This is a genomic window from Sphingobium sp. DC-2 (assembly GCF_000722555.1).
GTDB classification, from domain to species: Bacteria; Pseudomonadota; Alphaproteobacteria; order Sphingomonadales; family Sphingomonadaceae; genus Sphingobium; species Sphingobium quisquiliarum.
In genome coordinates, this window is the sequence record NZ_JNAC01000057.1 from 277245 (window position 1) to 332544 (window position 55300).

The following is a 55300-nucleotide window of genomic DNA, read 5'->3' on the forward strand; positions in this document are numbered from 1 at the left end:
GATGCCCTCGACCGGGTCGAAGGCCATGGTTTCCAGCAGGTCGAACCGTCCGTCAGCCACTGACATCGAAACTATTCAAGCCCCCTGTAGCTCAAGATCAGGTTCCCGCCAGAAAACGGCCCTTGGCCAGGCACTCCGCCCATTCGGACTCTACATCGGAGTCCGCGACGACCGCCGACCCCAGCCCCAAAAGCCCTTCCCTCTTCCCTTCTTCAACGCAAATGGTGCGGATGGCAACATTGAAGGCAGCGTCACCGTTCGGATCGATCCAGCCCATGGCCCCGGTATAAACACCGCGTGAGAAGGCTTCTACTTCAGTTATGATTTCCATCGCCCTCACCTTCGGCGCGCCGGTGATCGATCCGCAAGGAAAAAGGACGCGCAGCACATCGACCGGCGACAGCCCCGGAAGAAGCCGGGCGCGGATGGTTGAAACCATCTGGTGGACCGTGGGATAGGTTTCGACATGGAACAGGTCCGGCACCGTGACGGTCCCGGCGCGCGACACCCTGGCCATGTCGTTGCGCAGCAGGTCCACGATCATCAGGTTTTCGGCGCGCTGCTTGGCGTCGGCCTCAAGTTCGCGGGCAAGCATCGCATCGCGCGCGGCATCCGTGCTGCGAAGCGCGGTTCCCTTCATCGGCCGCGCCGTCAACTGCCCGCGCACGCTGGTGAAGAAGAGTTCGGGCGAGAAGGACAATATGTCATGCCCGCCCGTGCGGATGACGCCGCCATAGCCCGCCTGCTGACGCGGCCTGACCGCGGCGTAGAGCGCCATCGGATCGCCGCTGAACCGCGCGGCGCAGGGGAAGGTCAGGTTCACCTGATAAATGTCTCCGGCGCGGATGAACTCCTGCACCGTGCCGAATGCGGCGCGGTAGTCAGCTTCGCCGATCAGGGGCCGAAGCGGATCGATGCTCACCCCGGCGGGATTGGGCAGCAGTCCCGGCATCGCCTGCGGCTTGATGAACCGCACCCCGTCGAACAGGCCGAACCACAGGAGCGGCGTTGAGGAAGAAGTGCGCTCGTGCCGCTGCGCCAGCGGAGCCAGCCGGTCCTCCAGCGCAAGCCCTGCCTCATAGCTTAGATAGCCCGCCGCATGGAACCCGGCTTCGGCGGCTTCGGCGATACGATCCAGCGCTGGCTGCACGTCTTCCAGCCTCTGCGCCTCGATGACCGCGACGGGATCGCGGTACAGGCGCGCCGGGGCCGCGTTGCGCGTCCGCGCGTCATCGAACAGGACAAAGGCTTCGTCAGGACCCGGCAGACGCATGACCGCCTCTTAACAGTCTTTCGCGCGGGCGAAAGGGCGCTGCTGCCATTATTGCCCCGGTTGCGCCGCCGCGTCCGCTGGACCATAGGAGCAACCCATGACCGACGCGCCACCCCCTGCACGCAATCTCGACCGGCCCCTGCGCCCGGCCCTGTCGCTGGCGCTGCGCGGGCGCTGCCCGGCCTGTGGCGAGGGACGCATGTTCAAGAGCTTCCTCAAGCCCTCCTCCGGCTGCGAGCATTGCGGCCAGAAATGGGACGTGTCCCGCGCCGACGACTTCCCGGCCTATATCGTCATTCTGCTGCTGGGGCACATATTGGTGCCGCTGATGATAGAGGTGAACAGCGTCCTTTCGATCCCGCTGGGCGTGCAGGCCGTGCTATGGCCCGGACTGGCGGTGATTCTCGCGGCGCTGATGATCCAACCGGCCAAGGCGGCGGTCATCACCTTCCAATGGTCGCGGCGGATGGACGGGTTCGCCTGACCCTTCGCTCCACGGCGACGTTCAGCCCGGCTGGCGCAGGAAATTCCGCTCCATTGCCTCGCGCAGCGTTTCATCGATGGTCCGGCGGCCTTCCGCGCCATGAGTCACGACCGTCGTGTCGCAGGTCGCCACGCAAACGCCCTTCTGAAACGCGGCCGAACTGACCGTCCAGCTCGTGCGGCCGATATGGCCGATGCCGCAATGCACTTCGAACGGATAGGGAAAGTGCGACTCTTCGACAAAGTTGAGAGAAACGGCTGCGACCAGCCAGCGCACGCCCTGTTCCTGCGGGTGACGGCCCAGATGATGGTGGAACCGGATGCGCGCGGTTTCGAATATGCCGGATATCGCCACATTGTTGATGTGGCCCATCGTGTCGATATCCTGAAAGCGCGTATCGAGCGTGGTGATGAAGCTATATGCTTCCGGGCTCAGACGCCAGGCTTCTGGTTTGGCCATGTCCTGCTTTCCAATATATTATCCCTATCCGTCTTAGCTCGTGCAGGCCCGGATTCAATGAGCAAGGGAAAATTGGCGCAACTGCGACCTTTTTGACACAGCGCCATATGGAGAGCCAAGCCGATTAACGTTGCGTTTCCGTTACTGACATGGACTTTGCAGGCGGCGAAGCATAGCCTCGCGCCGACCCATAATGGCCGGAGATCCCATGCGCCGCTACAGCCTGATCGCCATCTTCCTGCACTGGACGATCGCCGCCCTGCTCGCCTTTCAGATCAGCGTGGGATGGGCGCTGGAAGATTTGGGGGCGCGCGGCTTTTCGCTTTACCAACTGCACAAGTCGATCGGCATCAGCATTCTTGTCCTGACCCTGATACGCATCGGTGTGCGCATCTGGAAACCGCGTCCGGCTGCGGTGGAAGGAGGTTGGCAGGGCGCGCTCGCCAAAGCCGTGCATGGCGGCCTTTACGCCTTCATGCTGGGCGCGCCGCTGACTGGATGGGCGCTGGTGTCGACCGCGCGAGTGAAAGTGCCGACTTTGATCTTTGGCGTCATTCCCCTCCCCCATCTGCCGCTGCCTGCCAGCGCGCATGAATGGGCGGAGGGCGGACATGGATTGCTGGCGTGGCTCGGCATCGCCCTTTTCCTGCTGCATGTCGCGGGGGCGTTGCGCCACCATTTCCTGCTGCGCGACGGGCTGTTGTGGCGAATGATGCCCGCGCGCTCGCCCCTGCTACTGGTGCTGCTGCCCGGCCTGATCCTTGCCGGGCTGGTATTGGGCAAGGCGATCCTTCCCGTCGCCGCTCCCGCCAAAGCGCCGCCGCAAGCGACCGCGCCAGAGACGGCCAAGGCTGGTGACGTCCCGGCAGCCGCGCCGCCTGCCGCTGAACCTCAAGCGGCGCAGCCCGACAATGCAGCGGCCCCACCGGCGGAGGAGCCAACTGCCCCGCCCCCGTCCTGGACCGTGCAGCCCGGCGGCCGCATCGGCTTTTCGGTGGATAATGGCGGCGAGGCGATCAATGGCAGTTTCTCCCGCTGGACGGCGAAGATCGTCATGGACCCCGATCGTCCCGAAAGCGCCGACATTCGCGTGGAGATCGACCTGACCAGCGCAAGCGTCGGCGACGCCTATCAGGATGGCATGCTGGCGGGCGACGAATTCTTCGCTACCGCCGCGCATCCTAGGGCGGTCTTTACCGCCAAAGGTGCTGAGGCCAGCGGACGCAACAGCTATCGCGCGTCGGGCACGCTGAGTCTGAAAGGGGTCAGCCGGCCGCAGGCGATCCGCTTCACCCTGTCGGGATCGGGCCAGAGTCGCGAGGTGGCGGGATCGGCCAGCATAGCCCGTTTGCCGTTCGGCGTCGGCAATGGCGGCAGCAGCACCAACCTGGCCCCGCAAGTCGCGGTCAATTTCCAGTTCGGCGCCAAGGCGGACTGACGCCGCCAATACATGGATTTGCCGCCCGACTTCTGCCAAAGCGGAAAACATGAATCACAAGCCGCAGAATGTCCGCATCGAAGATGGCGTTTTCCTCGGCTTCGTACTGATCGTCTCCATCGCCTTCGCGCTGGTGATCGAACCTTTCTTCGCCGCGATCCTGTGGGGGGTGATAGCGGCGATCCTGTTCACGCCGCTCAACCACAATCTGCTTTACCGGATGCCCGGCCGTCCGAACACTGCCGCCGGGCTGACACTGCTCATCATCGTGGCGGTCGTGATCCTGCCCGCCATCGTCCTGACGATCGCGCTCGTGCAGGAAGCCACCTTGTTCTACGGCCGCATCCAGTCGGGCGAGATCAACATCGCCCGCGTCTTCGCTCAGTTCCAGGCACGACTCCCCGACTGGGCGTCCGCCTTCCTCGCGCGGCTTGGCGTCACCAATTTCGCTGCCGTGCGCGAGATGCTGAGCGAGGGGATAGCATCCAGCTTCCGCACGGTGGCCACGCAACTGTTCCAGGTCGGCCAGAGCGCGTTCAGCTTCTTCGTTGCGCTCAGCGTCACGCTCTATCTCACCTTCTTCCTGCTGCGCGACGGGCCGTCGCTCGCCGCCCGGCTTGATCGCGCCGCGCCGTTGCGGACAAGCCACAGACGCGCGTTAATGCAGCAATTTGTCGTCGTGACGCGCGCGACGATAAAGGGCAGCATCGTGGTCGCGGTGGTCCAGGGCTTGATCGGCGGCGTCGTTTTCTGGGCGCTCGGCATCCCCGGACCGCTGCTGTGGGGCGTGCTGATGGGGTGCTTTTCCCTGATCCCGGCCGTTGGAACGGGTCTGGTCTGGGTCCCGGTAGCGCTCTACCTGCTGGCGACGGGAGCGATCGCCAAGGGTGTGATACTGGTCTTTTGCGGCCTGTTCGTGATCGGCCTTGTTGATAATCTGCTGCGGCCGATCCTGGTGGGGCGCGACACGCGGATACCGGATTATGTCGTGCTGATTACCACGCTGGGCGGCATCGATATGTTCGGTTTCAACGGGATCGTCATCGGCCCGGTAATCGCCGCCCTCTTCATCGCGACCTGGAACATCGTGACCCGGATGCGGACGGGGGACGGGATAGAGGGGCCGTTGACGAAGGAAGAAGCGCGATAGGGCTGGAGCATTCATCCGGGTAGCGGACGTGCCCGCGAGGCAAGAGGCCAGTTCAAACGTCTCGCAAATGGGTGAGCCTCAAAGCTCCTCCAGCGCCGCACTCGCCTCCATCCAGGCTTCCTCGGCGGCCTCCAGCTTCTTTTCGACGGAAGCGCGCTTCACCATCAGGTCGGTCATCGTCATTTTCGCTTCCGCGCCGGTTGCCGATTTAGGATCGAACAGCGCCTGATCGATCCGGCTACGCTCCGCCGTCAGCAGCGCCATTTCCTTTTCAGCCTTGCTCACGGCATTTTTCGCCACCTTCTGCTTTTCGCGCCACTCGGCCGCGTTGCGTTTTTCGGCCTTGCGATCGACCTTGGGCGCATCGCCGCCGCCATTGCCATCGGCCTTTCGCAGGATGATGTCGGTATAATCTTCCAGGCTGCCATCAAATGGCTGGGCCGTCCCGCCATCGACCAGCACCAGACGGTCGGCCACCAGTTCGATCATGTGACGGTCATGGGACACGATGACCACTGCGCCCGAATAATCGTTCAGCGCCTGAACCAGCGCTTCACGGCTATCGACGTCAAGGTGGTTGGTCGGTTCGTCGAGGATCAGCAGGTGCGGCGCGTCGCGCGTGATCAGCGCCAGCGCCAGCCGCGCCTTTTCTCCGCCCGACATGGACCCGACCTTCTGCGTGGCGCGCTCGCCCGAAAAGCCGAACCGGCCGAGCTGGGCCCGCACGGCGCCCGGTGTCGCACCCTTCATGACGCGCGTCATATGTTCAAGCGGCGTGTCCGCGACGTCCAGTTCCTCAACCTGATACTGAGTGAAATATCCGACATTCATCTTGGACGAACTGTTCATCGTCCCTTCCATCGGCGCGAGCTGGGCGGCGATCAGGCGAGCCAGCGTCGTCTTGCCATTGCCGTTGCGGCCAAGCAGCGCCAGCCGGTCATCAGGATCGATGCGCAGATTGACGCGCCGCAGCACCGGCGTGTCGCCATAGCCTACCGCCGCCATGTCCATGGTGATCAGCGGCGGCCGCAGTTCGGGCGGGCTGGGGAAGGCGAAGGCCAGGCTGGGGTCCTCGATCGCGGCGGCGATGGGCTGCATCTTCGCCAGCGCCTTGGCGCGCGACTGCGCCTGCTTCGCCGTGGAGGCGCGGGCGGAGTTGCGGGCGACATAATCTTGCAGCTTTTCCCGTTCCGCCTGCTGCTTCGCGCGAGCGGCCTCCTGCTGCGCCAGCCGTTCGGCCCGCTGCCGCTCGAACGCATCGTAACCGCCGGGATAGAGGGTGACCTTGCCGCCCTCCAGGTGCAGGATATAGTCGACCACATTGTTGAGCAGGTCCCGCTCGTGACTGATCACGACCACGGTCCCGCGATAGGCTTTCAGGAAATTCTCCAGCCACAGCGTTGCTTCCAGGTCGAGATGGTTCGACGGCTCGTCGAGCAGCAGCAGGTCGGGCTCGGAAAAGAGCAGCGACGCCAGCGCCACGCGCATCTTCCACCCGCCCGAATAGCTGTCGAGCGGGCGCCCTTGCATCTCTTCGTCAAAGCCAAGGCCGACAAGGATGCGCGCCGCCCGCGCCGGGGCGGTATAGGCGTCGATGGCGTTCAGCCGTTCGTAGATATGGCCCAGCCTGTCCGGGTCTTCGGTATGCTCCGCCTCGGCAAGCAGCGCCGCCCGCTCCGCGTCGGCGGCGAGCACCGTTTCGAACGGCGTCGCCGTGCCCGCCGGAGCTTCCTGCGCGATATAGCCAAGGCGCATGTCACGCGGCATGTCGCAGCTGCCCTCATCCGGGTCGATCTGACCGATCATCACCTTCATCAGCGTCGATTTGCCAGCCCCGTTGCGGCCGATCAGTCCGACGCGGCTGCGCGGCGGCAAGGCTGCGCTCGCGCGGTCGAGAATGGTGCGGCCGCCAAGGCGCACGGTGATGTCCTTCAGATTCAGCATGCGCGCGCCTTAGCAGGAGATTTGCGCAGGGTCAGCCCTTTGCTGCAACGCGGCGCGAGGGCCGCTCAGGCAGTGGCGAACAGCTTCGTTCCGACGACGCCGATGACCGTCAGGGCCATGAAGCCTGCCTGCACCGGCGTCACCCGGTCGCCGAACAGGATCACCCCGCCGATGATGACGCCCACCGCGCCAAGGCCGGTCCATACCGCATAGGCCGTGCCAGCGGGCAGTCCCCTCATCGCGAGCGCCAGCAGGCCCATATTTAGGAAGCTCAGCGCGATAGGCACGATCGACGCCTGCCACGTGCCGGCGGTGGCCGCCCATTTCAGGCTGAGCGCCCAGCAGATTTCGGAGATCACGGCGATGCCAAGGATAAGCCACGCCACGGCAGCGTTCCTTCTCGTCAGGCGGGCTCTGAAGGAGGACGCGCGAGCCGGAAACCCGAAAGAGGCGGCGCATCCGCAAGGGTGGTGGACAGGGCTGGATTCGAACCAGCGTACGGGAAACCCGGGCAGATTTACAGTCTGCTGCCTTTAACCACTCGGCCACCTGTCCAGTGCCCTGACGCGGTGAACTGCTGTCGTGTCACCGCGCTGGAGGCGCGCTCAATGGCGAAAGGACGCTTGCCTGTCAATGGTCCGATGTGAAAAGAGCGGTCCATGAAAAAAGGACATCGCACCCCCAAGCCCAAGGGCAACTTTCCGCGCTTCTATGGCCGTCATGCCGTGACGGCCGCGCTCGCCAATCCGGATCGCACCGTGCGCAAGATCTGGGGCACGCGCGAGGCGCTGAACGCGCTGGACCTGCCGCCCGTGCTTCCCATCGTCTATGCCGACGGCGCGGATCTTGGACGCATGGTGCCGTCCGACGCGCCGCACCAGGGCATCGTGGCGGAAGTGGAGCCGCTGGACGACGTATGGCTAGGCGACGTGCTGGAGGAAGGGCGCGACGACCGCCGCCCCGTGCTGGTGCTCGACCAGGTGACCGATCCGCACAATGTCGGAGCGATCCTGCGTTCGGCGGCCGCCTTCGACGCGCTGTGCATCGTCACGCAGGACCGGCATGCGCCGCCCGAATCAGGCGTGCTCGCGCGTGCGGCATCGGGCGCGCTGGAAATCGTGCCGTGGGTGCGCGTGGTGAACCTTGCCCGCGCGCTCGATGAGATTGCGGAAGCGGGATATTGGCGCATCGGCCTGGACGGCGAGGCGGAGACGAACCTGGGCGATGCTATCGGCGAATCGCGCGTCGCGCTGGTGCTCGGCGCGGAAGGCGAAGGGCTGCGCCATAACAGCATGGCCCATTGCGACATATTGGCGAAGCTGCCGATCAGCCCGCGCATGGAAAGTCTGAACGTGTCCAATGCGGCCGCGATCGCACTTTATGCGGCGGCGAGCCGCTGAAGGCGTGTAAGCTGGTGCAATCATCATTGCGCGGCGGCCGCCCCGCGATGATGGCGGACCAAGAGATGGGGGTATCGATGGCCGTTCTTTTCCGCTCCATGGGCGCGCTCGCCGCGCTTCTGGCGCTTTCCGCCTGCCTGGTGACGCCCGGCAAGTTCGAATCAACGCTCGACATCCGTGCCGACCGGCAGTTCAGCTTCACCTACAAGGGCGAGATACTGGCGTCCGACATGAAGGGGCTGCAATCTGCGCCCAGCATTCCGGTCGACGGCGATGACCCGCAGACCAAGGACAGCGCCTACAGGAAGACGGCGCATCTGGAGGTGGCGGATGAGCAATTTGACGCCAGCACGGCGCGGAGCGACGAAGCCCAGATGCAGGCGATCGCCGCCGCCCTGTCGAAGGAGAAGGGTTTTCGCTCGGCGCGCTACATGGGCAAGCACCGCTTCGAGATCGACTATGCGATCAGCGGGCGGCTGACCCACAGCTTCCTGTTTCCTTTCAACAGCGATGCGAAGATCGTCCTGCCCTTCGTCGCCGTGGAATTGCGCGGGGACGACCGGGTGCGGGTGAAGGCGCCGGGCTATTCCAACAGCTTCGACCAGAGCGCGCCACCCATGGCGCAGGGGGAAGCAGCCGACGACGCGGCAAAGGCGCTGGACGGCGTCTTCACCCTGACCACCGACGCGGAGATCGTCAGCCAGAATCAGGAAGACGGCGCCCAGAGCACGGCGCAGGGAAAGCGCATCTCGTGGCGGATAACACCGCTGACCAGCGAAGCGCCCATGGCGACGCTACGCGTCAGCCGTTAGGCCCTGGACGCCTTGTTGCGGATCAGTCTTCCGGCGCGATGGTGACGCGCAGGCCGTCCAGATCGTCGTTCAGCGTAAGCTGGCAGGACAGGCGGCTGGTTTCGTTGCGATGGTCCGAACTGTCGAGCAGGTCGTTTTCGTCCTCGCTGATCTCCGGCAGCTTGCCGGCGAAAGCGGGATCGACATAGACATGACAGGTCGCGCAGGAACAGCACCCGCCGCAGAGCGCCAGCAGTTCGTCAAAACCTTTGTCGCGGATGACTTCCATCACCGACAGGCCAGCATCGCCTTCAACGGCCTGTTCTTCACCTGACCGGTTGACCACAATCAACTTGGGCATGTACTCAAATCCCCTCAAACATCCTCGCCACTCATAGGCTGGGTCGCCGATAAATCAAGAGCGGGAAAGCCAGCGCCATGGTGACGACAGTAGAAAGGTTGCGCGAAAGCCTGGACGCGATCGCGGCGCTGGAGCCGGGATTCGCGGCGGCCATCGGCCGGGTGGGCTACCCCCTGCCCCGGATGCGGGAGCCGGGATATGAGACATTGCTGCGCACCATCGTAGGCCAGCAGGTCAGCGTCGCCGCGGCGGCGGCCGTCTGGCGCAAGCTGGAGGCGGAACTGGGCGAAGGCTGCGCGCCGGACATATTGCTGTCGCGCGATTTCGAGGCGCTGCGAAGCTGCGGCCTGTCACGCCAGAAGCAGGGCTATGCCCGCAGCCTTGCCGAACTGGTGACCAGCGGCGCGATCGACCTGCATGCCCTTCCGCAAGAGGACGAGGAAGCGATCGCGCTTCTGACGCGGATCAAGGGCATCGGGCGCTGGTCGGCGGAAATCTACCTCCTCTTTGCCGAAGGGCGGCCCGATATCTGGCCAGCGGGCGACCTGGCCGTGCAGGTCGAGGTCGGACGCATCCTCGGACTTCCGGAGCGGCCGAGCGAGCGCCAGACGCGCGAGGTCGCGGAACGCTGGCGTCCCCACCGCGGGGCGGCCGCCATCATGGCCTGGCACCATTATAATACAGAGGTTCTTTGACTCATGCCCCTCCCCCACGCACGCTACATCGTCCTTGAACATGGGGGCGAGTGGAAGATCAATCTCGACAATCGCTATTACGGCCCCTTTGCCACCCGGCAGGCCGCCGTCGACAGCGCAACCGACACGGCGCGCAAGGCAAGCGAGGGCGGCTATCCCGCCAGCGTGCTGCTGATGCAGGGGACGAAATTCGAAACGCTCTGGACCACGGAAGCCGAATAAGCGGCAAAGCGGCCCCGTACCGCTGACCGGACGTTTTTCCGGTGCACGGGGAACCTAACCGGATTCCGCGCATTTATGCCCACCAACCCGGTCTATGGCATGAGCAAGACAGTTCTGATCGTTGAAGACGAAATTTTCGTCGCACTGGAAATTGAACAGATCGTTGAGGATGCTGGCTTCACGGTGGGCGCGATCGCGGCCGACCGGGAAGCCGCATTGGCCGCCGCAGCCGCATGCGACATCGCCCTCGTCGACCTGAACCTGCGCGACGGCCCCACGGGTCCGGGGATCGGCATGGAACTGGCCGGTCAATTCGGCATCCAGGTCATCTACGTCACCGCGAATCCCGCACAAATCGGCGCGGCGGCCGAGGCGGCGCTGGGCGTCATCGCAAAGCCTTTCCGCGCCGACAGCATCACTGCGACGCTAAGGCTCGTGGCGGACGACAGCAGCGAACTGACGGCCGCCCAGATCGCCGGGTTTACACCGTTCCCGCCGCCGTCCGGCTCATGGAACGGAATGGGACCCGCAGGCTGATTTTCAGACCCTCGGGCCGCCATTCGCGCACCATCTCCCCGCCAAGCTGACGTTCGACGCTGAGTTGCATCAGGCGGCTGCCGAACCCTTCATGGCTTGCGGGGGTGACAACCGGACCGCCTTCCTCGCGCCAGGTGATGCGAATGTCTCCGCCTGTCCGCTCCACCGCGATGTGAATGCGCCCTCCGGGCACCGACAGCGCTCCATATTTGGCTGCATTGGTGGCAAGTTCATGGAACAGCAGCGCGAGCGGGGTCGCCGACCGGTCGTCGATTGCGGGGTTCTCGCCCGAAAAGGCGATACGGCTGCCCTTCTCATCATTATAGGGCGCGAAAATCTGCTCCAATATGCCGCGCAGGCCGCCTCTCTGCCCCTCTACGCTGGCGTCATCACCATGGGGACGCACGAAATCATGCGCCCGGCCGAGCGCCATGATGCGGTCGCGCAGGTCGTCGGCGATGTCGCGAATCTGTGGATGGGCGCGGGCCGACAGGCCGATGAGGCCGGAAATCACGGAAAAGATGTTCTTGATGCGGTGAGACAGTTCGTGCGCGATGACCTCGCGCTCCTCCAGCATCAGCTTCTGCTCGTGAATTTCGGTGCAGGTGCCGATCCATCGCGTGATCCGCCCCTCTCCGTCCCGGATCGGCAGAGCGCGGCCCAGCGTCCATCGATATTCGCCGCTACGATGCCTCAGCCGGTATTCGACGTCATAGGGCTCGCCAGTGGCCAGCGAGCGGCGCCAGCATTCCCAGGCCTTCTCGCGGTCGTCGGCATGGAACATGCCCGCCCAGCCGTCGCCATCGGTCGATCCTTCCGGCACGCCGGTATATTCATACCAGCGGGCATTGTAATAATCGTGGTAGCCGTCCGCCAGCGTCGACCAGACCATCTGCGGCATGGTGTCGGCGAGCGTCCTGAACAGCCGGTCGCTTTGCGCCAGGGCTTCGGCATCCCTGATCTGCTGGGCGATGACGTCCTGGTCCCGCCTGCGTCCTTCCAGCACAACCATGACATGCCGCGCCAGCAGCGCAAGGCCCTGGCGTTGAAGCGGCGTCAGGTCATCACGCGGCCGCTCGTCGATGACGCACAGCGCCCCCAGCGGCACCCCTTCCCGGTCGAGCAGCGGCGCGCCCGCGTAGAAGCGGATGTGCGGCGGCCCCAGCACCAGCGCATTATCCCTGAAACGCGGGTCCGAAGTAGCGTCGGACACCACGAAGATCGCACTGTCCATCATCGCATGCGCGCAAAAGGATACGTCGCGCGGCGTTTCTTCCGCATCCAGCCCCGTGCGGGCGAGGAAGCGTTGCCGCTCATCTTCCACTATGCTGACGAGCGCGATCGGCGCATCGCAGAGAGCCGAGGCGAATTCGGTGATCTGGTCAAGAGCGGAAAAGCCGCCTGCGTCCAGATCGTAGCGCGCCAGCAATGCCGCGCGGTCCGTATCCAGGCCGCAGCCGTTAGCCATCGCTGACCCGTTCGATGTCGGCCCCTACCGCCGACAGCTTTTCCTCCAGCCGTTCATAGCCGCGATCGAGATGGTAGACACGGTTCACCTGCGTTTCGCCTTCCGCCGCAAGGCCCGCCAGGATCAGGCTCATCGATGCGCGCAGATCCGTCGCCATCACCGGCGCGCCGACCAGGCGGTCGACGCCCCGCACCACGGCGGTGCGGCCATTGACGCCGATATCGGCGCCCATGCGCGCCAGTTCGGGAACGTGCATGTAGCGATTTTCAAAGATGGTCTCGGTCAGCACCGATGCGCCACTGGCCTTCGTCAGCATCGCCATGAACTGCGCCTGCATGTCGGTCGGGAAGGCCGGGAACGGCGCGGTGGAGAGGGTCAGCGGCTTCAGCTTGCCATCCGACGACACCTTGATGCTGCCCTTCATCTCCTCCACCTCGACGCCCGCGTCGCGCAGCGCCGCCAGGATGGCGTGCATGTCGGCGGCATTCGCGCCTGCCAGTTCCAGCGAGCCGCCGGTGATCGCCGCCGCGCAGGCATAGCTGCCCGCCTCGATCCGGTCCGGCATGACGCTGTATGTCGCGCCGTGCAGGCGCTGGCGGCCATGGATGGTCAGCTTGTCGCTGCCGATGCCTTCAATGTCGGCGCCCATGGCGGCGAGCAGGTTGCAAAGATCGACGATCTCCGGCTCCCGCGCGGCATTTTCCAGGATGCAGGTGCCCTTCGCCAGCACCGCCGCCATCAAGGCGTTTTCGGTTGCGCCCACGGACACGACCGGGAAAGTGTAGATGCCGCCCGGCAGCCCGCCGTCAGGCGCGCTTGCCCGGACATAGCCCGCGCTGATTTCGATCACCGCGCCGAACGCTTCCAGCGCCTTCAAATGCAGGTCGATCGGCCGGTTGCCGATGGCGCATCCGCCGGGCAGCGAAACGCGCGCTTCGCCCGCGCGCGCGAGCAGCGGCCCAAGCACCAGGATGGAAGCACGCATCTTGCGCACGATATCGTAGGGCGCTTCCGTCGAAGTGACACGGCCCGCGCGCAGCGTCATGACCCGCCCGAAATCCTCCGGCCGCGCCCCTTCGATCATGGTCGACACGCCCAATTGATTGAGCAGATGGCCAAAGCTGTCGACGTCGGCGAGACGGGGCAGGTTGCGCAACGTCACCGGTTCGTCGGTCAGCAGGGCGCAAGGCAGCAAGGTCAACGCCGCGTTCTTCGCGCCGGAGATGGGAAGGCGGCCATTGAGCGCTTTGCCGCCGCGAATATGAATGCGGTCCATCGGCTGGGTTCTTAACGTTAATTGCGCCGCGCGCAAGGCGGGAGGCATGCCGGAGCACCAGCACCGTATCGGCCTGCTTGCGCCCGCAGAAACATTTGCATGATCCAGCAGCCAATATTGATCGAGTTTAGTGCACGAGGCGCGATTGCAGCCGAAAGACGGGCGGGGGCGTTATGCCATCGTAACGACAAGCTAAGAAGAAGGTATCCGGGTGGCGACAAGTTGTTTCGCGGACAGGCTGGCCAAGCATGTGCAGCTGTCCGATGCGGAAAGAAGCGCGCTTGCCAGATTGGAAGAAAATCCGCGTAAAGTGAAGCGCGGCGCCATGATCCAGCGCGTCAATGAAACGGTTACGGAATTGTTCGTCCTTCGCGAGGGGCGGGCGATGAGCTTCGTCCTGCTTCCCGACGGCAGCCGCCAGATTCTGCGCGTCTATTTCCCCGGCGATTTCATCGGGTCCGCCAGCACCATCTACAGCAAGGCTCCCGAATCCCTGGTTGCGCTGTCGGACGTGGTCATCTGCCCGTTCGACAAGCATGCGCTGCGCCGCCTGCTGGAGGAACATCCGCGCGTCGCAGCGCTGCTGTTCCTGCTGTCCAACGCCGAACGGGTCGCGCTGACCGACCGCCTCGCATCACTTGGGCGGACATCGGCGAAGGCGCGGGTCGCGTCCTTCCTGCTCGACATTTTCGACCGGCTGCGTGTCACGGATGATGGCGTGACCGACAGTTTCGACCTCAAGCTGACGCAGGAAGAGATTGGCGACGCCATAGGCCTCACCTCCGTCCATGTGAACCGCATGGTCCGGCAGATGGAGCAGGAAGGGCTGATCAGCCGGGCCAACGGGCGCATCACCCTGCTGGACATGGAACGGCTGGAAGAGATCGGCCACTACACCAATCGTCACAAGGACATGGATTTCGACTGGCTCCCCAGCCAGCCATGAAGCCGTGGCCTGCGGATCAGGCGAGCAATTCCACGTCCCAATAAAGCCAGTCGTGCCAGCTTTCGTGCAGATAGTTGGGCGGAAAGGCGCGGCCATGTTCCTGCAACTGCCAGCTGGTCGGGCGGATCGGCGTTACATGCAGACGCATCCCCGCCTCCTTCGGCGTGCGCCCGCCCTTGCGCAGATTGCATGGTGAGCAGGCGGTCGCGACATTTTCCCATGTGGTGCGGCCGCCCGCACGGCGCGGAACGACATGGTCGAACGTCAGATCGTTGCCCGATCCGCAATATTGGCAGGCGAAACGGTCGCGCAGGAACAGGTTGAAGCGGGTGAAGGCTGGATGCTCGGAGGGGCGGACATATTGCTTGAGCGCGATGACCGACGGGATTTTCATTTGCAGGCTGGGGCTGTGGACCTCCCGCTCATAGCTGGAGACGATGTCCACCCGATCCAAAAAAACCGCCTTGATGGCGGTTTGCCAAGGCCACAGGCTCAACGGGTAATAACTGAGCGGCGTATAGTCTGCATTCAGAACCAGCGCCGGGCAGTTTTCCGGGTGCCGTATCAGGTCGGGATGGTACATAAGAACCCTCAATCCCCCTTTGCCTACGTCCTGATTGACCAGGATCGTGACGGGAGCATGACAGCATTAACGACCCCGATCCGTCAAGGCCAAGTATGACCCCTTCTTCCACGCCACAGCATATGGTGACGCGCTTCGCCCCCAGCCCCACCGGGCGCCTGCATGTGGGCCATGGCTGGTCCGCGCTGCTGGCGGAAGCGATGGCGCGCGAAAATGGCGGATCGTTCCGTCTCCGGATCGAGGATATTGACGGGACGCGCAGCCGCCCGGAGCATGTTGCGGGCATCATCGAAGACCTGCGCTGGCTGGGGATCGCGTGGGACGGCGAGGTCATCTTCCAGTCCGATCGCCTCGGCCAATATGAAGCGGCGCTTGACCGGCTGCGGGGGATGGACCTCCTCTATCCCTGCTTCTGCACCCGCGCCGACATCGCCGCGAGTACCAGCGCGCCCCATGGCCCAGAGGGGCCGGTCTATCCGGGCACCTGCCGGGCCTTGCCCCTGTCCGAGCGGGACAGGAGGATCGCGGCGGGGGAGCCGCATGCCTGGCGGATCGATATGAGCCGGGCGATCGCAGCCACAGGACAGCTCTATTGGAAATCCACTTCGTTTGCCCCGTTCGGATTGAGCTTGTCGAAGGTCAATCCACAAGCTCAGGGCGAACGGTTGATAGAGGCAAGGCCGCAGACCGCCGGTGACGTCGTCCTCGCGCGCAAGGATGCGCCCGCCAGCTATCATCTTTCCTGCACGCTCGACGACGCGGCCATGGGCGTCACCCATGTGCTGCGGGGGCAGGACCTGTTTGCCGCCACGCATGTCCACCGCCTGCTCCAGGCGCTGCTCAATCTCCCCTCGCCAGTCTATTGCCACCATCCGCTGCTGGCAGGCGCCGATGGCAAGCGCCTTGCAAAGCGGGACGGGTCGATCGCGCTCGCCGATCTGCGGGCGCAAGGCATGGACCCGGTCCAACTCTCCGCCGATTTGCTTGCCGCGCGCTTTCCGGTTGGCATTTCGCTGGCCAGCGCCTAGTTTTGAGCGATGAACACCGTCCTCATCATCGCCCTCATCCTTGCCATGGGCGCCACCCTGTTCGCGCTGGTGCGGGGGATCATCGCTTTCCTCCAGTCGACCAAGGAGCAGCTGAACTCGCCGGAAGGCGGACCCAGCCCGTCCAGCCTCAAGCAGAACAAGATGATGATGAACCGCATCCTGTTTCAGGCCGCCGCCATCATCATCGTCGCGATCCTGCTGCTGATGAAGGGCAATGGCTGAACCCGGCTTCGTGAAGGTGCGCGCGACATGGTGAAGCTCAACAAGATCTATACCCGCACCGGCGACGCGGGCACCACCGGCCTTGTGGACGGATCGCGCCTGCCCAAACATGCGCCGCGCATGCAGGCGGTCGGCGACGTCGATGAAGCGAACAGCGCCATCGGCCTTGCCGTGCTGGCGATCGGCGGCGCGCCGGAGGGACAATGGCTGACCACCATTCAGAATGACCTGTTCGATCTGGGCGCTGACCTCGCCACCCCGATCCCTGAGGGGGAGGATGAACCATGGACGCTGCGCATCGTCGCGGCGCAGGTGAAGCGGCTGGAAGATCAGATCGACGCGATGAACGCGGAACTGGCGCCGCTCGACAGCTTCATCCTGCCCGGCGGGTCGCCAGCGGCGGCGGCCGTGCACCTCGCCCGCGCCGTCACGCGCCGCGCCGAACGCAGCGCCACCGCCGCGGCGGCGGAAACTGCGCTCAACCCGCAGGCGCTTGCCTATCTAAACCGGCTGTCCGACCTGCTGTTCGTCCTTGCCCGCCGCCTGAACGGCAATGGCGCGGCTGACGTCAAATGGGTGCCCGGCGCGTCGCGCTGACGCCGCAAAGGCACAGCTTCGGAACATAAATCCTCCTTCATGCGCTTCCTTGTGGAAGGGCGGCGCAACATTTCGAAGGGGCATGCATGGCCAGGAGCCGGACCGCACCGAGCCAGGACGATCTTCTTTCCCGGTATCGCGAAATCCGTGCATTGAGCGAGGCCCTGGCGGCGGGCCTGTCGGATGCGGACGCCACGGCGCAGTCGATGCCCGACGCATCGCCCGCCAAATGGCATCTGGCCCATGTCAGCTGGTTCTTCGAAACCTTCGTGCTGCGCGACCATGCGGCCGGTTATGAGCCGTTCGATCCACGCTACGCCTTCCTCTTCAACAGCTATTATGAGGCGGAGGGCGCGCGCCATCCCCGGCCTGCACGGGGCATGTTGACGCGACCCGCCCTTGATGAAATCCTCGCCTATCGCGCCCATGTCGACGCCGCGGTTATCGATGCGCTGCCCGCACTGCCGGACGAGGCGCGATCATTGGTGATGCTGGGCCTGCATCATGAGCAGCAGCATCAGGAATTGCTGCTCACCGATATCCAGCATCTCTTTTCGCTCAACCCGCTGGAGCCCGCCCTGTTCGCCGCGCAGCCCTTCACGCCAGCGGCGGTGCCCGGCCCGCTCCACTGGATCGAAGGGCGCGAGGGGCTGGTCGAGATGGGGGACGATGGGAAATCAGACTTCGCATTCGATTGCGAGGGGCCGCGCCACAAGGCGGTCCTGCATCCCCATGCCCTTGCGCACCGGCTGATCACGAACGGGGAGTGGAGCGCCTTCATCGAGGATGGCGGCTATCGCAATCCGGCGCACTGGCTGTCCGACGGATGGAGCTGGGTCCAGGCTGAACGGATCGAGGCGCCGCTTTACTGGACCCGCGCGGAGCATGGCTGGACGCGGTTCGGGCTGGATGGGCGAAGGCCGGTCAACCCGGCAGAGCCGGTGACGCACATCAGCCTGTATGAGGCGGATGCTTATGCAAGCTGGGTGGGTGCGCGGCTGCCCACCGAAGCGGAATGGGAAAGCGCCGCGCTCAACATCGCGCCTTCGAGCGGCAATCAGCTTGATGAAGCCGCCTGCCCCCGCCCCCACGCGGCCGATGGCAGCGCCGGGCTGGGGCAGATGTTCGGCGATGTCTGGGAATGGACCGGCAGCGCCTTCCGCCCGCATCCCGGCTTCCACCCCGCCGAAGGAGCCGTGGGCGAATATAATGGCAAGTTCATGTCGGGCCAATTCGTGCTGAAAGGCGGCAGTTGCGCCACGCCGCGCGGCCATGTGCGGGCGAGCTACCGCAACTTCTTCTACCCGCATCAACGCTGGCAGTTCACCGGACTGCGGCTGGCCAAGGATTTATGACGCGATGCTGCTTGACCATCCCCCTACCCTGCCACGGGAGGCGGCCGATCCGGCGTTCCGGCACGACATTCTGGCGGGGCTTTCGCGCACGCCCAAGGCGACGCCGCCCATCTGGTTCTACGACCAGCGCGGATCTGAATTGTTCGAGGCGATAACGGACCTGCCCGAATATTATCCCACCCGGACCGAAATGGGGCTGCTGGAACGACATGCGGGCGAGCTTCCCGGCCTGACCGGACGAAGGCGGGCCGTGGTCGAGTTCGGCGCGGGCAGCGCGCGCAAGACGCCGCTCCTGCTGCGCGCGATCGATCCTGCCGCCTATGTCCCGATCGACATCAGCGGCGACTTCCTGCAATCCAGCAGCGCGGCCCTGGCCGCTGCCTTTCCCGGATTGCCGGTGCTGCCGGTCGTCGGCGACTTCTTGGGGGACCTGGCGCTCCCTTCGGCGATCGCTAACCTGCCGCGCCTTGGCTTCTTTCCCGGATCGACCATCGGCAACATGGCCCCCGATGCGGCCGTGGACCTGCTGCGCGCGATCCGCAGGCTGCTGGGCGAGGGATCGATGCTGCTGATCGGCATGGACCGGATCAAGGACGCGGACCGGCTGATCGCCGCTTATGACGATTCTCAGGGGGTGACGGCGGCCTTCAACCTCAACCTCCTTACCCGCATCAATCGCGAACTGGGCGGGAACGTGCCGCTGGACGCGTTCGTCCACCGCGCGATCTGGAATGACGGCAAGGCGCGCATCGAAATGCATCTGGAGGCAAGCCGGGCGCTAGACTTCCATGTCGCGGGGCGGCGCTTCCACATGGCGGCGGGCGAAACCATCCATACGGAGAGCAGCCATAAATATGGCATGCGCGACGCCCGCCTGCTGCTCCGCGCCGGGCGCTGGGATCCGGTGAGGGAATGGACGGACCCGGAGGGATTATTCTCGATGATCCTGGCGCGGGCTGGGGAGTAGCCGCTTGCCGAGCCTGTCGAAATCGCTTCCTTTCTCATGAGAGAAGTAGAGCCTTTCAACATGCTCGCAGCGCGGCAGGATCATTACCTTATCGAAATGAATTTGCCGAGGCCGGCGCTCACCCTCCAGCCTCAGGCCGCCTTGGCGCGGGACATGCGCTTGCGTTCATTGGGATCGAGGTAGCGCTTGCGCAGACGGATGTTCTTGGGCGTCACTTCGACCATTTCATCGTCGTCGATATAGGCGATCGCCTGTTCCAGCGTCAGCTTGCGCGGCGGGGTCAGGCGGATGCTGTCGTCCTTGCCGCTGGCGCGGAAGTTGGTCAGCGCCTTCGACTTCATCGGATTGACTTCAAGATCTTCGGGCTTGGCATTCTCGCCGATGATCATGCCTTCGTAGAGCGCTTCGCCCACGCCAACCATCAGGATGCCGCGTTCCTCCAGCGGACCCAGGGCATAGGCCACAGCCTCGCCCGCGCCGTTGGAGATCAGCACGCCATTCTTGCGGCCTTCGATCTTGCCCTTGTGGGGTCCGTATTTTTCGAACAGCCGGTTCATGATGCCGGTGCCGCGCGTGTCGGACAGGAATTCGCCATGATAGCCGATCAGGCCGCGCGACGGGGCGGAGAAAGTGATGCGCGTCTTGCCCCCGCCCGACGGGCGCATGTCGGTCATTTCGGCCTTGCGGATGTTCATCTTGTCCACGACCGTGCCGGAAAATTCGTCGTCCACGTCGATGACGACGATTTCATAAGGCTCGGTCTTGTTGCCATGCTCATCTTCGCCGAACAGCACGCGCGGGCGCGAGATGCCGAGTTCGAACCCTTCGCGGCGCATGGTTTCGATCAGCACGCCCAGTTGCAGTTCGCCACGGCCCGCGACTTCGAAACTGTCCTTGTCGTCGCTTTCCGTCACCTTGATCGCGACGTTGGATTCGGCTTCGCGCATCAGGCGGTCGCGGATCATGCGGCTCGTCACCTTGCTGCCTTCACGGCCCGCCATGGGCGAATCGTTCACGGCAAAGCGCATCGACAGGGTCGGCGGATCGATCGGCTGGGCCTTGATGGGGACGGTGACCGAGGTATCGGCGATGGTGTTGGCGACGGTCGCGACGGTCAGGCCCGCAAGGCTGATGATGTCCCCCGCTTTGGCTTCGTCCACCGGCACGCGGTCGAGGCCGCGGAAGGACAGGATCTTGGACGCGCGGCCCGTTTCGATCACATTGCCGTCCATGTCGAGAGCATGGATCGCCTGGTTGACCTTCAGCGTGCCCGACTGGACGCGGCCCGTGAGGATGCGGCCCAGGAAGTTGTCGCGGTCGAGCAGCGTCACCAGGAAGCTGAACGGCGCATCTTCGTCCAGCGCCGGGGGCGGGACATGATCGACGATCTTCTGGAACAGCGGCTCCAGCGTGCCCGACCGCAGCGAGGGGTCTTCATTGGCGTAGCCGTTGCGCCCCGAAGCGTAGAGCACAGGGAAGTCGAGCTGCTCGTCGGTCGCTTCCAGCGTGACGAACAGGTCGAACACTTCGTCCAGCACTTCCTGGATGCGCTCGTCGGGACGGTCGACCTTGTTGACGACGACGATGGGCTTGAGACCCAGCGCCAGCGCCTTGCCGGTCACGAACTTGGTCTGGGGCATCGCGCCTTCCGACGAATCGACCAGCAGGACGACGCCGTCCACCATGGACAGGATGCGCTCCACCTCGCCGCCGAAGTCGGCGTGGCCGGGCGTGTCGACGATGTTGATCCGCGTGCCCTTCCATTCGATCGAGGTGGGCTTCGCCAGGATGGTGATGCCGCGTTCCTTTTCGAGGTCGTTGGAATCCATCGCCCGCTCCTCGACCCGCTGATTGTCGCGGAAGGTGCCGGACTGGCGGAAAAGCTGGTCGACCAGAGTGGTCTTGCCATGGTCGACGTGCGCGATGATGGCGATATTACGCAGGGACATGAAGGATGCCTTTGGGATGTCACATTTTCCCGGCCGGCACCGCGCCTGACCAGAGTATCGGGCGCGCCCCTACAGGAAATGACGCGATGCGGCAAGGGTCACCGCCAGCGCGCCAAGCGTTTGCATCCATGGCGATGCGGGACCATATTCCGCATTGAAGATCACTGTTATAGTCGCATATAACAGCTACTGTAACCATAATTGGGAGAAACCATGGCCAGCACCTCCCCCGGCACGGTGACCGCAGCCGATACGCTCAACCTGACGCCGCCCGACCCGGTGCCGCCGGTCACGCCGGAAAAGGCGGCCGGTCTCGTCCCGCTGGACGAGGAAAAGCGATCGAAGCTGGATGAAAAGGTGGACGCCTTCATCGCCGATCTGGTCGCGCAGGATGCGAACTCCCCCGAATTCGGCGCGCGCGTCGATCAGCTCACCAATATGGGCCGCAAGGAAATCGCGGAAGCGGCGGGCCATTCCAACCGCTTCCTCGACCGGCCCGTGCGCGCGATGGACAGCGACAACAAGGTCGGCGCCGATCTTGCCGAACTGCGCCGCACCGTCGAGGACCTGGACCCCGGCAAGCGCGGCAACCTGCTCGCCCCGCGCAAGCTGTTCGGCATCATTCCCTTCGGCAACCGGATGCGCGACTATTTCGACAGCTACAAGAGCGCGCAGAGCCACATCAACGGCATCCTGGGCTCGCTGGCGAGCGGCAAGGACGTGCTGATCAAGGACAATGCCGCGATCGATGTGGAGCGGCAGAATATGTGGGCGGCGATGGGCCGCCTTGAGCAGATGATCCACATTTCCAAAACGCTGGACGCCCGGCTGAAGGCGAAGGCGCTGGAGCTGGACTCCACCGATCCCGCCAAGGCGAAGGCGATCCGGGAAAGCGCCCTCTTCTACATCCGCCAGCGCACGCAGGACCTGCTGACGCAGATGGCCGTCACCGTTCAGGGCTATCTGGCGCTCGATCTGGTCAAGAAGAACAATGTCGAACTGGTGAAGGGCGTGGATCGCGCCAGCACGACCACCGTCGCGGCGCTGCGCACCGCCGTCACCGTCGCGCAGGCGCTCGCCGGGCAGAAGCTGGTGCTGGAACAGATCACCGCGCTCAACACGACGACCGCGAACATGATCGATTCGACCGGCGAAATGCTCAAGAACCAGACGGCCGCCATCCATGAGCAGGCGGCGTCCAGCACCATTCCCATCGAGACGCTGAAACGCGCCTTCCAGAATATCTACGACACGATGGACAGCATCGACACGTTCAAGGCCAAGGCGCTGGAGAATATGAAGACGACGGTGAACACCCTGTCGGACGAGGTGGAAAAGTCCAAGGGCTATATCGCCCGCGCGCAAGGCCAGGCGCAGGCCGCGCAGGAAGCGCGCGCGGACAATCCGCTGTTGAGCGCGCTGGAGGCGTGAACGCCATGCCGCTCGCTTCCATGCCGCCTGATATGGGCAGGAGGATCGGGTGAGCCGGTCCGACCGTGTCCTGGCCGATGCCGAAGCCGTGCTCCGCCGCCATGGCGAGCGCCGCCGGAGCCTGTCGGCCCGCGCCCGCCAGCGGCGCAACGCCGCCCTGATGCGCAAGCTCAAATATGCGGTGTGGGCGGTCATCGCCGTGCTGGCGGCCAGCGTGGTGGCGGGCTTCGTCATGCCGCTTGGCACCAGCGGCGTGATGATCGCGCTGGGGGTCATGCTGGCCGCCCTGCTGGTGATCGCCATCCTGCCCATGGAGCGGACCGTCCGCACGGAGGCGCTTCAGCAAACGCCGCTGGGCGCCCTGCCCCTGCAAACCGAGATCTGGCTGGAAAACCAGCGCAAGGCCCTGCCCGCGCCCGCAGCGACGCTGGTCGACAGCATCGGCGTGAAGCTGGAAGCGCTGGCGCCGCAGCTTGAGCGGCTGGGCGACCGGGAACCCGCCGCGCAGGAGGTGCGCAAGCTGCTGGCGGATCATCTGCCCGAACTGGTCACCGGATATCAGTCCATCCCGCAGTCCTTGCGGCGTGAGGAGCGCAACGGCCGCGTGCCCGAACAGCAGCTGGTGGAGGGACTGGGCGTCATCGACGCGGAACTGGCGCGGATGAGCGAGACTCTGGCCAGCGGCGATCTTGACCGGCTGGCGGTGCAGAACCGCTTTCTGGAGATGAAATATCAGGAGGCGAAGGAACTGGGGCACTAGTCCCTTTGTCCTTTACGCCATGATCCACCTGACGCTCATCATCGTCGATTTCCTGAGCGGCCTGATCGCGGCCGGAGCATGGGCGCTCGCGTCGGCGGGCGGGGCGATCGCGATGGTGGTGGGCGGCGGCGTTGCCGGGGTGTCGCTGTTCAGGCGGTGGCGGCGGCGCGGCTGAGGTCAGCGCGGCCGGATCAGCTTGTTTATCACCTCCACGGTCAGCAACTGGCTGAACTGTATGCCGAAACGCTTTCCATTCACCCACCGCACCCTGCCGCTGGTTTCCAGACTGGGCGCATGGACGCCGACATAGGCGCCTGGGGGTGGCGGCGCATCGCTATGCACCAGCGCGCCGGAGGACGACAGGTCCAGGAAATGCGCGCGGGTTTCGATGCCGCTCAGGTGCAGGGTAACCGGCTCGAACAGCTTGTGCCGCGGTGCGTTCCGCCGTTGCGGAGCGCCGGTGATCTGAGAACCGCCTTGATCGGTCATGTCAGCCTCTCCCCTAGCGCCATATCATCATGGAAGGATCAATTTCCTCACCAGCATCATGGTTAACGGCAGTGCAAGCAGATTTTTTCTGGCGCGCGGGTCAGGAACGCAGCGCGCAGGGAACGATGGAAGCAGGCGCGGGGCGCGCGGCGATGCGTCGGAAGCGCGCGAAATATCCACCGGCGGTCGGCTTGGGGATCAGTTCCTCCATGCGGAAGCCCATGGCGGCGAGTTCGCAGGCGAGCAGCCTGGGCGGCGTGCCATGCTGGTCGGTAGGGCGGTTGGCGTCGACCACGATCAGTTCGCCGTCGGGCTTCAACGCGGGGCTGAGGTTCCACAGGAAGGCGTAAGGCTCCGCAATCTCATGGTACATATGGACCATGAAGATGCGGTCGAAGCTGTTTTCGGGCAGCTTGGGGTCCTCCGGCGCGCCCAGGCGGACGCTGACGTTGCGCCAGTCTTCGCGGGTGATGCGCCGCGACAGCGCCTCGATCACTTCGGGCATGATGTCCACGGCCAGCACCCGCCCCTTGGCGCCGACGCGATCGGCGAGGCGGACGGTATAATAGCCCTCGCCAGCGCCAATGTCGGCCACGGTCATCCCCGGACGGATGCCCGCCCGGTCCATGATGTCCTCCGCCTCGTTGACGCGGTCGCGCGCTTCCTCGCTGGACCAGCGGGTCGACACGACCGGGGCGACGGGGCGGTCCGCGCGCGGGAAGTTCCTCGCGCCCGCCGGACGGTCATCCTGCCGGTTGGAGGAAAAGGGTCCGCACGCCGCCAGCAGCAACGGCAATGCCGCCAGCGCCGCACGGATGATCATCAATCGACGTCCTCGACATCGACCTTCTCGCCCGTGACCTTCTGCGACAGGGCGGCGGCCATGAACGGGTCGAGCGCGCCGTCCAGCACATCGTCGGGCGAGGTGGAGGTGACGCCGGTGCGCAGGTCCTTCACGAGCTGATAGGGTTGAAGCACATAGGACCGGATCTGGTGGCCCCAGCCGATCTCGGTCTTGGCCTGATATTCGCCCGACGCCGCCGCCTCGCGCTTTTGCAGTTCCGCTTCGTAGAGCCGGGCCTTGAGCATGTTCATGGCCGTCGCGCGGTTCTTGTGCTGCGAACGGTCGTTCTGCGACGCGACGATGATGCCGGAGGGAATATGGGTGATGCGGACGGCGGAGTCGGTGGTGTTGACGTGCTGCCCGCCCGCGCCCGACGCGCGGTAGGTGTCGATCTTGAGGTCGCCTTCATTGACCTCGATCTCGATATTGTCGTCGATCACCGGATAGACCCATACGGACGAGAAGCTGGTGTGCCGCCGCGCCGAACTGTCATAGGGGCTGATGCGCACCAGGCGGTGGACGCCGCTTTCGGTCTTGGCATAGCCATAGGCGTTCTCGCCCTTGATCAGGAAGGTCGCGGACTTGATGCCCGCCTGATCGCCCGCCTGATAATCGACCAGTTCCACCTTGTAGCCGCGCCGCTCGGCCCAGCGGCGGTACATGCGGCTGAGCATTTCCGCCCAGTCCTGGCTTTCGGTGCCGCCCGCGCCCGCATGGATTTCCAGATAGGTGTCGCTGGCGTCGGCCTCGCCCGCCAGCAGCGCCCTGATCTTGTCCTCGTCCGCGCGGTCTGCGAGCGCCTTCAGGGAGGCGATGGCTTCATTGACCATGTCCTCATCGCCCTCGGCCTCGGCCATTTCGATGAGTTCGGCGGTGTCGGCCTTCTCGCTTTCGATCGCGCGGGTCGCGCCGATCGCGCCCTCCAGCCGGGTGCGCTCGCGCATCACTTCCTGCGCCATTTTCTGATTGTCCCAGAGCGTGGGATCTTCGACGCGCGCATTCAGCTCGTCCAGGCGGCGGAGCGCCCGGTCCCAGTCGAGGAAGCGGCGCAACAGGTCCAGCGCGGCGTCGATGCGGTCGATATATTGCTGCGCTTCGGCGCGCATGGGAACTCTCCAGAATGTCGGTGCGCATCGTAAACGCGCTAAACGCCAGCCCCTATCCGAGGGCGAAGATTTTGGGAAGCATGTACTACTCCTGCCCGGCAAGGGGAGATGGCGGCGCCAGGCGCCGACGGAGGGGTGATGCCCCTTCGCAGCCTTTGGCTGGTCCCCTCCCGATCGTTCAGGGGGAGGATTTCAGTAGATGCCGCCCTGGTCTTGCAGGAAGTCGCTGTCGGTGCGCTGGCGCGCCTGGGCGCTGGCTTCCCGGCGGGCGGCGGCGCGTTCCTGGGCGGCGACTTCTTCCTTGCGGATGGAGCGGCGGGGTTCGGTTTCGGGCTTGAAGGCTTCCCAGATCACCGCAGGCTTGGGATCGTCGGTGGGCCATACGCCGTAGACGCGCTTGCCCGACCGGCGATCGATCGTGACCATGCGGATGCCCGCCGGGGCGACGAAGGGCGTCTTGGGCATGGTTTCCAGCACCGGAGCCATCGCCGCCTTCCAGATCGGCGCGGCGACGCGGCCGCCCTGCGCCCAGCCGCCCAGGCTGCGCGGCTGGTCATAGCCGATATAGACGCCCGCGACGAGATCGGGCGACCCGCCCACGAACCAGACGTTGGTGGGGCCGTTGGTGGTGCCGGTCTTGCCGAACAGCGGCCGCTTGAGGTCCGCCAGCACCGTGGCGGTGCCGCGCTGGATGACGCCTTCGGCGATGTGCACGACCTGATAGGCGGTCATGGGGTTCATGACCTGCCGCCCTTCAAAGCCGAAGCGCGGCATGGGCTTGCCGTCCCAATTGGGCATGTTGCACCCGTCGCAAGGACGCCAGCGCAGCGGCCAGATCACCTTGCCGTGCCGGTCCTGCACATAGTCCATGACCTTGGGGAAAAGCTGCCGCCCATGATTGGCGAGCATGGCATAGGCGTTCACCATCCGCTCCACCGTGGTTTCGCCAGCGCCCAGCGCGAAGGAGAGATAGGGCTGGTAGTCGCCGATCCCCATCGCCTTGATGGTGCGCACGACGCGGTCCATGCCGGTCTGGCTGGCGGCGCGCACGGTCATGAGGTTGCGCGACTGCTCCACGCCCCAGCGCATCGTCTGCGGCCCGGCGCTGCCGCCCGAGAAGTTGCGGAAGCATTTCTGCCCCAGCCCCGCGCCCTGATAGACGCACAAGGGACCATCGACGATGATCGAGGCGGGCGTCATGCCATTGTCGAGCGCGGCGGCATAGACGAAGGGCTTGATGGTCGATCCGGGCTGGCGCATCGCCTGGGTGGCGCGGTTGTAGGATGAAAGGCGGCTGTCGAACCCGCCCTGCATCGCGCGGATGCGGCCGGAATGGGTTTCCTCCACCACCATGCCGCCGGACACTTCGGGAATGTTGCGCAAGGCCCAGCTCGACCCGTTGCGCGCGACGACGATGAGGTCGCCGGGCTTGAGGCTGCTGAAGGCCGGTCCGCCCGCGCGGCGATAGGGCATCTGCGCCGCCCCGGCGGGCAGCGTGCCGGTCGATCCGTCGGCAAAGCCGATCTGCGCCGACGAGGAATCGCGGCTGATCACCGCCGCCACGCGCCATCCGGCATAGTCCACGCCGACATAGCTCGCGGCCAGTTCACGCTGCCAGCCGCGATCGATGTCTATCTTGCCCACCGGCCCTGACCAGCCCTTGCCCGCGTCGAAGCGCAGCAGGCCGTTGCGCAGCGCGGTCGCCGTCAGTTCCTGCATCTTGGGATCATAGGGGCTGCGCACCCACAGGCCGCCCGCATAGACGCTGTTGGGTCCATCCTCCGCCTTTTCGCCGAAGCGTTCGATCAGGCGGCGGCGCACTTCCTCCATATAATAGCCGCCAGCGCGCGCGTCGAAGCCGGAGCCGTGCGCCTGCACCGTGCCCAGCGGCTGCGCCATCGCTTCGCTGCGCTGCGCTTCGGTGATCCAGCCATTCTTCGCCATTTCGCCCAGCGCCCAGTTGCGGCGTTCCAGCGCGCGCTGATGGCCGGTCGGGCTTTCGGGCCGGTAGTTCGCGGGACCCTTGGGCAGGATGGCGAGATAGGCCATCTCATGCAGCTTGAGGTCGGCGACGTCCTTGTCGAAATAGGCGCGCGCAGCCGCCTGCACGCCATAGGCGTTGCGGCCGAGGAAGATCTGGTTGAGGTAGAGTTCAAGGATCTGCTGCTTGGTCAGCACCCCTTCCATGCGATAGGCCAGGATCATTTCCTTCACCTTGCGCGTGGGGGAATATTCATCGCCGATCAGCAGATTCTTGGCGACCTGTTGCGTGATGGTGGACCCGCCCTTGGCGCGCTGGCCCGATCCGATCTTGGTCACATAGTCGAGCACCGCGCCGAAAAAGCCGGGAATGTCGACGCCATGATGGTCGAAGAACGTCTTGTCCTCCGCCGACAGATAGGCGCGGATCAGCAGCGGCGGATAGTCGCTATATTGCAACTGCACCCGCCGTTCGCGCGCATAGCTGTGCACCGGCTGGCCATTGACGTCGCGCACGATGGTGGGCAGCGGCGGTTCATATTCCAGCAGCGTGGCGGCGTCGGGAAGGCCGCGCGCGAAGATCAGCCAGAAGAGGAAGAAGGCGGCCATGAGCCCGCCAAGGCCGATGGCGATCCACCGCACCCAGCGCCGGTCCCAATGGGGGGCGAGCCTTTCCCTGATTCCGCCCGCGCGGCGGCGCAGCCGGGCGGCGAGGGAGGATGACGATGCGGTATCGGGGCGGGCCTCTTCCATGACGGAACGAGGCTCTAAGGTTAAAATGGGGGAAGCGCCAGTGCGGATCGACGGGCCGCCGGGCCGCTAGCGGTCGCCAGGCGCCGTCCTGCGGGCGAAATGCACCTCCACCGCGCGGGCCACGCCGCGGGCGATGCGGGCGCGGCCTTCGGGCGACGACAGGAAGGCCGCATCCTTGACGTTGCTGATATAGCCGGTTTCGAACAGCACCGACGGCATGTCGGGAGCCTTGAGCACCACCAGCGACGCGAAGCGGTGATAGGGAGTGCGAAAGCCCATATAGGGCGAGGCTTCCCGTTTCAGCACGCGCGCGAAGGTGGCCGACGCGGCCATGCTTTCCCGCTGCGTCAGGTCGATGAGGATCGAGGAAATGTCCCCCGACTGGCCGCCCAGATTGACGCCGTGCAATATGTCGGCCCTGTTTTCCCTGGCCGCCAGCCGCGCCGCTTCCCGGTCGGACGCCACTTCCGACAGGGTGTAGACGGTCGCGCCATGCGCTTCTTCATTTTCGGCGGAATCTGCGTGGATGGAAATGAAAAGGTCCGCGTTCAGCCTGCGCGCAATGCCATAGCGTTCCTGTAGGACGAGGAAGCGATCATCATTGCGGGTGAGCGCCACGCGGATGCGGCCGGTTTTCAGCAATTCGTCGCGGATCGCCTGCGCTATCGCAAGCGTCAGGTCCTTTTCGCGCTTGCCAAGCTCCGCATTGATCGCGCCCGGATCATGCCCGCCATGGCCCGCGTCGATGACCACGAGGGGACGCGCCGCTTCACGCGGGCCAAGGACAGGGGGCAATTCCAGGCCGCGCCCGGCAGGCGGGATCGGCACGGTGATGCTGTGCACCCGCTTGGCGGGGCGCGGCGCCATATGGACAGAGGGCGCCATCGCATCGTCCGGCGTCGCGGAAAAAATCGCGGCTGCCAGGACGAGAGCGTGGAACATCGGGCGCTTGTGCCGCGCGCACCCGCGATCGTCCAGCCAAATATGAGCGGCGGGCGCAGGCGCGATCCCCCTCCGCCCAGCGGCGCAATCCCGCTTTTCGCCGCGCACGAAACAATATTTCGAGCAGCCGTTGCTAGGGCGCAATTTGACTGCTACCCATTCATATTCCTGAAAGCCTGCCCATATTCCAGGCGAAGCTCTTGGGAAGCTTTCAAGACCGCACCGGCGGGCGCATGACGCCCACAGGCCGGTGTCGCAACAGGTTGACGCTGCATGAGGCATGATTTCCATCCCCCGCTGGCCCCGATACCGGGCGATGCGGCGTGGATGGCGCGGACCGGCGGCTTGCCCGGCCCTGCCAAGGCAGCAGACACGCATATTTTCCTTAACAACCGGACGATGCCGCAACCGGCGCCGCTGGCGGCGCAAGCGCTGTCGTCCTTTCATTATCGCGTGACAGCCCGGCCGAGCGCCGCTGGCCGTCATCGCCGGAGACACATAAATGACAATGCGTATGCTGATCGATGCGCGCCACCGGGAAGAAACCCGGGTCGCGGTCGTCAAGGGTAACCGGATCGAGGAGTTTGATTTCGAATCGGCCGAGCACAAGCAGCTCAAAGGGAATATCTACCTAGCCAAGGTCACGCGCGTGGAGCCGTCGCTACAGGCGGCCTTCGTCGATTATGGCGGCAACCGCCACGGATTCCTGGCGTTCAGCGAAATCCACCCCGACTATTACCAGATCCCGCGCGAGGACCGCGAGGCGCTGCTGCGCGAGGAACGCGAGCATGCCGAGGAAGAGGCCGCGCTGCGCGCCGAGGTCGAGGATGACGACGATCATGGCGCGTCCGACGATGGGCTGGAAGTGGTCGAGGCGACCCATCATCACGATGAGGAAGACGCCGTGGAAGGCGCGGCCGAGGGCGGCGAGGAAGGCGGCAGCAACGGCCGCCGCAAACGCGGCAAGGGCGACGACGCCGCCGACGAGCTGCGCCGCAAGCGCATGGCGCTGCGCCGCCGCTACAAGATTCAGGACGTCATCAAGCGCCGCCAGGTGCTGCTGGTGCAGGTCGTCAAGGAGGAGCGCGGCAACAAGGGCGCGGCGCTGACCACCTATCTCAGCCTCGCGGGCCGCTATTGCGTGCTGATGCCCAACACCAGCCATGGCGGCGGCATTTCACGCAAGATTTCGAACGCCGCCGACCGCAAGCGGTTGAAGTCTATCATCGCGGAGATGAACCTGCCCTCCACCATGGGCTGCATCGTCCGCACCGCCGGGCTCCAGCGCACCAAGCCGGAGATCAAGCGCGACTTCGACTATCTCGCCCGCCTGTGGGACGAGATTCGCGAAAAGACGCTGAAATCCGCCGCGCCCGCGCTGATCCACAATGACAGCGACCTCATCAAGCGGGCGATCCGCGATATCTACAACAAGGATATCGAGGAAGTCATCGTCGAGGGCGAGGACGGATACAAGGCGGCCAAGGACTTCATGAAGCTGCTGATGCCCAGCCATGCGCGGCGGGTGAAGCAATATGCCGACGCGGTGTCGCTGTTCCAGCGCGCCAGTGTCGAGGACCAGCTGGCGGCGATGTACAACCCCGTCGTTCAGTTGAAATCGGGCGGCTACCTCGTCATCAACCCGACCGAGGCGCTGGTGTCGATCGACATCAACTCCGGCCGGTCGACGCGCGAACATGGCATCGAGCAGACCGCCGTCGCCACCAACCTGGAAGCCGCGCGGGAAATCGCGCGCCAGCTGCGCCTGCGCGACATGGCCGGCCTCGTCGTCATCGACTTCATCGACATGGAGATGAACTCCAACATCCGCAAGGTCGAGAAGGCGATGAAGGAGGCGTTGAAGGACGATCGCGCCCGCATCCAGGTCGGCCGCATTTCCGGCTTCGGCCTGATGGAGATGAGCCGCCAGCGGCTGCGCACCGGCGTGCTGGAGGCATCGACCCGCCAGTGCCCGCATTGCGAAGGCACCGGGCTGGTCCGCACCGCTTCGTCGGCAGGCCTCAGCGCGCTGCGCATGCTGGAAGAGGAAGCGGCGCGCGGGCGCGGCAATCTGGTCACGCTGCGCGCGAGCCAGGAAGCGGCCTTCTACGTCCTCAACAACAAGCGCCGCGAACTGGACGAGATCGAGCAGCGCTACGGCGTCACCATCGCGATCCTGCCCGATGGCGAGGTCGAAGGCGCGCGCATGTCGGTCGAAGCCAGCGGCCCGCGCCCCGAACGGGTGGTGAGCTATGCGCCGCTCGTCGAGGAAGAGGATGATCTGGAGATCGCCGAGGAACTGGACGAGGAGGAGATCGAAGAGATCGAATCCGAGCGCGAGGAACGCGGCGAGCGTGGTGAGGAACGCGAAGGCGGACGCCGCCGCCGCAGACGCCGCCGCCGCCGTGGCGGCCAGCGCGAGGAAGGCCGGGCCGAGGGCGAGGGCGAAGGCGAAAGCGAGCAGGACGCAGACTCCTCCGAAGCGCCTGAGCTTGCCGAAGGCGAGGAAGAGGACGCCGAAGCGGGCGCGGAGCAGTCCGCCGAGGACGCCCTGGGTGAGGGCGAGGAGCCAGGCCGCCGCCGTGGCAGGCGCGGACGCCGTGGCGGACGCCGCCGCCGCGAGGGTGGCGAAGCTGGCGCGGAGGAAACTCTGGCCGAAGCCGCCGAAGCCGCAGCCGAACTGGTGACCGGGGAACCGGCGGTGGAAGCCGCGCCCGAGGCGCAGCCCGCTCCCGAAGCTCCGGCCGGGGAGGAAGCTCCCAAGACCCGCCGCCGTCCGCGCGCCCGCAAGGCCAAGGACAGCGCCGAGGCCGAGGCTCCGGCCACGCCCGTCGAAGCGGCCGAGCCTGCCGCCGAAGCGCCCGCCGAGGAAGCTCCGGCCAAGCCGAAGCGCACGCGCCGGAAGAAGGCCGATGCCGCAGCGGAAGCAGAGGCCGCGCCCGCTGCTCCCGCCCCGGCCGAAGCCGAGGCCGAAGCGCCCGCCAAGCCCAAGCGCACGCGCCGGAAGAAGGCCGAGGTTGCGGCCGAAGCTGAGCCTGCCGCCGCCGAAGCCGCGCCGGTCACGGAACCGGTCAGCGCCGACGTTGCCGAACCGGCCGCGATGGAAAGCGCCGAGGGCGGCGAGGTCCAGGCCGAAGAAGATGGCGCCTCCCCCCGCCGCGGCTGGTGGCAGCGCACCTTCGGGCAGTAAGAAGGCCAGGGCCAAGTGAGTTGCGCCGCCATTTCGCCGGTTTCCGCCGGGAAGTGGCGGCGCTGCTGCTTCAGGCCAAGTTCATGCCGCGCCGGGCATCACCCGCCGCCGATGCATGTCCCACCCCTATCCTCGCGCAGTCCGGCATGAGGCGGCGCTGGTTCCGCATGGCCGCGATCGTCATAGCCTGCCTGGCGATGGCCGCGCGCCCCGCCGTGGCGCAGCAAATCCTGCGCGATGCCGAAACCGAAGCCTTCATGGGCGATATGTCAGCGCCGCTGGTCAGCGCGGCGGGCATGGAGCCACGCAACGTGCAGGTGCTGGTCATCAACGACCCGGAGATCAACGCCTTCGTCGCGGGCGGCCAATATGTGTGGGTGCATAGCGGCCTGATCGCCGCCGCCGACAATGTGAACCAGTTGCAGGGCGTCGTCGCGCACGAACTGGGGCATATCGAGGGCGGCCATGTCGTCCGTTCGGCCGAAGGGATGAAGGCGGCGACCGGCATCACCCTGCTGAGCCTGGTCCTTGGCGCGGCGGCGATCGCGGCGGGCGGGGCCGAAGCGGGCATGGGCATATTGGGCATGGGCCAGCAGGCCGCCATGGGCAAGTTCCTGGCCTTTTCCCGCGCGCAGGAAAGTTCGGCCGACCTTGCAGGCGCGCGCTACCTCAGCAAGGCGGGCCTGTCGGGCAAGGGCAGCCTGGAATTCTTCAAGAAGCTGCAAAATCAGGAATATCGCCTCGCCATCCCGCAGGATGACAGCTACGGGCGCACCCACCCGCTGTCCGGCGAGCGCATCAACGTGCTGCGCGAAGTCTATACCGTCGATCCGGCCTGGGACAAGCCGGTGGACCCGGCGCTGGAGGCGCGGTTCGAACGGATCAAGGCCAAGCTGGTCGGCTTCGTTTCCGAACCGGCCCAAACATTGCGCAGATATCCCGAAAGCGACCAGTCGATCCCGGCCCATTATGCCCGCGCCTATGCCTGGCACAAGAGCGCCTATCCCGACAAGGCGCTGAGCGAAGTCGCGGCGCTGCTGGCGGCACAGCCTCATGATCCCTACTTCCTTGAGCTTAAAGGGCAGATATTGCTGGAAAGCGGCAAGCCCGCCGACGCGATCGCGCCCCTGCGCGAAGCGGTGAAGGCGACCAACCAGCCGCTGATCGCCACGCTGCTGGGTCATGCCCTGATCGCGACGGAGGATGAACAGAATTTCGCGGAGGCCGAGCGGGTCCTGCGCAATGCGGTGGCGCGCGACCGGGAAAATCCCTTCGCCTGGTATCAGCTTGGCGTCGTCTATGAGCGGCGCGGCGACATTCCGCGCGCGGCGCTCGCCACGGCGGAGCGCTATTCGATGATGGGCGACGACCAGATGGCGCTGCGCAGCGCGGATGCGGCGATGCAGGGATTGAAGCCCGGCACCGTTGACTATCTGCGGGCGCAGGATATCGCCATGGTGTCCCGCGCGGCCGTCGAGCAGAAGCGAAAGAAAAGATGACCGAAACAGTCCGGCCGGGGTTCCGCGCCGCCCTATCCAACAGGACGATACAGATGACCCTTGGCGCCTTGGCCCTAATCGCTGTCGCTGGCGCGGGAACGGCGCTGGGGATGCAGAGCGGCGGGAGTGTCGGAGCGGCCGAGAAGGCGGCGATCGAACGGATCGTGCGCGATTATATATTGGAGCATCCCGAAATCATCCCCGAAGCGGTCGAGCGCCTCCAGGCCAAGCGGATGACCGACACCATCGACGCCAGCCGCAAGGCGATCGAAACGCCCTATGCGGGCGCATGGGAAGGCGCGGCGCAGGGCGACGTCACGCTGGTCGAGTTTTTCGATTATGCCTGCGGCTATTGCCGCGCGTCCCTGTCCGACCTTGCCCGCCTGGTGAGCGAGGACAAGAAGCTGAAGATCGTCTATCGCGAATTGCCGATCCTGTCCGACGACAGCGCCGATGCCGCAAAAGTATCCCTGCTGGCGGCGGAAAAGGGCCAATATATGCCCTTCCACCGGGCGCTTTACGCGGCGGGCAAGGTGACGCGCGATTCCATCCTGAAAGCAGCGGCCAGCGCTGGCATTTCCCGCGCGGAAGCGGAAGCGGCGATCGCCAGCAGCAAATATGATGGCGAAATCCAGTCGAACATCGCGCTGGCGCAACGCTTGCAGGCGAGCGGCACGCCGACCTTCGTCATCGGCGGGCAGGTGCTGAACGGCGCGGTCGGCTATGACGCGCTCAAGAAGGCAGTCGAAACGGCGCGGGCGAAGTAGACCGGCGCATCGCCTTCCCCACGCGCCGGGCACGGGCAGGAAACTTGGGCACGCGCCCTGGACCGCATTGACTCATGACTGGCTTTTGCCTATCGGACGCCCCCTGACATGCGGCCGCCCCCGTGGCGGCCCTTTTTTGTCACGCCCGATTTTTACGTTTGCTTTGAGGAATGAACGATGAAGCGCACCTATCAGCCGAGCAATCTGGTTCGGAAGCGCCGTCACGGTTTCCGCGCCCGCATGGCGACCCCCGGCGGCCGCAACGTGCTGCGCGCCCGTCGCGCCCGTGGCCGCAAGAGCCTGAGCGCCTGAACGATACGCCGCTGACGCGCGCGCCTGCGATTCTCAACCGGCGCGCCGATTTCCTGGCGGCGAATCGCGGACGGCGCGCGCCCATGCCCGGCTTTGTCCTGCTGGTGCGGGAACGCGGCGATGGCGATCCGGCGATGCGTTATGGCATCACGGTCACGAAGAAGATTGGCGGCGCTGTCGTCCGTAACCGGATGAAGCGCCGTTTTCGCGTTCTGGCGCGCGAGCTGCTGCCCCTGCATGGCATTGCGGGCGCGGATCATGTGCTGATCGGGCGCGGCGATGGCGTTGAACGGGACTTCGGGCTGCTCCGGTCGGAGCTGGAAAAGGCGCTGCGCAAGGTGATGAGCAGGCCGGTTGGCGATGCGCCGCGCAAGGCGGTGAAGCGTTCAGGCACGAAGGACGCAGCGCTGCGGCGGGATTCGAGCGGGACGAGGGACTCGCGAGAGTCCGGTTCACAGGGTTCGAACGATCGTGGCGGCGGAACCGGGTTGCTGCCTGCGCGGGAACCCGGCGAGTCCGGCTCATGATTGGCCGCATCCTCATCCTCATCGCGCGATTCTGGCAGCTTGGCCCTTCCCGCATCCTGCCACCCACCTGCCGCTATGCCCCATCCTGTTCGGAATATGCGATTCAGGCGATCGGCAAATATGGTGCGGTCAAGGGTAGCTGGCTGGCAACGAAGCGGCTAATGCGATGCCACCCCTGGGGCGGGTCGGGTTACGACCCGGTTCCCTGACACTGAATTACATACGGCGGAGCCGACACGCGTGGACGACAAGAAGAATATCATTCTGGCGGTGCTGCTGACCGCGGCGATCCTGTTCGGCTGGCCGTACATCGCCAATCACTTCTTCCCCGCGGCCAACCCGCCCGCCACGAAGATCGAGGGCGGCAAGACGCAGCCGCTGCCCAAGCCCGGCGCTGATCCGGCCGCCGACAGCCCGGCGGCCATCCGCGACCGCGCGCTGGTGCTGAAGGAAAGCCCGCGCGTGCAGATCCGCACGCCCAAGCTGACCGGCTCCATCAACCTGAAGGGCGCGCGCATCGATGACATCGTGCTGCCCACCTATAGCGAGACGATCGCCAAGAATTCGCCTGCGGTGCGGCTCTACAGCCCGTCAGGGACCAAGGACGCCTTCTTCGCGGGCTTCGGCTGGCAGGGCGAAGGGTTGAAGACGCCGGACGCCAATACGGTCTGGACGGCGGATCGCACGGAACTGACCCCCACCAGCCCGGTCACGCTGCGCTGGGACAATGGCGCGAGACAGACTTTCGAAATCCGCTTCACCGTCGACCAGAATTACATGATCACCGCGCAGCAGAAGGTGTCGAACAGCGGCGCGGGCGCGGTGAGCGTGAAGCCCTATGGCTATGTCAGCCGCATGGGCATTCCGCATGACCCCGATACCTGGACCATCCATATCGGCCCCATGGGCGTGTTCAACGGCGCGGCCAATTATGACGTCAACTACAAGGACCTCGACAAGGGTCCTTCGATGCAGAGCTTCCAGTCGACCGGCGGCTGGCTGGGCTTTACCGACAAATATTGGCTCTCGGCGCTGATCCCTGACCAGAAGGCGGCCTTTGCCGGGCAATTCCGCAAGGGCGCGGGCACCCAATATCAGGCGGACTACAGCCTCCAGCCCACCGTGCTCGCGCCGGGCAAGGCGGTGACGCAGACCGCGCGCCTGTTCGTCGGTGCCAAGGAAGTGAAGACGCTGGAAGCCTATCAGGATGCGGGCGTTCCGCTGTTCGACCGGGCGATCGACTGGGGCTGGTTCTACTGGTTCGAAAAGCCGATCTTCGCGCTGCTGCACTGGCTGTTCGAACATATCGGCAATTTCGGCGTGGCCATCATCTGCCTGACCTTCGTCGTCCGCGCGCTGATGTTCCCGGTCGCCCAGCGCCAGTTCGCCAGCATGGCGGCGATGCGCGCGGTGCAGCCCAAGATGAAGGCGCTGCAAGAAAAATATAAGGACGACAAGCCCAAGCTCCAGCAGGAGATGATGGAGCTGTACAAGCGCGAGAAGGTGAATCCGCTCGCCGGCTGCCTGCCCATCTTCATCCAGATTCCGATCTTCTTCGCGCTGTACAAGGTGTTGCAGCTGACGATCGAAATGCGGCACCAGCCGTTCGTGCTGTGGATCAAGGATCTGTCCGCGCCCGATCCGCTGCACATCCTCAACCTGTTCGGCCTGCTGCCCTTCACCCCGCCGTCCTTCCTGGCGATCGGCGTGCTGGCGCTGCTGCTGGGCATTTCCATGTGGTTGCAGTTCAAGCTGAACCCCGCCCAGATGGACCCGATGCAGCAGCAGATCTTTTCGATCATGCCGTGGATGATGATGTTCATCATGGCGCCGTTCGCGGCGGGTCTGCTGGTCTACTGGATCACCAACAACTGCCTGTCGATGTTGCAGCAATGGTGGCTTTACAAACGCCATCCCGTGCTGAGCGCGGCTCCGGCGAAGTAAATCGTTCAACGCCCGTTCGGTTCGAGCTTGTCGAGAACGGCGCGCCCATGGTTCTCGACAGGCTCGAACCGAACGGATGTAGCGTGGACGAACAACAACAGGCCGAGCTGATAGAGGAAGCGCGCAAGGTCTTCGCCGGGCCGATCACCTTTCTGAAATCGGCGCCGGACCTCAAATTCCTGCCCGGCATGGCCGTCAACGAAGTGGCGTTCGCGGGACGGTCGAATGTTGGCAAGTCCTCGCTGCTGAACGCGCTTACCGGCCGCAACGGCCTGGCCCGCACGTCGAACACGCCGGGGCGCACGCAGGAGCTGAATTTCTTCGACGTGGGCGATCCGCTGCGCTTCCGGCTCGTCGACATGCCGGGCTATGGCTATGCCAAGGCGCCCAAGGACATGGTGCGCAAGTGGCGATTCCTGGTGAACGACTATCTGCGCGGCCGGGCGAAGCTGAAACGCACGCTGGTGCTGATCGACAGCCGCCACGGCATCAAGGATGTCGATAACGATATCCTCGACATGCTGGACGCGGCCGCCGTCAGCTACCGCATCGTGCTGACCAAGGCGGACAAGGTGAAGGCCAGCCATCTGGCCGAAGTGACGCAGGCAACTGCGGACGCCATCCGCAAGCGCCCCGCCGCGCACCCCGACATCATCCCGACATCGAGCGAAAAGGGCATGGGCATAGCCGAACTGCGCGCCGCGGTTCTGGAAAGCGTGATGCAGGGCTGACGCGAGCCCCTGCCCTCCTCAGGTCAGAACAGCTCATATTGCCTGCCGCCGGCGAGCGGCCATGTTCCAAGCAGGTCATGACGGGTCCGGCCGACATGGCTGCAAATGAGCACGAATTCCTCCACGCGCCAGTGGAAGCCCTCGACCCGCCGCTGTTCGGGCCGTGCGGGCCGGTAGAAAAGCGTCTGGTGCGGGTTGAAGCTCCATCCGGGGCGCAGCGGAACCCCTGCCCTGCCCATGGCTTCGATGATCTGCCGTTGCAGCCTGCGGAGCGGCGGGACGGACCGCGACGGGCACAAGGCCGCCGACCTGTTGCTGATCCGCAGGCGGTCGAGCAGCAGATCGAACGGCTCGGCCATGACACACGTCCCTGCCCGCAGCAGCGCCTTTATGAGGTCATAGGGATAGTCGAGATGATCGGCCGTCACCCCCAGCGTCATATGCAGATGGTCCGGCTGGACCCGATAGGCCGCTGTCCCCATTGCGTGCGAGAAATGGTCTGTCTGGCGCGCGGCGACGCTCCCCGGCTTCAAGGCGAAGAATAGCCGGTAGAGCGGCCGATTGGCGATAAAATGGCGCATGTCTGCTGGTCCGAATCGATAATGTTCCCTTTATGTTCCTATAGCTGGGAAAAGGAGTCCAGCATGAACCGCCATGCCGCTGGCGCGTTGGGCGTGGACATAGGAAGGAGAGCCACGATGGTGCAACGAACGCTGGCGCAGCTTGCCGAAAAGATGAAGGACATCGACTTCGCGATGCTGTCGACCCGGACGGAAGGCGGGCGCATCGGCTCCCGCCCGATGAGCAACAATCGCGACGTCGAATATGACGGCGACAGCTATTATTTCACCACCGCCGACACGCTGATGGTCAGGGATATCGAGCAGGAGCCGCAGGTCGGCCTTTCATTCCAGGGCAAGAGCGGGCTGCTGGGGCACCGCCCGCTGTTCGTCGCCATCGAAGGCCGGGCGGAGCTGATCCGGGACAAGGGACAGTTCGAGCGCCACTGGAATTCCGACCTCGACCGCTGGTTCGATCAGGGCATCGACACGCCCGATCTGGTGATGATCAAGGTCCATGCCGAGCGCGCCCATTATTGGGACGGACAAGAGGAAGGCGAGATAGGACTTTGAGTCATAGGCTCGCGTGTGAGGCGTACCGAGGGCGTGGCCAAAACTCTCGCCTCCTGCTTGCGTGAGGAGGCCAGATGGGCCGTGAGCGGAGTCAGCGCTGTTGGGTGACGATAGGTGGAGCGATGCGGCGCAATCGCGCTCTCCCTTGGCCCCAAGCGGGAGGGGGACTTTGGCCGCGGCAGATTCAGGACGTTTGAGATGATGCCGTAACGCAAGATGCCATTTCCGGGTAAACAGGCAGCGCCGCCGCCAAGACACAAGCCCGAAGGCAATGCCCGCCGACGCGCGCGTTGGCTGCTGTCCGCTTTCTATATGGTTGCGGGGCTGGCGCATCTTCTGCGGCCCGCTGGGTTCCTGGCGATCATGCCGCCATGGGTGCCGTGGTCAGCGCAGGTGGTGGCGCTGACCGGCGCGGCCGAAATCGCGGGGGCGGTGGGGCTGCATATCCCGAGGTTGCGGCGAGCGGCCGGAGCGGGCCTTGCCCTTTATGCGCTGTGCGTCTGGCCCGCCAATTTCCACCATGCAATCAGCGGCATCCCGCTGGGCGGCGTCGATCTGGGCTGGCGCTATCATGGTCCGCGCCTCGCGCTGCAACCGGTCATCATCTGGTGGGCGCTTTGGGCGAGCCGGGTCATCGACTGGCCCTTTTTGCGGCGCGCCTGACCCCAGGCGATTGTGTTTGCAGGCCGGAGGATTACTGTGCCGGGCCAACCCGACGCAGGCAGAGAGAGCGATGACCCGGCACATCCCCTGGATCTTGATAGCCATCCTTGGCGCGGCGGCGCTGTCCGTGGTCGCGCTGTCGCGGGGGGAAGCGGTGAACGCGCTCTGGATCGTGGTCGCGGCGGTCAGCAGCTTCCTGGTCGCCTATCGCTATTATGCGCTCTTTATTGGCCGGACGGTCATGCGCCTGGACGATGGCCGCCCGACCCCGGCGATACGGCGGGCGGACGGGCTGGACTATGTGGCGACGGACAGGGTGGTGCTGTTCGGGCATCATTTCGCCGCCATCGCCGGGGCGGGGCCGCTGGTGGGGCCGGTGCTGGCGGCGCAGATGGGCTATCTGCCCGGCACGATCTGGATCATCGCGGGCGTGGTGCTGGCGGGCGCGGTGCAGGATTTCATGGTCCTGTTCATTTCCATGCGCCGCGACGGCAAGTCGCTGGGCGAACTCATCCGCATGGAAATGGGCCAGGTGGCGGGCACGATCGCGCTGTTCGGCGCCTTCATGATCATGGTGATCATCCTCGCCGTGCTGGCGCTGATCGTCGTCAAGGCGCTGGCCGAAAGCCCGTGGGGCATGTTCACGGTGGCCGCGACCGTGCCGCTCGCCATGCTGATGGGCGCCTATACGCGCTGGATCAGGCCGGGGCGGATTGGCGAAGTGTCGCTGATCGGCCTTGCCGGATTGCTTGCGGCCATCGTCTATGGCCAGTCCGTCGCGCAGTCGCCCTATTGGGGACCCCTCTTCACCTTCACGCCGTTGCAGCTATGCTGGATATTGGTGGGATATGGAGCGGTCGCGTCGGTGCTGCCCGTCTGGCTGCTGCTCGCGCCGCGCGACTATCTGTCGACCTTCCTCAAGATCGGGGCGATCGCGGCCCTTGCGATCGGCATCGTCATCATGGCCCCGCCGCTCAAGATGCATGCGGTGACGCAGTTCGTGAACGGCAACGGCCCGGTCTGGTCGGGCGGGCTGTTCCCCTTCCTCTTCATCACCATCGCCTGCGGCGCGGTGTCCGGCTTCCACGCGCTGATCGCCAGCGGGACCACGCCCAAGCTGATCGCGCGGGAGGGCGACGCGCCCATCATCGGCTATGGCGCGATGCTGATGGAGGCCTTCGTCGCGATCATGGCGCTGGTCGGCGCGTCGATCCTGGACCCCGGCGTCTATTTCACCATGAACAGCCCGGCGGCCGTGATCGGCACCGACCCCGCGAGCGCCGCCGCCGCCGTGACCGCCATGGGCTTTCCCATCGCGCCGGAGGTCATCGCCCAGACCGCAAGGGATGTGGGCGAACACACGATCATCTCCCGCACCGGCGGCGCGCCTACCTTGGCGGTGGCGATGGCCGAAATCTTCTCCCATGTCGTAGGCGGCCCGGCGATGAAGGCCTTCTGGTATCATTTCGCGATCCTGTTCGAAGCACTGTTCATCCTGACCGCCGTGGACGCGGGCACGCGCGCGGGACGCTTCATGTTGCAGGACCTGATCGCGCTGGCCGTGCCCGGCTTCAAGCAGACGGCGTCCTTCCTGCCCGGCCTTGTCGCGACGGTGCTGACGGTCGCGGCGTGGGGCTTCTTCCTCTATCAGGGCGTCACCGATCCGCTGGGCGGGGTGAACACGCTGTGGCCGGTGTTCGGCATATCCAACCAGATGCTGGCGGCGATCGCGCTGATGCTGGCGACGGCCGTGCTGTTCCGCATGAAGCAGGACCGCTATGCCTGGGTCACGGTGCTGCCGACCGCGTGGCTGCTGATCTGCACCCTGTCGGCCGGCTGGCTGAAACTGTTTTCCGCCGATCCCAAGGTCGGATTCCTGGCCCATGCGGCACGGTTCGGCACGGCTGCGGACCAGGGCGAGATCCTTGCCCCGGCCAAGTCCATGGCGGAGATGCGGCAGATCATCTTCAACGACCGGGTGGATGCGGCGCTGGTCGCGCTGTTCCTGGCGGTGGTGCTGTCGGTGCTGTTCTTCACCATCCGCACCTGCCTTTCGGCGCGGCGGGCGGCCGGACCCACGGCCACCGAAATCCCGGCGCGGCTGGTCCCGGCGGAATGAGCGCCTTGCTTCCCCGGCTGAAACGCATCGGCGCGATGATGGTCGGCATGCCCGATTATGACACCTATCTCGCCCATATGCGCCGCCATCATCCCGAGCGCACCCCGATGGACCGGACGCAGTTTTTCCGCGAGCGGCAGGAGGCGCGCTATGGCGGGCGCAATGGGGGGAAATGCTGCTAGGGGCCAGCCCGAACGGTTGGAGGAAGCGCTCAGCTCCGTGCGTTGAACCCGGCGATCATGCCGGCAGCGATCGACAAGGCGATTTCGGCGGGTCCCACCGCGCCGATGTCCAGCCCGGCGGGTCCGTCGATGCGCGCGAGGTCGCTGGCCGCAAAGCCCATCGCGCCCAGCCGCTCCAGCCGCGCCGCGTGGCTCTTGCGCGAGCCCAGCGCCGCGACATAGCCGGTGGGCGCGCGCAAGGCGGCGGCAAGGGCCGGGTCGTCGATCTTGACGTCGTGGCTGAGCGTCACCACGGCGGTGGATTCGCCGGGACGATAGGCGGCGACCGCTTCGTCGGGCCAGCGGTCGTCCAGCGCCACGCCGGGGAACCTCTCTTCGGTCAGGAAGCGGCCGCGCGGATCAATCACCACCGGAGCGACGCCGATCGCCTGCGCCAGCGCGCTCAGCGACTGGGCGATCTGCACCGCGCCGACGATCAGCAGGCGGCGGGGCGGGTCGTAGCGGTTCTGGAACTGGCCCTCGACCGCGCCTTCGCGGGTGAGCGCGCTTTCAAGGTCGGTGGACAGGATGAGCGGCTGGCCTGCCTCGCTTGCCTGAAGGATGCGGTCGAACAGTGAAGGGGGAAAGCCTTGCTCCGCAACCGGCTGCACCAGCACGCGGATTTCGCCGCCGCAAGGCAGGCCCACTGCCCAGGCGTCGCCGTCGGCCACGCCATAGCAGGCCAGATGGCCCGGACGCCCCGCTATCACTTCCTCCGCCCGTTGCAGAATGTCCGATTCGACGCATCCGCCGGAAATGCTGCCTTCGAACCGGCCATCGGCGTGGATGATCATATGGCTGCCGCGCGGACGGGGGGCCGATCCCCAGGTCGTGACCACCGTCGCCAGCGCCATCGGTGCGCCGCGCCATTCGATCGCCTTGCGGATCACCGCGTCATTGTCGTTCAACCGCATTCTCCTGCCCGGCCGCACATAGGTGCGGCCTGCCGCCGCGCCAAGTCAGACGAGGCGGGGCCGACAATGGCAACCAGCGCCGGGTCGATATCGATCCAGCCGGGATAAAGGGCATTGTCGCTGAGCACGCTGAACAGCCCCCGGCGCGGGCCAAGCGCGATGCGCTTCACCATCAGCACGCCGTCGAGCCGCAGCACGTAAACGCCGTCGCGCAGCCGATCGGCGCCATCCTCATGATCGACCATGATCTCGTCGCCGTCATTGAGCGTCGGCGCCATCGATTCGCCGTCTACGCGGATGATGGAGACCCGCTGCGGCTGAACGCCCAGATGCCGCAGCCAGTTGGCGTCGAAGGCCATTGCGCCGGTCGCCCGCTCATCCTCGTCCAGCGATCCGGGGCCTGCCGATGCGCCAAGAGACAGGCGCGGGACAGTGACGACAGCGGGCAGGGAACGGGATTTCCGCACCGGCGCGACGGAGGATGATCCGCCCAGTAATTGTTCCGCCACGCCGAAATAGCGGGCGAGCACGCGCCTGTCCTCTTCATCCAGCTTGCGCGGCGTGCCCCGTTTGATGAACTGCTGGATATAGGCCGGATTGCGTTTCAGCAGCCGCGACAGGTCGGCATAGTTTTCGCCGCGCTCGGCAATGAGCCGCTCAAGGATGATGCGAGGATCTTCTTCACTACCGGCCATGGCTCGTTCCTACTAATAGGAATTTTCCTAGACAAGTAGGAAATAGGTTTTCACATAGGAAATCACCTATCGAATCACATCGGGTGAGTCGAATATCGCAAGAGGGAGAAGGACCGGCATGCTGCTTCGCGCCGTCGAAAAATTTCTGCGGGAAAATGGCATTCCAGCGACGCGCTTCGGCCGGGAGAGCGTGCGTGATCCCCGTCTGGTCTTCGACCTTCGTCAGGGCCGCGAACCCGGCGAACGGATAAAGAGACGGATAGAACATTTCATGAACACATATCGCAGGAGCGCCGGACAATGACAAGCATGGATATGATCAGCAGGCCGGATAAATTGGTCGCGGACGAAGCAAAGGCGGCCAGGCCGCGCGATCCCCTGCCCCGGCTGCTGGCGCAACTGACGGCGCGCGCTGGCGAACCGGCGGGCGTCGCGCGCGCGGCGAGCCGTCCCTGGGCGAGCGCGCTGTTCCAGGGACGGCGGCATGTCGTGACGCTGCGGCTATCGGGCGGGGACGCCCCTCAACGGGCGCGCCGCTTCTGTCAGGGCATAGAGGAGACCGAATGGACCCTGCCGGGGCAATTCGTCGCCGACATCAGCATCGATGAGACGCGTTCGGATGGTGACGGCGAATGGATCGAACTATCCGCGCTGACCATCGAGGAATGGTGACGCGCGCGGCGGATCAGCGGGTGCGTTCCGCCATGGCGCGGAGCGTGCCCAGAGCGGCGCGCAAGGCTTGATCGACATCATCCTCGACGCGAGCGCGCACGGGGATGGCCTGTTCGACGGGCATGTCCGCCAGCACCTGCTGTCCCCCGCCGGTCCGCCGTTCGCGCCGGGCAAGGCCGCGTTCGAGGCGGGCGGTGAGGTCGGCCAGCGTGGGCGGTTCGGCGATGACGGGCGTGGGCGCAGGCGCCTCCGCCATCTCTTCAAATGCCGCTTCCTCGACATGCGGCAGCGCCTCCGGGAGAACGGCCTCTGGCTGCCCGGCCGCCTCGACGGGTTCGGACTGCGGCTGGGCCGGGGCGATGCGGGGGAAGATGTCGATCCCGCCGAAATCGCGGCTCGCGAAGATCGGCGTGCGCGCAGGCGCATCGGGGTGGGCGTCGGCCCGGCGCAAGGCAGGACGCCCCGCGCGTGATCCCGTGGCGCGGCCGCGCGACAGCCAGCTCAGCTTCGACAATGCAAAACCCATGTCACTCACTCCCTGGACGCGATGCCAGCGTCCATAATCCTGTAAAAGGGGCGTCGAGACGCTTGCTCTGCCCGCCCAGCTCAACCCCATCACCATGAGCGCGCCGAAGCCCGCCAGAACAAGCCGCGCCTTCCACCCCAGCGGCGGCGCGGCGGCGGGCCAGACTTCGCTCAGCCCGCTCGACGCGACGATCGTTTCCACCAGCCCCGCCGGCAGCGCCAGCAGCACGGCAGCGGCGGCGATACCACTCAGCAAGGCGGGCGTGATCATGCGCCTGGATGGTGCGCCCATGGCCAGCATCGCTCACGCCGCCGCGCGCAGGCGCTGCGGCGAATCGAGCAGCCGCCGGTAAACCGGTTCGTAGCGCAGAATATTTGACGACCAGTTACGCTCCCGCTCGACAAAGGCGCGCGCCACCGCCCGGCGTTCGGGCCAGAAGCTGCGATCGGCGAACATGCCGCCCAATGCCACCGCGATGGCGGCGGGATTGCCCGGCGCGAACAATGTGCCGGTGACGCCATCCTCGATCAGCTCGCGATGGCCGCCCACATCCGATGCTGCGACAAGGCGGCCCTGCGCCATCGCCTCCAAGGGCTTGAGCGGGGTCACCAGATCGGTGAGGCGCATCGCCTTGCGCGGATAGGCAAGGATGTCGACCTGCGCATAATAATGTTCGACCTGATCGTGCGGCACGCGTCCGGCGAAGAGGATATGGTCGGCGAAGGGGGACGCCATGGCCTGATCGCGCAGCGCCTGTTCGCAGGGGCCGCCGCCTACCAGCAACAGCTTGACCCTGGGGCGCAGCCGGACGAGTCGCGGCATGGCGGCGATCAGGTGGTCGATCCCCTCATAATCGTAGAAGCTGCCGATGAAGCCGACGACGTCAGCGCCCTCCAGCCCCAGCCGGGCGGTGAGCGCGGGATCGCGCGGCACCGGATCGCCGAACTGGTCCATGTCGACGCCATTGGGCGACACGATGATCTTGCCCGCGTCAACGCCGCGCGCGATCAGGTCGCCGCGCAGCCCTTCGCAGATGACCGCCACCGCATCGGCGGCGCGAACCGCGTGGGTTTCCAGTTGCCGCGTCAGCCAGTAGCGCGGGCTGCCTTCGGTGCCGGTGCCGTTGCCGACCGCCGCATCTTCCCAGAAGGCGCGGATTTCGTAGATCATGGGAATGCCGTGGCGCTTCGCCACGCGCTGGGCCGCCATCGCGTTCAGCACGGGCGAATGGGCATGGATGATGTCCGGCCGCCAACCGGCGATCAGCGATTCGATCGCTTCGGCATGCGCGGAAATGTCGCGCCATTCGCGCAGCAGCGGATTGCCGCTGGCCGCTTCCCCGCCGGTGCGATGGAAGCGCAGGCCGTCCACGACCTCCTCCAGCGGCCCCGGCGCGCCGTGGCGGCGGCCGGTGATCCCCCGTACCTCCCACCCCTTCGCCGCCTGCGCCCGCAGGATCGCGCGGGTGCGGAAAGTATAGCCGCTGTGCATCGGCAGGCTGTGATCGAGGACGTGGAGTATCCGGGTCATGGCCCGATTCTTTGCCTGAAAAGGTTTAACGGGCCGTCAACTCTGTTGGCGTAGGACGGGAGCGTTCGGACGGAAGAACAGTGTGATAACGGATATCTCGCGCGCAGGATGATCGACGCCCTTTCCCTTCTCATCAGTCATGGCGTGATCATGCTGGCCGCGTGGCGGCTGCTGTCGCGCGATGACCTGGACGATGAATCCGCGCAGGAGCAGGCGCCCGATGCGTGACCTGTTCTTCGTCGCCTTTCTGGGCGCGTTCTTCCTGCTGGGCCTGCGCCGTCCGTTCTTGCTGGTGGCGGTCTATGCCTATATCGACATCGTGTCGCCGCAGCGGCTGTCCTATTTCCTGCTGAACAGCATCCCGATTTCCGCCATCGCCTTCGCGGCGGCGGTGGGCGCGTGGCTCGTGGCGGACAAGAAGGCCGACTGCCGCTTTTCGATGCGGCAGGTGCTGCTGCTGATCCTGCTCGCCTGGTGCGGCTATACCACCGCGACCGCCGATTTCCCGCTGAACGCGCATACCAAATGGGAATGGGTGTGGAAGGCGATGATCTTCGCCATCTTCCTGCCGCTCACCCTGCGCACCCGGCTGCGGCTGGAGGCGCTGACGCTATTCATGGTGCTGTGCGCCAGCACCATCATCATCAACGGCGGCATGAAGACGGCATTGTCGGGCGGCGGCTATGGCGTGCTCAACCTGATGGTCGACAATAATAGCGGCCTTTATGAAGGCAGCATCATAAGCTGCGTCGCGATATCGCTGATCCCGCTGATCCTGTGGCTGGCGAAACATGGGACGGTCTTTCCGCCCGACTGGCGGGTGCGCACCTTTGCCTATGCGCTGTGCTTTGCCTGCCTGCTGATGCCGATCGGCACGGAAGCACGCACGGGTCTCGTCTGCATCGTGGTACTGGCGGGGCTGATGTTCATGCGGTCGAAGCGGCGCTTCGTCTACGGTCCGCTCATGGCGCTGGCCGCGCTCGCCGCCATCCCCTTCCTGCCCGCCAGCTTCACCGAGCGCATGTCCACCATCGAGAACCACCAAGGCGACGAAAGCGCTTCCACGCGTCTTGCCGTGTGGAAGTGGACGCTCGCTTATGTGAAGGAGCATCCGGGCGGCGGCGGCTTCGACAATTATCTTCAGAACAGCTTCACCTATTTCACGCAGGAACGGGTGACCGACAGCGGCGGTTCACGCATGGAGCGCCGTGTGGTGACGGACAAGGGCCGCGCCTATCACAGCGCCTATTTCGAGATGCTTGGGGAGCAGGGCTATTTCGGCTTTGCCATCTGGGCGCTGCTGCACCTCATCTGCTTCATCAGGACGGAATCCATCCGCCGCCTCTATCGCAATTGCGATGGCCCCGGCGAGGCATGGGTCGCGCCCTTCGCGCTGGCGTTACAGCAGGGCCATATCGTCTACATGGTGGGATCGCTGTTCGTCGGCATCGCCTACCAGCCGTTCATTTTCATGATGCTGTCGCTCCAGATCGGGCTGGACACCTATCTGACCCGCAAGCGGCGGGAAACCGCGCGGCGGCAGCTATCACCATTGGGACCATTGCGGCCCGCACAGGGGGGAGTGTGATGAGGGGAGAATTGCGGGTGCTGGGCGTGGCGCACGGCCTGTTGCTGGGCCTTGTGCTGGCGTCGCCCATGATCGGGACGGAGGCCCTGCCCTGGGGAGTCGAGGCGCTGTTCATCATCGCGGCCTTCCAGTTGCGGCTCGCCGACCGGCGGTGGGACGTACGGGCTGGGCTGCGCGGCTGGGGCAGCCATATCCGCATGGCGCCTTCGCGGCTCGTTCCATGGGCGGGAACGGCTGTGGTCGCGGTCATTGCCGGGCCGGGACAGGCTGCATTGGCGGGATCGATCCTGACCGCCGTGCTGCTGGGCGAATTGCTGATCTACCCGGCGGCGGCGAACCTGCTGGGCCGTCTGCCCCGGCCGGGGCTGGCGGGACTGATAATCCTGCTGCTGATCGCCTGCGGCCTTAGCGAACCGGGACATGCGAGCCGCCTGACCGCCGCCTTCGCCCTGGGCATGAGCGGCTGCGTCTTCTGGATGCGCGGCCCGGATGGGGAGGCGCGAGCGACGGCGCTGTCGGCGGCCAGCGCAGCAGCGGCCTTTCTGGGCGCGGTCTATTTTCCGGCGGCGGCACCCCTGCTGATTCCGGCGGGCGTGCTGGCCACGACCATCACCCTGGCGCACCTGTCCGTCATCCGCCGCCAGCCGCAGCATTGGCGGCTGCGCGACGGCGCGCGGCCGGTCCGCTCGCTTCCGGGCCGGTCCTGACGAAAGGCGCGCGGCGACGGCCGGACAAGGGGGAACGAAGCGGGAGACGGCGGGTTCTGTCAGGCTGAGAAGGAACCCATGCCCCAAAGCCGCCTCGTCCACTCCAATGACAGTCTACCGGGGATTTCGCGCAAGGCGCTCAAGCGGGGTTGGGCCTATTTCCTGCCGGACGGCACCCGCATCACCGACCGGGAAGAGATCGACCGGCTGAACGGCATCGGCATGCCCCCCGCCTATCGCGACTGCTGGTTCTGCCCCAAGCCCAACGGCCACATCCAGGCGACCGGCTATGACGACCGGGGGCGCAAGCAATATCGTTACCATCCCGAATTCCGCGCCGCGCGCGAGGCGGAAAAATATGGCGGCTGCGCCGCCTTCGGGCGCGCCTTGCCCAAGCTGCGCGCGCGGATCGAGGCTGACCTGTCCAGCCGGGGGCTGCGCAAGGAACGGACCATCGCCGCCGTCGTCCGCCTGCTGGACCTGGCCAAGGTCAGGGTGGGCAATGAGCAATATGCGGCCGCCAACAAGAGTTTCGGCGCGACCACCCTGCGCCGCCGTCATCTGGACCTGAAAGGGCAGCGGATGCGGCTGCGTTACCGCGCCAAGTCCGGGCGCGAACATGACCTGACCATCAGCGACCGGCGGCTGCTGCGCTTCGTGCGGGCGATGCAGGACCTGCCGGGGCAGCATCTGTTCCAATATCTGGATGAGGACGGCATCGCGCGGCCGATCAGTTCGGGCGACGTCAACGCCTATATCGCCGAAGCGATGGGCGGCGATTTCACCGCCAAGCATTTCCGCACATGGGGCGCATCGACGATCGCCTTCGAAACGCTGGCGTCCGGGCCGGTTTCGCTCGCCCAGATGGTCGCGCCCGTGGCCGAGGCGCTGGGCAACACGCCCGCGATCAGCCGCAAAAGCTATATCCACCCGGCGCTGATCGACCTCTGCAAATCGGGGCAGGACGAATGGCGCAAGGGGCTTCGCTTGCCGCGCAGCACGCGCTATCTCACCCGTTACGAACGCGGACTGATCGCCTTTCTGGAAGAAGGCGGGGCGACCCCCGCGCTCCCGATGGCGGCCTGACCGCCTGTCAGATCAAGGATGTTCATGACCGCGAAGAAAGACCCTGCCCCGCCCGCAATGGACGTGCGCCTGCCCAATCTGGCGGAGATGTGGCGTGCCACTCTGGACTGGCTCAGCGTCCATTCGTTGCAGATATTGATCGCGGCCGGGGCGGCGATCATCATCTATCTGGCGCTTGCGGCGCTGCTGGGCTTTGCCAAGCGCATCCTGACGCGGCCGGGCGACCCGCTCGGCCTGTCCCATGTCATAGGGCGGGCGATATCGCGGACCAATCATTTCTTCATGGTCATGGTCGCGGCGCGGCTGGTCGTCAGCTACGCCAATCCGCCGCTACTGCTGCTGAGCACCGTCAGCTTCCTGTTCACCATCGCCGCCGTGTTCCAGGCCGCCATCTGGGCGCGCGAAATCATCCTGGGCCTGATCGAGCGCCGGACATCGGCGGAAGACGGCCATGGCGAGACGCTGGCCAACGCGATGGGGCTGATCCGCGTCCTGGTGACCTTCGCCCTGTTCGCGATCGCCGCTGTCGTCGTGCTCGACAATCTGGGCGTCAACGTCACCGGCCTGGTCGCTGGTCTTGGCATCGGCGGCATCGCCATCGGCCTTGCCGCGCAGGGGATATTTTCCGACCTGTTCGCCGCCCTGTCGATCATCTTCGACAAGCCGTTCCGCCGGGGCGAGGTCATCACCTATGACCAGACCACCGCGCGGGTGGAGCGCATCGGCCTGAAATCCACCCGCCTGCGCGCCATGTCGGGCGAGAAGAAGGTGATTTCGAACGCGAACCTGTTGCAGAAGGAAATCACCAGCCTGCAAACGCTGGCGCAGCGGCGGGTGACCTTCGGCCTCGGCATCATATACCAGACGCCCGATGAAAAGGCGGACGCCATTCCGGACATGCTGCGGCAAATCGTGGAGGCGGAGGGTTTCATCTTCGTCAATGCCGGGCTGGTGCGCTTTGGCGCGAGTTCGCTGGACTATGAGTTGAACTTCGACGTGCCCGACCCCGACCGGCACGACTATTTCCTGTCCCGCCACCGCATCGGCATCGCCATATGGAAGCGGTTCAAGGCCGAGGGGATCGAGTTCGCCTACCCGACGCAGACCAGCTTCACCGCCGCGCCGGACGGCACCGCCATCATGCCTTATCCCGACCCCATCCATGTCGAAGGCGCGCCCAGGCGCTTCACCTGAACGGATTTTCGATTCGGTCCGTCCCGCCGCAGCTTGCTGGTGGGACGTGACGGATTCAGGAGAAGCGCAGGATTTTGGATTGAAAAGGGATTGCGATGTTCAACCGGAAGAAGGGCGCGATCGGCGCAGCGCTGGCGATGCTGGCGATCGCGCCTGCCGCTCATGCCGAAGGGCTGGGCGTTGAGGCCAATTACGGCCGCGCGCAGGGCGATTGGGGTGCGGAGCTGGGCGCTGGCTATGCGCTGGACCTGGCGGGTTTCAGCCTGACGCCGGGCGCTGGCGTCTATCTGCATGATGGCGATGCATCGCTCTATGGCCGGGTCGAGGCGACCTATACGCTGCCCGCCGCCGCGACCATCGGCGCTGGCGTCCGGTTCAGCGGCGACGATCCGCGTCCCTATGCGACCATCGCCATGCCGCTGATGCCCAAGCTGAAGATCAAGGGCAATCTGGGCCCCAAATATTATACCGCGGGACTGACGCTGGGCTACTGACCCGTTCCCCACAGGGTGCCAGGATGGAGCAGGCCGTCCTTGAGCGGCAGCCCGCCCTCCCTGTCGCTGGCCAGCAGCAATGCGCCGTCAAGGTCGATCCAGTCGGCGCCTTGCGCGACGAGCGCGGCGGGGGCGATGCCCAGCGACGTGCCCAGCATGCAGCCCACCATGATGCGGAAGCCGCGTTCGCGCGCTTCCCGCGCCAGCGCCAGCGCCTCGGTCAGGCCGCCCGCCTTGTCGAGCTTGATGTTCACCGCGTCGAAATCGCCCAGCCGGTCGAGGTCGGCGCGCGTGTGGCAGCTTTCGTCGGCGCAGAGCGGCAATGGCGCGCGAATGCCCGCCAGCCGCTCCTCCCGGCCATGGAGGACCGGCTGCTCCACCATCTCAACGCCAAGCTCCGACAGCGCCCGCGCTTGAGCGGCGATGTCCAGATCATGCCAGCTTTCATTGGCGTCGACGATCAGCCGCGCGGCAGGCGCGCCAGCCCTGACCGCCGCAATGCGGGCCAGATCGCCCTCGCCTGTCAGCTTGCATTTCAGCAGGGCGAAGCCGCGCGCGGCGGCCGCGCGCGCATCCGCCTCCATCCGCGCCGGATCATTGAGGCTGATGGTGAAGGCGGTGGGCAGCGGCGCGGGCGGCTCCAGCCCGGCGAGCTTCCATACGGAAATCCCAGCCCGCTTCGCTTCCAGATCCCACAAGGCGCAGTCGAGCGCGTTGCGCGCGGCCCCGCGCGGCATGGCGTGCAACAGGGCCTGCCGGTCGAGCGGGCCGTCATAGGCGTTGATCGCCGCCGCGCAGCCTTCCGCCGTTTCGCCCTCATAATAGATGGCGGTGCCTTCCCCCCGGCCCACATGATCGCCATCGCCGACAAGACAGGTCACGACATCCCCCACCGTCTTCGCGCCGCGGCTGATGATGAAGGCGCCCGCCACCGGCCAGCGTTCGACAGTCGCGGAAATTATGCGGGTCATCGGCGTTCCCTATCAGGAGAATTGACGGAGCGAGCATCGGCTCTATGCGAAAATCCCAAGCCGCCGCATAGTCCCGCCGGCTGTCGAAACAAGGATTGGCGCGCTGTGACTTCCCGTGAACTGACCGGATTTCTGCCACTGGCCGAACGGGCGGGCGATCCTGCACGGCGGCGCTTGTCCGATCTTGCCTGGCGCATCGGCTTTGGCGCGATCGGCTGGCCCTGGCTGCTGGCCAGCCTGTCGGGCGGGCGGAAGGCGGACAAGCGCGCCCTGCTGGACGAACTGGGCCTGCCGCACGACGCCCTGCCCCATCTGGGAAGCTGGAAGGCGGATGTCGGCTTCCTGCGGCATATCGTGCGGGAAATCGCGCGGCTGCGGCCTGCGCAGGTGGTGGAACTGGGCGCAGGCGCGTCCACGCTGATCGCGGCGCGGGCTCTAGCGCTGCATGGCGGCGGACGGCTGACCAGTTTCGACCAGCATGGCGGCTTTGCCGATGCGACGCGAACATGGCTGGCCGATCATGGATTGAAGGCCGACCTGCGCCATGCGCCACTGACCAGCGAAAGCGAGGATTGGCCGGGGCGCTGGTATGCGCTGGACGATCTGCCCGACCGCATCGACCTGCTGATCATCGACGGGCCGCCCTGGAGCGTGCATCCGCTGGTGCGCGGCGCGGCCGACAGCCTGTTCGCACGCCTCTCGCCCAATGCCGTCGTGCTGCTGGACGATGCGGCGCGGCCGGGCGAGCGGCTGGTCGCGCGCCGCTGGCGGCAGCGCTGGCCCCATATCGATTTCCGCCTGATGCATGACGGAACGAAGGGGACGCTCGTCGGCCGCCGCCGTGACATGACGGTGCCGGTCGCCAATGATAATGAAGGCGCGGGCGGCTGGCGGCATCTGGGCCGCGCCGCCGCGATCGCCGCCCTGATTTCCACCGGGTGGATCGCGCGGGGCGCACTTGGCGAATTTCCGCAGGCGGCGCAGGCCAGCCCCTTTCTGGATGAAGCCGCGGCATCCCATCGCGCGGGCCTGTTGCGGCAGAATATGGCGTCGCAGGTCGAAAGCGCGATGCTCAATACCGATGAGATCCGGCGCTCCACCGGCATCGTCCTGCCGCGCTTTCCCGGAAATTGGCAGGTCAACGACGTGCAACTGTTCCCGACACCCGACAGTCCGGCCATCGCCGTGTCGATCGTGACGCCAGCGGGGGAGCAGCTGACCTTCTTCGCCGACCGCGCCGAAACCCCGGCCGGGGCGCGGCCGTTGCTGGCACGCCGCGCGGACGACATCATCGCTTATTGGGAGGCGGGGGACATGGCCTATGCGCTCACCGGCCGCGCGCCTTCCCGCCGGATCATGACGCTGGCGGCGCAGATCACGCCCCGCGCCTGACGAACGTCTCCGGTCTCCATCCGATCCCTCGTTGAGGGATGATGCGCGGGCTGCTAAGCGCGCCCGCATGGAAGATGCGGAAAAATCCGGCGCGCGCGGGGATGCGCGATCCTCTCTTGGCAGCCTGCGGATGTTGTGGCGCTTTGCGGCGCGCTATCCGGGGCGGATTGCCGGAGCGCTGGCCGCGCTGATCGTCTCGTCGGCCGCCACGCTGGCGATCCCCAGCGGGTTCCGGCTGGTCATCGACCGCGGCTTCATGGGTGGCGGCGACATCAGCCGCTGGTTCCAATATCTGCTGCTGATCGTGATCATATTGGCGCTGGCCACCGCCGCGCGCTTCTACTTCGTGTCCTGGCTGGGCGAGCGGGTGGTCGCGGACATCCGGTCAGCGACGCAGGCGAACCTGCTGCGGCTGGAGCCCCGCTTTTTCGAGGAGAACCGCCCTTCCGAGATCGCGTCGCGCATGACCGCCGACACCGCGATCATCGATCAGGTGGTGGGATCGACCGTGTCGGTGGCGCTGCGCAACATCGTGACGGGCGTTGGCGGCCTGATCTACCTGTTCGCGCTGGCGCCGAAGCTGGCCGCCCTGCTTCTGCTGGGCATTCCCGTCGTGCTGCTGGTGATGATCAGCCTGGGACGGCGAGTGAGGAAGCTGTCCCGCGCCAGCCAGGACAGGCTGGCCGCCGTCGGCAGCATCACCGCCGAAGTGCTGGGCGCGATGAAGGTCGTCCAGGCGTTCGGGCAGGAACAGCGGGAATCGGGCCGGTTCGACGCAGCGGTGGAGGAAGGCTTCGCCACCGCGCGGCAGCGGATCATCCTGCGCGCGATAATGACGGCGGTGGTGATCGGGCTGGTGTTCGGGTCGATCACGATGGTGATGTGGCAGGGCGCGCTGGACGTCGCGGCGGGGCGTCTGTCAGGGGGCAGCATCGCCGCATTCGTGCTGACGGG

General features: G+C 65.6%; 58 protein-coding genes, 1 tRNA gene and 1 pseudogene (2 of these 60 only partly in view). 38 read left to right on the top strand and 22 right to left on the bottom strand.

Annotated elements, in window-relative coordinates; all coding sequences use genetic code 11:
- Both ET21_RS0114035 and pabB read right to left on the bottom strand, forming a co-directional pair.
- On the bottom strand, positions 1–66 hold the start of the coding sequence (locus ET21_RS0114035; protein ID WP_021238108.1) for an aminotransferase class IV. Its footprint begins 558 nt before the window's first position; 66 of the gene's 624 nt are visible here — the first part of the coding sequence; the start codon lies at positions 64–66; its stop codon lies off the left edge, out of view.
- A 31-nt stretch (positions 67–97) separates the two neighbouring features.
- On the bottom strand, positions 98–1273 hold the full coding sequence (pabB, locus tag ET21_RS0114040; RefSeq protein WP_030540190.1) for an aminodeoxychorismate synthase component I: 1176 nt from the start codon (positions 1271–1273) through the stop codon (positions 98–100).
- A 97-nt stretch (positions 1274–1370) separates the two neighbouring features.
- On the opposite strand from pabB, the gene ET21_RS0114045 reads away from it, so the two are divergent.
- Positions 1371–1757 carry a DUF983 domain-containing protein gene (locus ET21_RS0114045; protein WP_030540191.1) on the top strand — a complete coding sequence of 129 codons (387 nt, stop codon included), beginning with the start codon at positions 1371–1373 and terminating at the stop codon, positions 1755–1757.
- A gap of 21 nt (positions 1758–1778) precedes the next feature.
- Here ET21_RS0114045 and ET21_RS0114050 read toward each other — a convergent pair whose 3' ends face one another.
- Positions 1779–2216 (bottom strand): thioesterase family protein, encoded by a 438-nt coding sequence (locus ET21_RS0114050; protein ID WP_021238105.1) that lies wholly within the window; start codon positions 2214–2216, stop codon positions 1779–1781.
- Positions 2217–2424: 208 nt separating this feature from the next.
- Here ET21_RS0114050 and ET21_RS0114055 point away from each other — a divergent pair, with 208 nt between their 5' ends.
- Both ET21_RS0114055 and ET21_RS0114060 read left to right on the top strand, forming a co-directional pair.
- Entirely contained in the window at positions 2425–3654 is a 1230-nt protein-coding gene (locus tag ET21_RS0114055; RefSeq protein WP_030540192.1) for a cytochrome b/b6 domain-containing protein, read from the top strand.
- A gap of 49 nt (positions 3655–3703) precedes the next feature.
- Positions 3704–4804, top strand: coding sequence for an AI-2E family transporter (locus ET21_RS0114060; RefSeq protein WP_030540193.1), 1101 nt, complete (start codon positions 3704–3706; stop codon positions 4802–4804).
- A gap of 78 nt (positions 4805–4882) precedes the next feature.
- Here ET21_RS0114060 and ET21_RS0114065 read toward each other — a convergent pair whose 3' ends face one another.
- The 3 genes from ET21_RS0114065 to ET21_RS0114075 all read right to left on the bottom strand — a co-directional run bounded on the left by ET21_RS0114065 (position 4883) and on the right by ET21_RS0114075 (position 7303).
- Positions 4883–6748 (bottom strand): ABC-F family ATP-binding cassette domain-containing protein, encoded by a 1866-nt coding sequence (locus ET21_RS0114065; RefSeq protein ID WP_030540194.1) that lies wholly within the window; start codon positions 6746–6748, stop codon positions 4883–4885.
- A gap of 65 nt (positions 6749–6813) precedes the next feature.
- The gene (locus ET21_RS0114070; RefSeq protein ID WP_030540195.1) at positions 6814–7134 is read right to left on the bottom strand and encodes a multidrug efflux SMR transporter; all 321 of its coding nucleotides are present in this window, start codon (positions 7132–7134) and stop codon (positions 6814–6816) included.
- Positions 7135–7216: 82 nt separating this feature from the next.
- Positions 7217–7303, bottom strand: a tRNA-Tyr gene (locus tag ET21_RS0114075).
- A gap of 104 nt (positions 7304–7407) precedes the next feature.
- Between ET21_RS0114075 and ET21_RS0114080 the strand changes: the two genes are divergently transcribed.
- Both ET21_RS0114080 and ET21_RS0114085 read left to right on the top strand, forming a co-directional pair.
- Positions 7408–8148: an RNA methyltransferase gene (locus tag ET21_RS0114080; RefSeq protein ID WP_021238100.1), complete on the top strand. Its 741-nt coding sequence runs from the start codon at positions 7408–7410 to the stop codon at positions 8146–8148.
- 77 nt (positions 8149–8225) lie between these two features.
- Positions 8226–8960: a hypothetical protein gene (locus tag ET21_RS0114085; RefSeq protein WP_030540196.1), complete on the top strand. Its 735-nt coding sequence runs from the start codon at positions 8226–8228 to the stop codon at positions 8958–8960.
- A gap of 22 nt (positions 8961–8982) precedes the next feature.
- Here ET21_RS0114085 and ET21_RS0114090 read toward each other — a convergent pair whose 3' ends face one another.
- Positions 8983–9300 (bottom strand): 2Fe-2S iron-sulfur cluster-binding protein, encoded by a 318-nt coding sequence (locus tag ET21_RS0114090; RefSeq protein ID WP_030540197.1) that lies wholly within the window; start codon positions 9298–9300, stop codon positions 8983–8985.
- 77 nt (positions 9301–9377) lie between these two features.
- On the opposite strand from ET21_RS0114090, the gene ET21_RS0114095 reads away from it, so the two are divergent.
- From ET21_RS0114095 to ET21_RS0114105, 3 genes are all read left to right on the top strand, one after another.
- Entirely contained in the window at positions 9378–9995 is a 618-nt protein-coding gene (locus ET21_RS0114095) for a DNA-3-methyladenine glycosylase (protein WP_021238097.1), read from the top strand.
- Positions 9996–9998: 3 nt separating this feature from the next.
- Positions 9999–10217: a hypothetical protein gene (locus tag ET21_RS0114100; protein WP_030540198.1), complete on the top strand. Its 219-nt coding sequence runs from the start codon at positions 9999–10001 to the stop codon at positions 10215–10217.
- A gap of 99 nt (positions 10218–10316) precedes the next feature.
- Entirely contained in the window at positions 10317–10754 is a 438-nt protein-coding gene (locus tag ET21_RS0114105) for a response regulator (protein WP_030540199.1), read from the top strand.
- On the opposite strand, the gene ET21_RS0114110 is transcribed toward ET21_RS0114105, so the two are convergent.
- Together ET21_RS0114110 and murA are read right to left on the bottom strand one after the other, a co-directional pair.
- The gene (locus ET21_RS0114110) at positions 10699–12222 is read right to left on the bottom strand and encodes a sensor histidine kinase (protein WP_030540200.1); all 1524 of its coding nucleotides are present in this window, start codon (positions 12220–12222) and stop codon (positions 10699–10701) included. The two genes, ET21_RS0114105 and ET21_RS0114110, sit on opposite strands and share 56 nt — an antisense overlap.
- Entirely contained in the window at positions 12215–13498 is a 1284-nt protein-coding gene (gene murA / locus ET21_RS0114115) for a UDP-N-acetylglucosamine 1-carboxyvinyltransferase (RefSeq protein WP_021238093.1), read from the bottom strand. The genes ET21_RS0114110 and murA overlap by 8 nt, the downstream gene beginning before the upstream one ends.
- Before the next feature lie 211 nt (positions 13499–13709).
- On the opposite strand from murA, the gene ET21_RS0114120 reads away from it, so the two are divergent.
- Positions 13710–14444, top strand: a complete 735-nt coding sequence (locus ET21_RS0114120) for a Crp/Fnr family transcriptional regulator (RefSeq protein WP_021238092.1) — start codon at positions 13710–13712, stop codon at positions 14442–14444.
- Between the two features lie 16 nt (positions 14445–14460).
- Here the strand turns inward: ET21_RS0114120 and ET21_RS0114125 are convergent, their stop codons facing one another.
- Entirely contained in the window at positions 14461–15027 is a 567-nt protein-coding gene (locus ET21_RS0114125) for an HNH endonuclease (protein WP_021238091.1), read from the bottom strand.
- Positions 15028–15122: 95 nt separating this feature from the next.
- On the opposite strand from ET21_RS0114125, the gene gluQRS reads away from it, so the two are divergent.
- The 5 genes from gluQRS to egtD all read left to right on the top strand — a co-directional run bounded on the left by gluQRS (position 15123) and on the right by egtD (position 19217).
- Positions 15123–16055, top strand: a complete 933-nt coding sequence (gene gluQRS / locus ET21_RS0114130) for a tRNA glutamyl-Q(34) synthetase GluQRS (protein ID WP_030540201.1) — start codon at positions 15123–15125, stop codon at positions 16053–16055.
- A gap of 9 nt (positions 16056–16064) precedes the next feature.
- Positions 16065–16298, top strand: coding sequence for a twin transmembrane helix small protein (locus ET21_RS0114135; RefSeq protein WP_021238089.1), 234 nt, complete (start codon positions 16065–16067; stop codon positions 16296–16298).
- 27 nt (positions 16299–16325) lie between these two features.
- On the top strand, positions 16326–16895 hold the full coding sequence (locus ET21_RS0114140; protein WP_030540202.1) for a cob(I)yrinic acid a,c-diamide adenosyltransferase: 570 nt from the start codon (positions 16326–16328) through the stop codon (positions 16893–16895).
- A gap of 86 nt (positions 16896–16981) precedes the next feature.
- Positions 16982–18250: an ergothioneine biosynthesis protein EgtB gene (gene egtB, locus ET21_RS0114145; RefSeq protein WP_030540203.1), complete on the top strand. Its 1269-nt coding sequence runs from the start codon at positions 16982–16984 to the stop codon at positions 18248–18250.
- Positions 18251–18254: 4 nt separating this feature from the next.
- The gene (gene egtD, locus ET21_RS0114150) at positions 18255–19217 is read left to right on the top strand and encodes an L-histidine N(alpha)-methyltransferase (RefSeq protein ID WP_030540204.1); all 963 of its coding nucleotides are present in this window, start codon (positions 18255–18257) and stop codon (positions 19215–19217) included.
- Between the two features lie 131 nt (positions 19218–19348).
- Here egtD and typA read toward each other — a convergent pair whose 3' ends face one another.
- Positions 19349–21166: a translational GTPase TypA gene (gene typA / locus ET21_RS0114155; protein ID WP_021237537.1), complete on the bottom strand. Its 1818-nt coding sequence runs from the start codon at positions 21164–21166 to the stop codon at positions 19349–19351.
- A 213-nt stretch (positions 21167–21379) separates the two neighbouring features.
- Between typA and ET21_RS0114165 the strand changes: the two genes are divergently transcribed.
- From ET21_RS0114165 to ET21_RS28195, 3 genes are read left to right on the top strand one after another with little or no spacing between them, the layout of a single operon-like run.
- Positions 21380–22597: a toxic anion resistance protein gene (locus ET21_RS0114165; protein WP_030540205.1), complete on the top strand. Its 1218-nt coding sequence runs from the start codon at positions 21380–21382 to the stop codon at positions 22595–22597.
- A gap of 49 nt (positions 22598–22646) precedes the next feature.
- Positions 22647–23357: a hypothetical protein gene (locus ET21_RS0114170; RefSeq protein ID WP_021237540.1), complete on the top strand. Its 711-nt coding sequence runs from the start codon at positions 22647–22649 to the stop codon at positions 23355–23357.
- Positions 23358–23376: 19 nt separating this feature from the next.
- Complete coding sequence (locus ET21_RS28195; RefSeq protein WP_021237541.1) at positions 23377–23532, top strand: hypothetical protein; 156 nt, start codon at positions 23377–23379, stop codon at positions 23530–23532.
- 2 nt (positions 23533–23534) lie between these two features.
- On the opposite strand, the gene ET21_RS0114180 is transcribed toward ET21_RS28195, so the two are convergent.
- The 5 genes and pseudogenes from ET21_RS0114180 to ET21_RS28515 form a co-directional block, all read right to left on the bottom strand.
- Entirely contained in the window at positions 23535–23846 is a 312-nt protein-coding gene (locus ET21_RS0114180) for a PilZ domain-containing protein (RefSeq protein ID WP_021237542.1), read from the bottom strand.
- Positions 23847–23946: 100 nt separating this feature from the next.
- The gene (locus ET21_RS0114185; RefSeq protein ID WP_021237543.1) at positions 23947–24669 is read right to left on the bottom strand and encodes a class I SAM-dependent methyltransferase; all 723 of its coding nucleotides are present in this window, start codon (positions 24667–24669) and stop codon (positions 23947–23949) included.
- On the bottom strand, positions 24669–25796 hold the full coding sequence (gene prfB / locus ET21_RS0114190; RefSeq protein ID WP_021237544.1) for a peptide chain release factor 2: 1128 nt from the start codon (positions 25794–25796) through the stop codon (positions 24669–24671). Before prfB ends, ET21_RS0114185 begins: the two co-directional genes overlap by 1 nt.
- A gap of 192 nt (positions 25797–25988) precedes the next feature.
- The gene (locus ET21_RS0114195; protein WP_030540206.1) at positions 25989–28529 is read right to left on the bottom strand and encodes a penicillin-binding protein 1A; all 2541 of its coding nucleotides are present in this window, start codon (positions 28527–28529) and stop codon (positions 25989–25991) included.
- 66 nt (positions 28530–28595) lie between these two features.
- Positions 28596–29399: pseudogene (locus ET21_RS28515) on the bottom strand (N-acetylmuramoyl-L-alanine amidase); the annotation flags it as partial.
- A 574-nt stretch (positions 29400–29973) separates the two neighbouring features.
- On the opposite strand from ET21_RS28515, the gene ET21_RS0114205 reads away from it, so the two are divergent.
- The 8 genes from ET21_RS0114205 to yihA all read left to right on the top strand — a co-directional run bounded on the left by ET21_RS0114205 (position 29974) and on the right by yihA (position 38441).
- Entirely contained in the window at positions 29974–32661 is a 2688-nt protein-coding gene (locus ET21_RS0114205) for a ribonuclease E/G (RefSeq protein WP_237751564.1), read from the top strand.
- 146 nt (positions 32662–32807) lie between these two features.
- Positions 32808–34160, top strand: coding sequence for a M48 family metalloprotease (locus tag ET21_RS0114210; RefSeq protein ID WP_030540209.1), 1353 nt, complete (start codon positions 32808–32810; stop codon positions 34158–34160).
- Positions 34157–34927 (top strand): DsbA family protein, encoded by a 771-nt coding sequence (locus ET21_RS0114215; RefSeq protein ID WP_051209585.1) that lies wholly within the window; start codon positions 34157–34159, stop codon positions 34925–34927. Before ET21_RS0114210 ends, ET21_RS0114215 begins: the two co-directional genes overlap by 4 nt.
- Before the next feature lie 177 nt (positions 34928–35104).
- Positions 35105–35239 carry a 50S ribosomal protein L34 gene (rpmH, locus tag ET21_RS0114220; protein ID WP_007683189.1) on the top strand — a complete coding sequence of 45 codons (135 nt, stop codon included), beginning with the start codon at positions 35105–35107 and terminating at the stop codon, positions 35237–35239.
- A 29-nt stretch (positions 35240–35268) separates the two neighbouring features.
- Positions 35269–35766: a ribonuclease P protein component gene (rnpA, locus tag ET21_RS28520; protein ID WP_081856734.1), complete on the top strand. Its 498-nt coding sequence runs from the start codon at positions 35269–35271 to the stop codon at positions 35764–35766.
- A complete protein-coding gene (gene yidD / locus ET21_RS0114230) occupies positions 35763–35975 on the top strand; it encodes a membrane protein insertion efficiency factor YidD (protein ID WP_030540211.1) in 213 nt (70 codons plus the stop codon). Before rnpA ends, yidD begins: the two co-directional genes overlap by 4 nt.
- Positions 35976–36006: 31 nt before the next feature.
- A complete protein-coding gene (gene yidC / locus ET21_RS0114235) occupies positions 36007–37710 on the top strand; it encodes a membrane protein insertase YidC (RefSeq protein ID WP_030540212.1) in 1704 nt (567 codons plus the stop codon).
- A 47-nt stretch (positions 37711–37757) separates the two neighbouring features.
- Positions 37758–38441, top strand: a complete 684-nt coding sequence (gene yihA / locus ET21_RS0114240) for a ribosome biogenesis GTP-binding protein YihA/YsxC (protein ID WP_051768179.1) — start codon at positions 37758–37760, stop codon at positions 38439–38441.
- 23 nt (positions 38442–38464) lie between these two features.
- On the opposite strand, the gene ET21_RS0114245 is transcribed toward yihA, so the two are convergent.
- Positions 38465–39022: a 2'-5' RNA ligase family protein gene (locus ET21_RS0114245; RefSeq protein ID WP_030540214.1), complete on the bottom strand. Its 558-nt coding sequence runs from the start codon at positions 39020–39022 to the stop codon at positions 38465–38467.
- Between the two features lie 117 nt (positions 39023–39139).
- On the opposite strand from ET21_RS0114245, the gene ET21_RS0114250 reads away from it, so the two are divergent.
- From ET21_RS0114250 to ET21_RS25930, 4 genes are all read left to right on the top strand, one after another.
- Positions 39140–39574 (top strand): pyridoxamine 5'-phosphate oxidase family protein, encoded by a 435-nt coding sequence (locus tag ET21_RS0114250; RefSeq protein ID WP_021236393.1) that lies wholly within the window; start codon positions 39140–39142, stop codon positions 39572–39574.
- Positions 39575–39790: 216 nt separating this feature from the next.
- Complete coding sequence (locus tag ET21_RS0114255; protein WP_081856730.1) at positions 39791–40237, top strand: DoxX family protein; 447 nt, start codon at positions 39791–39793, stop codon at positions 40235–40237.
- A gap of 70 nt (positions 40238–40307) precedes the next feature.
- Entirely contained in the window at positions 40308–42356 is a 2049-nt protein-coding gene (locus ET21_RS0114260) for a carbon starvation CstA family protein (RefSeq protein WP_030540216.1), read from the top strand.
- Positions 42353–42538 carry a YbdD/YjiX family protein gene (locus ET21_RS25930; RefSeq protein ID WP_037470967.1) on the top strand — a complete coding sequence of 62 codons (186 nt, stop codon included), beginning with the start codon at positions 42353–42355 and terminating at the stop codon, positions 42536–42538. Before ET21_RS0114260 ends, ET21_RS25930 begins: the two co-directional genes overlap by 4 nt.
- 29 nt (positions 42539–42567) lie before the next feature.
- Here the strand turns inward: ET21_RS25930 and ET21_RS0114270 are convergent, their stop codons facing one another.
- Both ET21_RS0114270 and ET21_RS0114275 read right to left on the bottom strand, forming a co-directional pair.
- Positions 42568–43485 carry an XdhC family protein gene (locus ET21_RS0114270; protein ID WP_030540217.1) on the bottom strand — a complete coding sequence of 306 codons (918 nt, stop codon included), beginning with the start codon at positions 43483–43485 and terminating at the stop codon, positions 42568–42570.
- Entirely contained in the window at positions 43482–44186 is a 705-nt protein-coding gene (locus ET21_RS0114275) for a S24 family peptidase (RefSeq protein ID WP_081856731.1), read from the bottom strand. The genes ET21_RS0114270 and ET21_RS0114275 overlap by 4 nt, the downstream gene beginning before the upstream one ends.
- Positions 44187–44304: 118 nt before the next feature.
- Between ET21_RS0114275 and ET21_RS28525 the strand changes: the two genes are divergently transcribed.
- Positions 44305–44490, top strand: a complete 186-nt coding sequence (locus ET21_RS28525) for a hypothetical protein (protein WP_021236387.1) — start codon at positions 44305–44307, stop codon at positions 44488–44490.
- Entirely contained in the window at positions 44487–44858 is a 372-nt protein-coding gene (locus tag ET21_RS0114285; protein ID WP_030540219.1) for a hypothetical protein, read from the top strand. The genes ET21_RS28525 and ET21_RS0114285 overlap by 4 nt, the downstream gene beginning before the upstream one ends.
- 13 nt (positions 44859–44871) lie before the next feature.
- Here ET21_RS0114285 and ET21_RS0114290 read toward each other — a convergent pair whose 3' ends face one another.
- Positions 44872–45654 carry a hypothetical protein gene (locus ET21_RS0114290; RefSeq protein ID WP_030540220.1) on the bottom strand — a complete coding sequence of 261 codons (783 nt, stop codon included), beginning with the start codon at positions 45652–45654 and terminating at the stop codon, positions 44872–44874.
- Positions 45655–45687: 33 nt separating this feature from the next.
- Positions 45688–46914 (bottom strand): TIGR04063 family PEP-CTERM/XrtA system glycosyltransferase, encoded by a 1227-nt coding sequence (locus ET21_RS0114295; protein ID WP_030540221.1) that lies wholly within the window; start codon positions 46912–46914, stop codon positions 45688–45690.
- Between the two features lie 220 nt (positions 46915–47134).
- Here ET21_RS0114295 and ET21_RS0114305 point away from each other — a divergent pair, with 220 nt between their 5' ends.
- The 5 genes from ET21_RS0114305 (at position 47135) to ET21_RS0114325 (ending at position 51983) form a co-directional block, all read left to right on the top strand.
- Positions 47135–48502, top strand: coding sequence for a putative O-glycosylation ligase, exosortase A system-associated (locus ET21_RS0114305; RefSeq protein ID WP_030540222.1), 1368 nt, complete (start codon positions 47135–47137; stop codon positions 48500–48502).
- A complete protein-coding gene (locus ET21_RS0114310; RefSeq protein WP_030540223.1) occupies positions 48502–49209 on the top strand; it encodes a hypothetical protein in 708 nt (235 codons plus the stop codon). The genes ET21_RS0114305 and ET21_RS0114310 overlap by 1 nt, the downstream gene beginning before the upstream one ends.
- Positions 49210–49287: 78 nt before the next feature.
- Positions 49288–50295, top strand: a complete 1008-nt coding sequence (locus ET21_RS0114315) for a DNA topoisomerase IB (RefSeq protein ID WP_021237393.1) — start codon at positions 49288–49290, stop codon at positions 50293–50295.
- Positions 50296–50319: 24 nt separating this feature from the next.
- Positions 50320–51489, top strand: coding sequence for a mechanosensitive ion channel family protein (locus ET21_RS0114320; RefSeq protein WP_030540224.1), 1170 nt, complete (start codon positions 50320–50322; stop codon positions 51487–51489).
- A 95-nt stretch (positions 51490–51584) separates the two neighbouring features.
- Positions 51585–51983: a hypothetical protein gene (locus ET21_RS0114325; protein ID WP_021237391.1), complete on the top strand. Its 399-nt coding sequence runs from the start codon at positions 51585–51587 to the stop codon at positions 51981–51983.
- Here the strand turns inward: ET21_RS0114325 and dgcA are convergent.
- Complete coding sequence (gene dgcA / locus ET21_RS0114330; protein WP_030540225.1) at positions 51977–52954, bottom strand: N-acetyl-D-Glu racemase DgcA; 978 nt, start codon at positions 52952–52954, stop codon at positions 51977–51979. The two genes, ET21_RS0114325 and dgcA, sit on opposite strands and share 7 nt — an antisense overlap.
- A gap of 105 nt (positions 52955–53059) precedes the next feature.
- Here dgcA and ET21_RS0114335 point away from each other — a divergent pair, with 105 nt between their 5' ends.
- Together ET21_RS0114335 and ET21_RS0114340 are read left to right on the top strand one after the other, a co-directional pair.
- Entirely contained in the window at positions 53060–54346 is a 1287-nt protein-coding gene (locus tag ET21_RS0114335) for a class I SAM-dependent methyltransferase (RefSeq protein WP_030540226.1), read from the top strand.
- A 67-nt stretch (positions 54347–54413) separates the two neighbouring features.
- Positions 54414–55300 carry the 5' portion of an ABC transporter transmembrane domain-containing protein gene (locus tag ET21_RS0114340; RefSeq protein ID WP_030540227.1) on the top strand. The gene runs 901 nt beyond the window's last position, so 887 of the gene's 1788 nt are visible here — the first part of the coding sequence; it begins with the start codon at positions 54414–54416; its stop codon lies off the right edge, out of view.

Coding starts and splice junctions, on each gene's coding strand:
- ET21_RS0114185 (WP_021237543.1), bottom strand. CDS start 24,669: ATGATCATCCGTGCGGCGCTGGCGGCATTGCCGTTGCTGCTGGCGGCG.
- ET21_RS0114250 (WP_021236393.1), top strand. CDS start 39,140: ATGGTGCAACGAACGCTGGCGCAGCTTGCCGAAAAGATGAAGGACATC.
- ET21_RS0114195 (WP_030540206.1), bottom strand. CDS start 28,529: ATGGAAGAGGCCCGCCCCGATACCGCATCGTCATCCTCCCTCGCCGCC.
- ET21_RS0114315 (WP_021237393.1), top strand. CDS start 49,288: ATGCCCCAAAGCCGCCTCGTCCACTCCAATGACAGTCTACCGGGGATT.
- ET21_RS0114275 (WP_081856731.1), bottom strand. CDS start 44,186: ATGGCCGGTAGTGAAGAAGATCCTCGCATCATCCTTGAGCGGCTCATT.
- typA (WP_021237537.1), bottom strand. CDS start 21,166: ATGTCCCTGCGTAATATCGCCATCATCGCGCACGTCGACCATGGCAAG.
- ET21_RS0114045 (WP_030540191.1), top strand. CDS start 1,371: ATGACCGACGCGCCACCCCCTGCACGCAATCTCGACCGGCCCCTGCGC.
- ET21_RS0114080 (WP_021238100.1), top strand. CDS start 7,408: ATGAAAAAAGGACATCGCACCCCCAAGCCCAAGGGCAACTTTCCGCGC.
- ET21_RS0114165 (WP_030540205.1), top strand. CDS start 21,380: ATGGCCAGCACCTCCCCCGGCACGGTGACCGCAGCCGATACGCTCAAC.
- pabB (WP_030540190.1), bottom strand. CDS start 1,273: ATGCGTCTGCCGGGTCCTGACGAAGCCTTTGTCCTGTTCGATGACGCG.
- ET21_RS0114325 (WP_021237391.1), top strand. CDS start 51,585: ATGTTCAACCGGAAGAAGGGCGCGATCGGCGCAGCGCTGGCGATGCTG.
- ET21_RS0114055 (WP_030540192.1), top strand. CDS start 2,425: ATGCGCCGCTACAGCCTGATCGCCATCTTCCTGCACTGGACGATCGCC.
- ET21_RS0114245 (WP_030540214.1), bottom strand. CDS start 39,022: ATGCGCCATTTTATCGCCAATCGGCCGCTCTACCGGCTATTCTTCGCC.
- ET21_RS0114090 (WP_030540197.1), bottom strand. CDS start 9,300: ATGCCCAAGTTGATTGTGGTCAACCGGTCAGGTGAAGAACAGGCCGTT.
- ET21_RS0114060 (WP_030540193.1), top strand. CDS start 3,704: ATGAATCACAAGCCGCAGAATGTCCGCATCGAAGATGGCGTTTTCCTC.
- ET21_RS0114285 (WP_030540219.1), top strand. CDS start 44,487: ATGACAAGCATGGATATGATCAGCAGGCCGGATAAATTGGTCGCGGAC.
- ET21_RS0114140 (WP_030540202.1), top strand. CDS start 16,326: ATGGTGAAGCTCAACAAGATCTATACCCGCACCGGCGACGCGGGCACC.
- yidD (WP_030540211.1), top strand. CDS start 35,763: ATGATTGGCCGCATCCTCATCCTCATCGCGCGATTCTGGCAGCTTGGC.
- ET21_RS0114320 (WP_030540224.1), top strand. CDS start 50,320: ATGACCGCGAAGAAAGACCCTGCCCCGCCCGCAATGGACGTGCGCCTG.
- ET21_RS0114110 (WP_030540200.1), bottom strand. CDS start 12,222: ATGGCTAACGGCTGCGGCCTGGATACGGACCGCGCGGCATTGCTGGCG.
- gluQRS (WP_030540201.1), top strand. CDS start 15,123: ATGACCCCTTCTTCCACGCCACAGCATATGGTGACGCGCTTCGCCCCC.
- ET21_RS0114125 (WP_021238091.1), bottom strand. CDS start 15,027: ATGTACCATCCCGACCTGATACGGCACCCGGAAAACTGCCCGGCGCTG.
- prfB (WP_021237544.1), bottom strand. CDS start 25,796: ATGCGCGCCGAAGCGCAGCAATATATCGACCGCATCGACGCCGCGCTG.
- ET21_RS0114100 (WP_030540198.1), top strand. CDS start 9,999: ATGCCCCTCCCCCACGCACGCTACATCGTCCTTGAACATGGGGGCGAG.
- murA (WP_021238093.1), bottom strand. CDS start 13,498: ATGGACCGCATTCATATTCGCGGCGGCAAAGCGCTCAATGGCCGCCTT.
- ET21_RS0114215 (WP_051209585.1), top strand. CDS start 34,157: ATGACCGAAACAGTCCGGCCGGGGTTCCGCGCCGCCCTATCCAACAGG.
- ET21_RS0114290 (WP_030540220.1), bottom strand. CDS start 45,654: ATGATCACGCCCGCCTTGCTGAGTGGTATCGCCGCCGCTGCCGTGCTG.
- ET21_RS0114260 (WP_030540216.1), top strand. CDS start 40,308: ATGACCCGGCACATCCCCTGGATCTTGATAGCCATCCTTGGCGCGGCG.
- rpmH (WP_007683189.1), top strand. CDS start 35,105: ATGAAGCGCACCTATCAGCCGAGCAATCTGGTTCGGAAGCGCCGTCAC.
- dgcA (WP_030540225.1), bottom strand. CDS start 52,954: ATGACCCGCATAATTTCCGCGACTGTCGAACGCTGGCCGGTGGCGGGC.
- yihA (WP_051768179.1), top strand. CDS start 37,758: ATGGTTCTCGACAGGCTCGAACCGAACGGATGTAGCGTGGACGAACAA.
- ET21_RS0114050 (WP_021238105.1), bottom strand. CDS start 2,216: ATGGCCAAACCAGAAGCCTGGCGTCTGAGCCCGGAAGCATATAGCTTC.
- ET21_RS0114105 (WP_030540199.1), top strand. CDS start 10,317: ATGAGCAAGACAGTTCTGATCGTTGAAGACGAAATTTTCGTCGCACTG.
- egtB (WP_030540203.1), top strand. CDS start 16,982: ATGGCCAGGAGCCGGACCGCACCGAGCCAGGACGATCTTCTTTCCCGG.
- ET21_RS0114295 (WP_030540221.1), bottom strand. CDS start 46,914: ATGACCCGGATACTCCACGTCCTCGATCACAGCCTGCCGATGCACAGC.
- ET21_RS0114180 (WP_021237542.1), bottom strand. CDS start 23,846: ATGACCGATCAAGGCGGTTCTCAGATCACCGGCGCTCCGCAACGGCGG.
- ET21_RS28195 (WP_021237541.1), top strand. CDS start 23,377: ATGATCCACCTGACGCTCATCATCGTCGATTTCCTGAGCGGCCTGATC.
- egtD (WP_030540204.1), top strand. CDS start 18,255: ATGCTGCTTGACCATCCCCCTACCCTGCCACGGGAGGCGGCCGATCCG.
- ET21_RS0114210 (WP_030540209.1), top strand. CDS start 32,808: ATGAGGCGGCGCTGGTTCCGCATGGCCGCGATCGTCATAGCCTGCCTG.
- ET21_RS25930 (WP_037470967.1), top strand. CDS start 42,353: ATGAGCGCCTTGCTTCCCCGGCTGAAACGCATCGGCGCGATGATGGTC.
- ET21_RS0114095 (WP_021238097.1), top strand. CDS start 9,378: ATGGTGACGACAGTAGAAAGGTTGCGCGAAAGCCTGGACGCGATCGCG.
- ET21_RS28525 (WP_021236387.1), top strand. CDS start 44,305: ATGCTGCTTCGCGCCGTCGAAAAATTTCTGCGGGAAAATGGCATTCCA.
- ET21_RS0114310 (WP_030540223.1), top strand. CDS start 48,502: ATGAGGGGAGAATTGCGGGTGCTGGGCGTGGCGCACGGCCTGTTGCTG.
- ET21_RS0114255 (WP_081856730.1), top strand. CDS start 39,791: ATGCCATTTCCGGGTAAACAGGCAGCGCCGCCGCCAAGACACAAGCCC.
- ET21_RS0114065 (WP_030540194.1), bottom strand. CDS start 6,748: ATGCTGAATCTGAAGGACATCACCGTGCGCCTTGGCGGCCGCACCATT.
- ET21_RS0114205 (WP_237751564.1), top strand. CDS start 29,974: ATGACAATGCGTATGCTGATCGATGCGCGCCACCGGGAAGAAACCCGG.
- ET21_RS0114085 (WP_030540196.1), top strand. CDS start 8,226: ATGGCCGTTCTTTTCCGCTCCATGGGCGCGCTCGCCGCGCTTCTGGCG.
- ET21_RS0114135 (WP_021238089.1), top strand. CDS start 16,065: ATGAACACCGTCCTCATCATCGCCCTCATCCTTGCCATGGGCGCCACC.
- ET21_RS0114305 (WP_030540222.1), top strand. CDS start 47,135: ATGCGTGACCTGTTCTTCGTCGCCTTTCTGGGCGCGTTCTTCCTGCTG.